Annotated in this window: 50 protein-coding genes (1 of these 50 cut by a window edge); 19 read left to right on the top strand and 31 right to left on the bottom strand. The window is 70.2% G+C overall.

Annotated features, from left to right (window positions below; genetic code table 11):
- From VFZ09_RS09975 to VFZ09_RS09960, 4 genes are all read right to left on the bottom strand, one after another.
- On the bottom strand, window positions 1-860 hold the 5' portion of the coding sequence (locus tag VFZ09_RS09975; RefSeq protein ID WP_329727283.1) for an MFS transporter. 535 nt of this gene lie to the left of the window's left edge; 860 of the gene's 1,395 nt are visible here — the first part of the coding sequence; it begins with the start codon at window positions 858-860; its stop codon lies off the left edge, out of view.
- 39 nt (window positions 861-899) lie between these two features.
- Window positions 900-1,670 (bottom strand): 3-hydroxybutyrate dehydrogenase, encoded by a 771-nt coding sequence (locus tag VFZ09_RS09970; RefSeq protein WP_329727282.1) that lies wholly within the window; start codon window positions 1,668-1,670, stop codon window positions 900-902.
- An 11-nt stretch (window positions 1,671-1,681) separates the two neighbouring features.
- Window positions 1,682-3,094, bottom strand: a complete 1,413-nt coding sequence (locus tag VFZ09_RS09965; RefSeq protein WP_329727281.1) for a hypothetical protein — start codon at window positions 3,092-3,094, stop codon at window positions 1,682-1,684.
- Between the two features lie 104 nt (window positions 3,095-3,198).
- Window positions 3,199-4,629, bottom strand: a complete 1,431-nt coding sequence (locus VFZ09_RS09960; RefSeq protein ID WP_329727280.1) for an alpha/beta hydrolase — start codon at window positions 4,627-4,629, stop codon at window positions 3,199-3,201.
- A gap of 316 nt (window positions 4,630-4,945) precedes the next feature.
- Here VFZ09_RS09960 and VFZ09_RS09955 point away from each other — a divergent pair, with 316 nt between their 5' ends.
- The gene (locus VFZ09_RS09955) at window positions 4,946-5,839 is read left to right on the top strand and encodes an Ig-like domain-containing protein (RefSeq protein ID WP_329727279.1); all 894 of its coding nucleotides are present in this window, start codon (window positions 4,946-4,948) and stop codon (window positions 5,837-5,839) included.
- A gap of 344 nt (window positions 5,840-6,183) precedes the next feature.
- A complete protein-coding gene (locus VFZ09_RS09950) occupies window positions 6,184-11,157 on the top strand; it encodes an ATP-binding protein (protein WP_329727278.1) in 4,974 nt (1,657 codons plus the stop codon).
- Between the two features lie 15 nt (window positions 11,158-11,172).
- Here VFZ09_RS09950 and VFZ09_RS09945 read toward each other — a convergent pair whose 3' ends face one another.
- The 5 genes from VFZ09_RS09945 to VFZ09_RS09925 all read right to left on the bottom strand — a co-directional run bounded on the left by VFZ09_RS09945 (window position 11,173) and on the right by VFZ09_RS09925 (window position 14,732).
- Complete coding sequence (locus VFZ09_RS09945) at window positions 11,173-12,087, bottom strand: class I SAM-dependent methyltransferase (RefSeq protein ID WP_329727277.1); 915 nt, start codon at window positions 12,085-12,087, stop codon at window positions 11,173-11,175.
- Window positions 12,088-12,331: 244 nt separating this feature from the next.
- Window positions 12,332-12,871, bottom strand: coding sequence for a pilus assembly protein PilB (locus tag VFZ09_RS09940; protein ID WP_329727276.1), 540 nt, complete (start codon window positions 12,869-12,871; stop codon window positions 12,332-12,334).
- A gap of 318 nt (window positions 12,872-13,189) precedes the next feature.
- On the bottom strand, window positions 13,190-13,819 hold the full coding sequence (locus VFZ09_RS09935) for a hypothetical protein (protein WP_329727275.1): 630 nt from the start codon (window positions 13,817-13,819) through the stop codon (window positions 13,190-13,192).
- A gap of 30 nt (window positions 13,820-13,849) precedes the next feature.
- Window positions 13,850-14,242 (bottom strand): hypothetical protein, encoded by a 393-nt coding sequence (locus VFZ09_RS09930; RefSeq protein WP_329727274.1) that lies wholly within the window; start codon window positions 14,240-14,242, stop codon window positions 13,850-13,852.
- A gap of 163 nt (window positions 14,243-14,405) precedes the next feature.
- Entirely contained in the window at window positions 14,406-14,732 is a 327-nt protein-coding gene (locus tag VFZ09_RS09925; protein WP_329727273.1) for a hypothetical protein, read from the bottom strand.
- A gap of 109 nt (window positions 14,733-14,841) precedes the next feature.
- On the opposite strand from VFZ09_RS09925, the gene VFZ09_RS09920 reads away from it, so the two are divergent.
- The 3 genes from VFZ09_RS09920 (at window position 14,842) to serA (ending at window position 18,398) form a co-directional block, all read left to right on the top strand.
- Window positions 14,842-15,219, top strand: a complete 378-nt coding sequence (locus VFZ09_RS09920; protein WP_329727272.1) for an STAS/SEC14 domain-containing protein — start codon at window positions 14,842-14,844, stop codon at window positions 15,217-15,219.
- Between the two features lie 144 nt (window positions 15,220-15,363).
- Window positions 15,364-17,040, top strand: coding sequence for a serine protease (locus VFZ09_RS09915; RefSeq protein ID WP_329727271.1), 1,677 nt, complete (start codon window positions 15,364-15,366; stop codon window positions 17,038-17,040).
- Window positions 17,041-17,147: 107 nt separating this feature from the next.
- Window positions 17,148-18,398, top strand: coding sequence for a phosphoglycerate dehydrogenase (gene serA / locus VFZ09_RS09910; RefSeq protein ID WP_329727270.1), 1,251 nt, complete (start codon window positions 17,148-17,150; stop codon window positions 18,396-18,398).
- Here the strand turns inward: serA and VFZ09_RS09905 are convergent.
- Together VFZ09_RS09905 and VFZ09_RS09900 are read right to left on the bottom strand one after the other, a co-directional pair.
- Window positions 18,395-18,979 (bottom strand): Uma2 family endonuclease, encoded by a 585-nt coding sequence (locus VFZ09_RS09905; RefSeq protein WP_329727269.1) that lies wholly within the window; start codon window positions 18,977-18,979, stop codon window positions 18,395-18,397. The genes serA and VFZ09_RS09905 overlap by 4 nt on opposite strands.
- 264 nt (window positions 18,980-19,243) lie before the next feature.
- The gene (locus VFZ09_RS09900) at window positions 19,244-20,644 is read right to left on the bottom strand and encodes an FAD-binding oxidoreductase (RefSeq protein WP_329727268.1); all 1,401 of its coding nucleotides are present in this window, start codon (window positions 20,642-20,644) and stop codon (window positions 19,244-19,246) included.
- Window positions 20,645-20,765: 121 nt separating this feature from the next.
- Here VFZ09_RS09900 and VFZ09_RS09895 point away from each other — a divergent pair, with 121 nt between their 5' ends.
- On the top strand, window positions 20,766-21,659 hold the full coding sequence (locus VFZ09_RS09895; RefSeq protein WP_329727267.1) for a hypothetical protein: 894 nt from the start codon (window positions 20,766-20,768) through the stop codon (window positions 21,657-21,659).
- Between the two features lie 118 nt (window positions 21,660-21,777).
- On the top strand, window positions 21,778-22,551 hold the full coding sequence (locus VFZ09_RS09890) for a hypothetical protein (RefSeq protein ID WP_329727266.1): 774 nt from the start codon (window positions 21,778-21,780) through the stop codon (window positions 22,549-22,551).
- Between the two features lie 3 nt (window positions 22,552-22,554).
- Here VFZ09_RS09890 and VFZ09_RS09885 read toward each other — a convergent pair whose 3' ends face one another.
- The 13 genes from VFZ09_RS09885 to VFZ09_RS09825 form a co-directional block, all read right to left on the bottom strand.
- A complete protein-coding gene (locus VFZ09_RS09885) occupies window positions 22,555-23,040 on the bottom strand; it encodes a hypothetical protein (RefSeq protein WP_329727265.1) in 486 nt (161 codons plus the stop codon).
- A gap of 12 nt (window positions 23,041-23,052) precedes the next feature.
- Window positions 23,053-24,114 carry a hypothetical protein gene (locus VFZ09_RS09880; RefSeq protein ID WP_329727264.1) on the bottom strand — a complete coding sequence of 354 codons (1,062 nt, stop codon included), beginning with the start codon at window positions 24,112-24,114 and terminating at the stop codon, window positions 23,053-23,055.
- Window positions 24,114-24,629: a phage tail protein gene (locus VFZ09_RS09875; protein ID WP_329727263.1), complete on the bottom strand. Its 516-nt coding sequence runs from the start codon at window positions 24,627-24,629 to the stop codon at window positions 24,114-24,116. The genes VFZ09_RS09880 and VFZ09_RS09875 overlap by 1 nt, the downstream gene beginning before the upstream one ends.
- Window positions 24,616-27,207, bottom strand: a complete 2,592-nt coding sequence (locus VFZ09_RS09870) for a putative baseplate assembly protein (protein WP_329727262.1) — start codon at window positions 27,205-27,207, stop codon at window positions 24,616-24,618. Before VFZ09_RS09870 ends, VFZ09_RS09875 begins: the two co-directional genes overlap by 14 nt.
- Window positions 27,207-27,641: a GPW/gp25 family protein gene (locus tag VFZ09_RS09865; RefSeq protein ID WP_329727261.1), complete on the bottom strand. Its 435-nt coding sequence runs from the start codon at window positions 27,639-27,641 to the stop codon at window positions 27,207-27,209. Before VFZ09_RS09865 ends, VFZ09_RS09870 begins: the two co-directional genes overlap by 1 nt.
- Complete coding sequence (locus VFZ09_RS09860) at window positions 27,638-27,976, bottom strand: hypothetical protein (protein WP_329727260.1); 339 nt, start codon at window positions 27,974-27,976, stop codon at window positions 27,638-27,640. Before VFZ09_RS09860 ends, VFZ09_RS09865 begins: the two co-directional genes overlap by 4 nt.
- Window positions 27,977-29,497 carry a phage baseplate assembly protein V gene (locus tag VFZ09_RS09855; protein WP_329727259.1) on the bottom strand — a complete coding sequence of 507 codons (1,521 nt, stop codon included), beginning with the start codon at window positions 29,495-29,497 and terminating at the stop codon, window positions 27,977-27,979.
- On the bottom strand, window positions 29,494-30,255 hold the full coding sequence (locus VFZ09_RS09850; protein ID WP_329727258.1) for a hypothetical protein: 762 nt from the start codon (window positions 30,253-30,255) through the stop codon (window positions 29,494-29,496). Before VFZ09_RS09850 ends, VFZ09_RS09855 begins: the two co-directional genes overlap by 4 nt.
- Before the next feature lie 1,191 nt (window positions 30,256-31,446).
- The gene (locus tag VFZ09_RS09845; RefSeq protein WP_329727257.1) at window positions 31,447-31,935 is read right to left on the bottom strand and encodes a phage tail protein; all 489 of its coding nucleotides are present in this window, start codon (window positions 31,933-31,935) and stop codon (window positions 31,447-31,449) included.
- Complete coding sequence (locus tag VFZ09_RS09840; RefSeq protein WP_329727256.1) at window positions 31,928-33,145, bottom strand: phage tail sheath family protein; 1,218 nt, start codon at window positions 33,143-33,145, stop codon at window positions 31,928-31,930. The genes VFZ09_RS09845 and VFZ09_RS09840 overlap by 8 nt, the downstream gene beginning before the upstream one ends.
- Before the next feature lies 1 nt (window position 33,146).
- Window positions 33,147-33,830, bottom strand: a complete 684-nt coding sequence (locus VFZ09_RS09835; protein WP_329727255.1) for a carboxypeptidase-like regulatory domain-containing protein — start codon at window positions 33,828-33,830, stop codon at window positions 33,147-33,149.
- A 135-nt stretch (window positions 33,831-33,965) separates the two neighbouring features.
- Complete coding sequence (locus VFZ09_RS09830; protein ID WP_329727254.1) at window positions 33,966-35,207, bottom strand: hypothetical protein; 1,242 nt, start codon at window positions 35,205-35,207, stop codon at window positions 33,966-33,968.
- A gap of 126 nt (window positions 35,208-35,333) precedes the next feature.
- Complete coding sequence (locus VFZ09_RS09825; protein WP_329727253.1) at window positions 35,334-36,233, bottom strand: SRPBCC family protein; 900 nt, start codon at window positions 36,231-36,233, stop codon at window positions 35,334-35,336.
- Window positions 36,234-36,457: 224 nt separating this feature from the next.
- On the opposite strand from VFZ09_RS09825, the gene VFZ09_RS09820 reads away from it, so the two are divergent.
- Window positions 36,458-37,150, top strand: a complete 693-nt coding sequence (locus tag VFZ09_RS09820) for a hypothetical protein (RefSeq protein ID WP_329727252.1) — start codon at window positions 36,458-36,460, stop codon at window positions 37,148-37,150.
- An 11-nt stretch (window positions 37,151-37,161) separates the two neighbouring features.
- Window positions 37,162-37,728, top strand: coding sequence for a hypothetical protein (locus VFZ09_RS09815; RefSeq protein ID WP_329727251.1), 567 nt, complete (start codon window positions 37,162-37,164; stop codon window positions 37,726-37,728).
- Between the two features lie 60 nt (window positions 37,729-37,788).
- On the opposite strand, the gene VFZ09_RS09810 is transcribed toward VFZ09_RS09815, so the two are convergent.
- The 3 genes from VFZ09_RS09810 to VFZ09_RS09800 form a co-directional block, all read right to left on the bottom strand.
- Window positions 37,789-38,574 carry a hypothetical protein gene (locus tag VFZ09_RS09810; protein ID WP_329727250.1) on the bottom strand — a complete coding sequence of 262 codons (786 nt, stop codon included), beginning with the start codon at window positions 38,572-38,574 and terminating at the stop codon, window positions 37,789-37,791.
- A complete protein-coding gene (locus tag VFZ09_RS09805; RefSeq protein WP_329727249.1) occupies window positions 38,571-42,404 on the bottom strand; it encodes a hypothetical protein in 3,834 nt (1,277 codons plus the stop codon). The genes VFZ09_RS09810 and VFZ09_RS09805 overlap by 4 nt, the downstream gene beginning before the upstream one ends.
- Window positions 42,405-42,604: 200 nt before the next feature.
- Window positions 42,605-43,252 (bottom strand): hypothetical protein, encoded by a 648-nt coding sequence (locus VFZ09_RS09800; protein WP_329727248.1) that lies wholly within the window; start codon window positions 43,250-43,252, stop codon window positions 42,605-42,607.
- 249 nt (window positions 43,253-43,501) lie between these two features.
- Here VFZ09_RS09800 and VFZ09_RS09795 point away from each other — a divergent pair, with 249 nt between their 5' ends.
- A complete protein-coding gene (locus VFZ09_RS09795) occupies window positions 43,502-44,077 on the top strand; it encodes a CBS domain-containing protein (RefSeq protein WP_329727247.1) in 576 nt (191 codons plus the stop codon).
- A 39-nt stretch (window positions 44,078-44,116) separates the two neighbouring features.
- Here VFZ09_RS09795 and VFZ09_RS09790 read toward each other — a convergent pair whose 3' ends face one another.
- Window positions 44,117-45,190: a 3-deoxy-7-phosphoheptulonate synthase gene (locus VFZ09_RS09790; protein WP_329727246.1), complete on the bottom strand. Its 1,074-nt coding sequence runs from the start codon at window positions 45,188-45,190 to the stop codon at window positions 44,117-44,119.
- A 196-nt stretch (window positions 45,191-45,386) separates the two neighbouring features.
- Between VFZ09_RS09790 and VFZ09_RS09785 the strand changes: the two genes are divergently transcribed.
- Window positions 45,387-46,460 (top strand): 2-dehydropantoate 2-reductase, encoded by a 1,074-nt coding sequence (locus VFZ09_RS09785; RefSeq protein ID WP_329727245.1) that lies wholly within the window; start codon window positions 45,387-45,389, stop codon window positions 46,458-46,460.
- A 143-nt stretch (window positions 46,461-46,603) separates the two neighbouring features.
- The gene (locus VFZ09_RS09780) at window positions 46,604-47,281 is read left to right on the top strand and encodes a VOC family protein (RefSeq protein WP_329727244.1); all 678 of its coding nucleotides are present in this window, start codon (window positions 46,604-46,606) and stop codon (window positions 47,279-47,281) included.
- A gap of 54 nt (window positions 47,282-47,335) precedes the next feature.
- Here VFZ09_RS09780 and VFZ09_RS09775 read toward each other — a convergent pair whose 3' ends face one another.
- Window positions 47,336-47,833 (bottom strand): sterol desaturase family protein, encoded by a 498-nt coding sequence (locus tag VFZ09_RS09775; RefSeq protein ID WP_329727243.1) that lies wholly within the window; start codon window positions 47,831-47,833, stop codon window positions 47,336-47,338.
- 197 nt (window positions 47,834-48,030) lie between these two features.
- On the opposite strand from VFZ09_RS09775, the gene VFZ09_RS09770 reads away from it, so the two are divergent.
- Window positions 48,031-48,744: a lytic transglycosylase domain-containing protein gene (locus VFZ09_RS09770; protein ID WP_329727242.1), complete on the top strand. Its 714-nt coding sequence runs from the start codon at window positions 48,031-48,033 to the stop codon at window positions 48,742-48,744.
- Window positions 48,745-48,820: 76 nt separating this feature from the next.
- Here the strand turns inward: VFZ09_RS09770 and nagB are convergent, their stop codons facing one another.
- Window positions 48,821-49,561, bottom strand: a complete 741-nt coding sequence (gene nagB / locus VFZ09_RS09765; protein ID WP_329727241.1) for a glucosamine-6-phosphate deaminase — start codon at window positions 49,559-49,561, stop codon at window positions 48,821-48,823.
- A gap of 235 nt (window positions 49,562-49,796) precedes the next feature.
- On the opposite strand from nagB, the gene VFZ09_RS09760 reads away from it, so the two are divergent.
- The 5 genes from VFZ09_RS09760 to VFZ09_RS09740 all read left to right on the top strand — a co-directional run bounded on the left by VFZ09_RS09760 (window position 49,797) and on the right by VFZ09_RS09740 (window position 54,794).
- On the top strand, window positions 49,797-50,834 hold the full coding sequence (locus VFZ09_RS09760; protein WP_329727240.1) for an ATP-dependent 6-phosphofructokinase: 1,038 nt from the start codon (window positions 49,797-49,799) through the stop codon (window positions 50,832-50,834).
- A 29-nt stretch (window positions 50,835-50,863) separates the two neighbouring features.
- On the top strand, window positions 50,864-51,634 hold the full coding sequence (xdhC, locus tag VFZ09_RS09755) for a xanthine dehydrogenase accessory protein XdhC (RefSeq protein ID WP_329727239.1): 771 nt from the start codon (window positions 50,864-50,866) through the stop codon (window positions 51,632-51,634).
- Between the two features lie 9 nt (window positions 51,635-51,643).
- A complete protein-coding gene (locus VFZ09_RS09750) occupies window positions 51,644-52,432 on the top strand; it encodes an endonuclease/exonuclease/phosphatase family protein (protein WP_329727238.1) in 789 nt (262 codons plus the stop codon).
- 310 nt (window positions 52,433-52,742) lie between these two features.
- Window positions 52,743-53,579, top strand: a complete 837-nt coding sequence (locus VFZ09_RS09745; protein WP_329727237.1) for an aldose epimerase — start codon at window positions 52,743-52,745, stop codon at window positions 53,577-53,579.
- 9 nt (window positions 53,580-53,588) lie between these two features.
- On the top strand, window positions 53,589-54,794 hold the full coding sequence (locus tag VFZ09_RS09740) for a threonine synthase (protein ID WP_329727236.1): 1,206 nt from the start codon (window positions 53,589-53,591) through the stop codon (window positions 54,792-54,794).
- Between the two features lie 3 nt (window positions 54,795-54,797).
- Here VFZ09_RS09740 and VFZ09_RS09735 read toward each other — a convergent pair whose 3' ends face one another.
- Entirely contained in the window at window positions 54,798-55,103 is a 306-nt protein-coding gene (locus VFZ09_RS09735; RefSeq protein WP_043406688.1) for a hypothetical protein, read from the bottom strand.
- A gap of 377 nt (window positions 55,104-55,480) precedes the next feature.
- On the opposite strand from VFZ09_RS09735, the gene VFZ09_RS09730 reads away from it, so the two are divergent.
- Window positions 55,481-56,143, top strand: a 663-nt coding sequence (locus VFZ09_RS09730; protein WP_329727235.1) for a transposase, incomplete at its 3' end; no start/stop codon positions are given.

The raw sequence follows: 56,143 nt of genomic DNA, 5'->3' as shown, positions 1-56,143 counted from the left end.
TCCAGCTTCAGCTGCTCGACGCCGTAGGTGAGGACGAACGTGGTGACGATGTAGAAGAAGCCGTTCTCCGCGAAGCGCGCGCCCATGGCGAGGAGGATCTGCCGCGGGTAGGTGCGCAGCACCTCGAGGATGGGGAGCTTCTGCGGGCCGGCGCTCTCGGCCTTGGACACCTGGTGGGCGGCCTGCTGCGCGCGGAAGGCGGGGGACTCGGCGACGCTGACGCGGATGAAGACGCCAATGCCGATGAGCACCGCGCTGAAGAGGAAGGGCACGCGCCAGCCCCACGAGACGAACTGCTCCTCGGGCAGCTTCGAGAAGAGGGAGAACACGGCGTTGGCCACCAGCAGGCCCGCGGGCGCGCCCATCTGCGGCCAGCTCCCGTAGAAGCCGCGCCGGTTCGCCGGAGCGTGCTCCACGGCCATCAGCACCGCGCCACCCCACTCGCCGCCCAGGCCGAAGCCCTGGAGGATGCGCAGCAGCACCAGCAGGATGGGCGCCCCCACGCCGATGCTCTCGTAGGTGGGCAGCAGGCCGATGGCGAACGTGGCCAGGCCCATGATCATCAGCGTGGCGCTGAGCATGGACTTGCGCCCGAGCTTGTCGCCGAAGTGCCCGAAGATGATGCCGCCGAGCGGCCGCGCCACGAAGCCCACCGCGAAGGTGGCGAACGCGGCCAGCGTGCCCATCAATGGGTCGAAGGACGGGAAGAAGAGGCGGTTGAAGATGAGCGCCGCCGCCGTCCCGTACAGGAAGAAGTCGTACCACTCCACGGCGGTGCCGATGAAGCTCGCGGCGGCCACCTTCCAGATGTTCGTGTGCTGCTCCTGCGCGGGCGCCTGGGAGGCGTTGGGTACCGTCACGGTCTTTCCCCTGTCATGAAGTGGTACGCGTGCTGCGTTTCAGCGGGCCGTCCAGCCGCAGTCCATCACCTGGGCGGCCCCGGTGATGCCACCCGCGGCCTCCGAGCACAGGAAGGACACGTACGCGGCCACCTCGCTCGGCTCCAGCAGGCGCTTCACCGCCGCGGGGGCCAGCATGACGCGCTCGATGACCTCCGTCTCCGTCATGCCGTGCACGCGGGCCTGGTCGGCGATCTGCTTCTCCACCAGCGGCGTGCGCACGTAGCTGGGGCAGAGGGCGTTGACCGTCACGCCCTTGTCGGCGGCCTCCAGCGCCACCGTCTTCGTCAGCCCCATGAGGCCGTGCTTGGCGGAGACGTAGGCGGACTTGTACGGCGAGGCCACCAGACCGTGCAGCGAGGACACGTTGATGATGCGGCCCCACTTGCGCGCGTACATCAGCGGCAGGGCGTGCTTCGTCAGCACGAAGGGCCCCACCAGCATGATGCGGATCATCTGCTCCCAGCGCTCCTCCGGGAACTCCTCCACCGGAGACACGTGCTGGAGCCCGGCGTTGTTCACCAGGATGTCGAGCCGGTCCCACTCCCGCTGGGCCCGGTCCACCAGGGCCTTGCACTCCTCGCGCGAGGACACGTCGGCCCGCTGCGCGACGGCGCCCGGAATCCCCGCGGCCACCTCGCGCGCACCGGCCTCGTCCAGGTCCGACACCAGCACCCGGGCCCCGCGGGCACCCAGGTCCTCGGCCACCGCCCGGCCAATTCCACTCGCCGCGCCCGTCACGAGCGCGGTCCTTCCCGTCAGCTCTCCCATGGACATCCCTCTCAGAGAATCATGCGCAGCGTGAGGAAGCCCGACAGGTCGCGCTCCTTCAGCTCCGGCTTGCCGTCGATGTCACGCGCGTAGGTGGCCACGCGCGCCCCCAGCGCCACCTGGTCGAACATCCACCATGTCGCGCCCACGTTGAAGTAGGTCATGGCCGTGCGGGTGACGGGCTCGCTGGAGGGCGTGCCGCCAGTGGGGGGCACGAAGGAGGGCGTGTGGTCCGCCACGCGTACGACGTAGAAGCCCACGCCCGAGCGGCCGGAGAGGAAGACATCCAGGCCGCCCGACATCGTGAGCGCGTCGAAGGGCGTCCGCAGCAACTGGTTGCTGTAGCCCGCCACCGAGTTGACGACGTCGTTCTGCACGCGCGCCACGTTGAAGAAGGGCGTCACCTCCACGGGCAGCGCCGGCACCATGCCCTTGAGCTTGAGCTTCACGCCGCCGCGCAGGTTGTAACCCTCCAGGGGCGGATCCTGCGTGGAGGTGGCCTGGTAGTTGATGCTGAAGACCTGGGCCATGGCCTTCACCTCGAACCAGGGGTGCTCGTAGGAGAGCGAGGGGCTGATGACGCGGAAGTGGATGTCGTCATCCGGCTGGCCGTTGCGGAAGTTGCCCAGGGGCCGCTCCCAGAAGCGGCTGTTGCCGCCGAAGGAGCCACCCACCATGAAGGAGGCCGAGGTGCTCAGCGGGTTGGCCTCGGTGTAGCTCAGGCCGGCGGTGAGGCCCCAGCGCGTGTAGCGCGCCTGCACGCCCTGGCCGCGGTTGAAGCCGCTGTAGAGCAACGGGTCACGCGTGTACTTGTCCGCCAGGAGCACGTCGCCCATGTGCGCGGAGAAGTAGTCCACGCTGGCCGGGTCCAGGATGATGCCCGCCTCCACCGTGGCGCCCCAGCGCTGCAGGCGCAGCACCTGGTCACGCACGGACATGGAGGCCGTGCCCTCCCAGATGCCCGAGCCGTGGTTGCGGATGTTGCGCTCGAACTCGCTGCGGAAGGTGACGTAGGGCCCCAGCCGTCCCTCGGCGCCGAAGCGCGCGATGGCCACCGTGGTGATGCGGCTCTCCTTCTCCGGGTTGGGGTTCACCAGCAGGTTCTCCGACTGGAGACCGCCCGCGATGGAGAGCACCGGGCTGATGAAGTACGTGTCGCTGCCCAGGGCGAAGAGGGGCCGGGTCGCGGGCGTCGGCGCCCCCAGCACCAGCGCCGTCGGGTCCTGCTTCGCCTCGGCATCCGGCTTCGCGGGAGCCTGCGGCGTGAGGGCGGGAGCGGCGGGAGCGGCCTGCGTGACGGGCGCGTCGGCGGACGCCGGAGCGGCGGCCTCGGCGGTCTGGGCGTGGGCGGAAGCCGACAGCAGCGCGGACGCCAGCGTGCACACGAGCGCCACGCGAGACGCGGTGGGGAGAGAGGAAGTCATGGGGGGGAGAGAACTTTCTTGGGGGCTGCTCTCCAGAAGGGGAACCGCCGCCCGCGCGGCAGCCACGGGCGCGGGCGGCGGAGCAAGACGGACAGGGACCGCGGCTACTTCGCCAGATAGCCCATGGTGAGCTTCAGGCCCGCCGCCGAGCGCAGGGAGCCGAAGTGGTTGGCGATGAAGCCCTTGTTGAAGTAACCGCTGGTGTCGTAGTCGTTGAGCGTCGTCAGCTTGTTCACCGAGCAGTCCGCCAGGTCGATGCGCGAGGCGGACTCGGACACGTACAGGTCCTGGTAGTTGGCGCCCTGGTCGATGTCCGTCATGGTGATGGTGTAGTACTTCACCACGTTGCCGCCGCACTGGCCCGTCTTGCCGAAGGCGTAGTCACCATCCGCGCACGGCGTGGCGAACAGGTCGCGGGGGCCGTTGAGCGGCTTGTGGAAGTACGTCTGCTGGTAGTTGGTGCGGCTGCCCATCTCGCACACGATGGTGCCACGCATGGTGCGGTTGTTGGCGCACAGGGAGCTGGGCGGATCGAAGGTGGACACGCCGTGGTTGGCGCCCGAGCCGAGGATGACGTGGCTCACCCGCGTGAAGGGGTTGATGGACTCCGGCTTGCCGTCCACGTAGTCCACGTACAGCCGGCGCAGCGCATCCCGCACCACCGTCACGCCCAGCGAGTGGCCGATGATGGCCACCTTGCGGTTGGGGTTGTTGAGCATCACCGCCTTGATGAGGGACTGGAGGATGGGCGTGGACCAGCCATGGTCGATGTTGCCCGCCGCGTTCTCCGTGCTGCTGTTGGCGGTGGGATCCACGGTGGCGACCAGGTCCGTGCGGAAGTCCACCGCGATGACGCGGTAGCGCTCGGCGATCAGCGCCTCGGCCAGCTGCACCCGCGCCTCGGTGTCCGGGTTGAACTGCACCTTCTCGAAGGCGGAGTTGATGGTGGTGCCCGCTGGCAGGAGGAACTTCTCCCAGGAGTGCGGCCGGGTGGAGTTGCCGTGCACCAGGATGACGATGGGCTTGGAGGTGTCCTCGTTGCTCTGGGTGTACTCCTTGGCGGCGCAGTTGTAGCCGGGGATGCGGGCCACGTCCCCGTCGATGTGGTTGGCCGCCTTGTTGGGACCCCCGAAGACGCCGTCCCCGGTCCACTTGCCGTCGTTGTTGCCGTCCGTGTACGGCGTGGAGCCGGCCGTGTTGTTCTTGTCGTAGTAGAGGTTCTCGATGGAGCAGCCGGGGTGGTTGCTCAGCGGGCGGTACTTGCCGTCGTACTGCGTGTACGTCGCGGGCGTCTGGCGCTCCGTGAGCGAGGGCTCGGCCATCTCGGGCGCGTCGCGGAAGGACCAGCTGGCCACGTCCACTCCAGCGGCCACCAGCTCGTCGTGACGGGCGGAGATCTGCTTCTTGCACGCCTCCACCGACACGACAGCCTCCTCCTCCCCGTTACCATTGCCGTTGCCGTTGGGCTTCTCGCACGCCAGCAGCGCGCACGCCGCGAGACCGGTCGCGTAGAAACGGAGGGAGAACCTGGACATCCTCATGTATGGCTCCTGTGGAGAAGACGAGAGGCGTGGGGGACTGCATGGGTCGGGTAGCGCCTGCTCGAGCCGGCCGTCGGGGCGGCGGCGGCATACTACCGTAACATGAAGCCGGACTCATGTTTGTATGATGCCCGGTTCAGGTTCTCCCCACCGCCCGTCCTTGACGTCACGCGTCATGCTCGGCGGTTCAACCTGATGCCGGGTTCATGTCTTCATGATGCTAGCTTCATGTTCGCAAGGGTTTGACATTGCGCGTCATGGACGGAGGGATTCCCTTACACAAATCCGGATAAGGAGCATTCAAGGAATTGTGTTAAACCTCACCCGCGCGAAGGCGTGGGTGGACAGCATCTCCGTGGGCCCGCCGACGGCCTCGTCCGACACCACGCCTCCCACGGTGAACATCACCGCCCCGGCCAACGCCGCCACCGTCAGCGGCACCGTGGACGTAACGGCGAGCGCCTCGGATGCCGTGGGTGTGAAGAAGGTCGAGTTCTACGTCGACGGCTCGCTGGCGGACACCGACACGGCGGCCCCGTATGTCTTCACCTGGAACACGGCGGGCGTGGCCAACGGCAGCCACTCGATCATGGCCAAGGCCTATGACGCCGCCAACAACGTGAGCACGGACAACGACACCTCGGTCACCGTGAGCAACACCAGCGGCGGGACCACGACCGTGTCCTTCTCCAGCATCGCGGCGGATGACGGGTACGTGAAGGCCAACGCGGATGGGACCTCGCCCGCGGTGGGCACCATCAGCACGCCGGCCATCGGCAAGGGCACGGACGCGAAGCTCAACCGGGCCTTCTTCTCGTTCGACACCTCGGCGCTGCCGGACACCGCCACCCTCGTGCGCGCCTCGCTCAAGGTGACGCTGTCCTCCTCCGCCGGTGACCCGTGGGCCGACCCCGCCGCCGGCAACACGCTCGTCATCGACCTGAAGAACGGAGTGTTCGGCACCAGCGCCGCCACGGAGACCGCCGACTACGCCGCGGCCGCCTCCGCCTCGGCCGTTGCCGAGCTCATCAAGTTCACCACCGGCACGCAGAGCTCGGCGGACTTCAACGCCTCGGGACTGGCCTCCCTCAACAAGACGGGCAAGACGCAGGCCCGCCTCCAATTCAAGCAGAACCCCTCGGGCACCTCGTACCTCTTCCTCACCGAGGGCACCGGCGCCACGCTGACGGTGGAGTACAAGTAGAAGCCACACGCGCCTACGGCACGGCCGCCGGCAACCACGACGGCCGCAACTACCGCGTGGTGAACAACACCGTCACCCGATGAGGCGCCGAATCATTCAAAGGACGGGCCTCGAGCCAGACTCCGGGGCCCGCCCGCTCCTCTGCTCTCCAGACGACAGCACGGGCGTACGGGCCCCTCCCCGGGGGGATGCGGAAGCGAGCCCGCCTGCTCATTTGAAGCACCCTACCCTCTGGCGCATGAGCCGCCTCGCCCCCCTTGGCACCGCACTCGGCGGTCCCAAGCTTGTCGATGACGCGCCGACCCCACCACCGTAGGTGGTGCGACCAGAGGGGGAGGGCATTGATGGCGGAGGGCTACGAACAGGCTGGACCCTCTCTGGAAGGGGCGCATCCCGGCAGGCGGCTGGGCAACCGCTTTGAGTTGACCCAACGCATCAAGCAGGGCCGTGGCATCACCACGTGGCTCGGGGTGGACCTGCATACCGGGGCCCGGCTCGTCATCAAGACGACATCCGCCCTCTCCCTGGTCCCCACCGCCCGCCAGCGCCTGGAGCACGAGGCCGGTGTGCTGCGCTCCCTGCACAGCCCCTACCTCGTCCCCGTCCTGCACTTCGGCTCCGGGGGAGACCTGCTCTTCCTGGCGACGCCCTTCGTGGCCGGAGTGTCGCTCCAGGAACGGCTCGCCAGTGGCACCCTGTCCGTCCCCGAGGCGCTCATCGTGGGCCAGTGTGTCCTGGCCGCCCTCGCGGAGACGCACGCCCACGGCATCCTCCACCGGGATGTGAAGCCCTCCAACATCATCGTCGAGGGCCGCCCCACCCTCACCCGCGCCACGCTGGTGGACTTCGGCCTGGCGCGCAGTGAACGGTTGGACCCGTCCCTGCGCGACCTGCCCGTGGGCACCGCGCGCTACCTCTCGCCCGAGCAGGCCGGGCTCCTCAACCGTCCGGTGGAGGCCACTTCGGACCTGTACGCGGTGGGCGCCGTCCTCTTCGAGGCGCTCGCCGGCCACCCGGCCTTCGACGGCACCTCCGTGGGCGAGGTGTTGCGCCAGCACCTCACCACCCGGCCCCGCCTGCGCACCACCGGCGTGGAGGTGCCCCGCGCGCTGGAGGAGGTCGTCTCGCGGCTGCTACAGACGGACCCGCAGGACCGCTACCAGTCCGCCGAGTCCGCGCGCGAGGACCTGCGCGCCATCGAGGCGGCCCTGGCCCGGGGTGAGCTGGACCCCGAGCTGGTGGCGGGCGCCCACGACATGCGCCACAGCCTCACCGAGCCCTCCTTCGTGGGCCGGCACGAGGAGCTGGCGCTGCTGGAGCGCGAGCTGGAGCGCGCCCGCACGGAGCCGGGGCGGCTGCTGGTGGTGGAGGCCGAGAGCGGCGGCGGCAAGAGCCGGCTGCTGGAGGAGTTCGCCACGCGCGCGCGCCAGCACCGGGCCTGGCTGCTGCAGGGACAGGCCGTGGCCCAGTCCGCGCAACGGCCCTTCCAGCTCTTCGTGGACGTGGCCTCGGGCATCGCGTCAGCGGCCCTGGAGCGGCCCGCCCTGGCGGAGCTGCTGCGCGAGCGGTTGCAGGAGCAGGCCGCCTCGGTGTGCACGGTGCTGCCGCAGTTGCAGCCGGTGCTGCGTCCCGCGCAGCAGGGCCTGGGCCCCGAGTCCCTGGGCGAGAGCCGCGGCGTCTGGGCCCTCACCACGCTGCTGGGCGCGCTGGGCACGGAGGCGGAGCCCGCGGTGGTGCTGCTCGAGGACTGTCAGTGGGCGGATGAGCCGACGCTCCGGTCGCTGGAGAGCTGGCAGCAGGCGCGCCGCACCGTGGGTGGACACGTGATGATCATCGTGTCCTTCCGCAGCGAGGAGGTGGGCCCCGGGCACGTGCTGCGGCGGCTCAACCCGGCGGCGCACCTGCGGCTGACGGCCTTCGGGCCCGCGGACGTGGCGCGCATGCTGGAGTCCATGGCCGGCACGCTGCCGCGCGAGGCGATGGAGCTGGTGGTGCGCCTGTCCGAGGGCAATCCCTTCATGGCCTCGGCGGTGCTGCACGGGCTGGTGGAGGACGGCGCGCTGGTGCCGGGCCCCCGGGGCTGGCAGGTGGAGCCCGAGGCCATGGCGCACGTGCGCTCCTCGAGACAGGCGGCCTCCTTCCTGGTGCGCCGGCTGAAGCTGCTGCCGCCGGAGTCCCTGCGCCTGCTGTCGGTGGGCGCGGTGCTGGGCAAGAACTTCGACCTGGAGCGGGTGGCGAGCCTGTCCGGCACGCCGCGCGAGCGCGTGGTGGCGGGGCTGGTGGAGCCGCGGCGCCGGCACATGCTGTGGGAGGGCACGGGCGGCCGCTACACCTTCGTCCACGACAAGCTGCGCGAGGCGCTGCTGAGCCTGCTCAAGCCCGAGGAGCGCCGGGAGCTGCACCGGCTGGCGGCGCGCGCCATCGCGGCCAACCCACCGGCGGACCCCTTCGAGCTGGCCTACCACTTCGACGCCGCGGGCGAGTACACCCAGGCCCTGCCCTACGCGCTGGTGGCCGCCGAGCGGGCCCGGCAGCAGTTCGCCCTGGAGACGGCGGAGCACAACTACCGCATCGCCGAGCGCGGCGCGGCCGGGGCCGACCCGGGCATCCGCTTCCGCATCAGCGCCGGCTTCGGTGACGTGCTCATGCTGCGCGGCCGCTACGACGCCGCCCAACAGCAGCTCTCGCTCGCCCAGTCGCTCGCCCATGACCGGCTGGACCAGGCCCGCACGCTGGCCAAGCTGGGAGAGCTGGCCTTCCGGCGCGGCAACGTGGACGAGGGCAACGCGGCCATGGAGCAGGCCCTCCGGCTGCTCGGCCGCTTCATGCCCCGCTCGTCCGCGGCCCTGAGCCTGGCGGCCCTCTGGGAGGTCGGCGTCCAGGCGGGCCATACCCTGCTGCCCCGGCTCTGGTTGGCACGCCGTCCCCTCGAGCAGAGCGAGGAGGACCTGCTCGCCGTCCATATCTACAGCCGGCTGGCCTACAGCTACTGGTACCTGCGCGGCCGCATGGCCGTCCTCTGGGCCCACTTGAGAGACCTCAACATCGCCGAACGCTACCCGCCCACGCCCGAGCTGGCCCAGGCCTACTCGGAGCACTCACCCGCGATGACCACCCTGCCCTGGTACCGCCGGGCCAACGCCTACTCGGAGAAGTCCCTGGCCATGCGCCGGGAGATGGGCGACGTGTGGGGACAAGGACAAACGTTGCATTTCTACGCCCTGGCCCTCTACGCGGAGAGCCGTTTCGAGGAGAGCATCGAGAAGTGCCGCGAGGCGGTGCGGCTGCTGGACCGGACCGGAGACCGCTGGGAGGTCAACAACGCCACCTTCAACACCATCATGTGCCTGTACCGGCAGGGGAAGTTGAAGGAAGCGCTGGAGGCCAGCCAACGGCTGCATGGCGACGCACTGGCCATTGGAGACCGGTACGCGGTGCGGCTGGCGTTGGAGGCCTGGGGCAAGGCCTCCGGAGGCCGCATCCCCCGCGGGCTGCTCGAGGGGGAGATCTCCAACCCGGAGGCGGATCCGCAATCGCACTCGGGCGTGCTCCAGGCGGAGGCCATCCGCCAGTTGCGCGAGGGGGACGCCGAGGGCGCGGTGGCCACGCTGGAGGAGGCACAGCGCATCGCCGAGGCGGCCCACCTGCATTCGGAGTACGTGGCGCCCATTCCGGGCTGGCTGGCCACCGCGCTGCGCCAGCGCGTCGAGCAGGTGTCCTCGCTGGCGCCCCATGAGCGCAAGGCGCTGCTGAAGCGGGCCGAGCACGTGGCCCGGCGCGCGCACGACGTGGCGAACACCTACCGCAACAACCTCCCGCACGCCCTGCGCGAGCGGGCCCTGCTGGCGGCCATGTCCGGCCATGCGCGCCGCGCGCGCCGCTGGTTGGAGCAGAGCCTGAACGTGGCCAACGAGCTGGGCATGCGCCACGAGCGCGCCCAGACGCTGCTGGCGCGTGGGCAGGTGGGCCGGGCACTCGGCTGGCCGGGCGCCGCCACGGACCAGGAGACGGCCACCCGCGAGCTGCAGGAACTGGAGCAGGGACTGGGCCAGGAGGGCCCCGGGAGCTCGGAGCGCTCGGACACGCTGTCCCTGGCGGACCGCTTCCCCCGCGTGCTGGACGCGGGCCGGCGCATCGCCTCCGCCCTCACCCGCGAGGCGGTGTTCGACGCCGCGCGCCGCTCCATGATGGAGTTGCTGCGCCCGGAGCACTGCGTGGTGTTCGACCCGGAGGCGCTGCTGCCCGAGGACGAGCTGGCCGCGGCGGGCGTGGGCCGGACCGCCATCGCCCGGACGCTGGAGACGGGGCGTCCGGCGGTGATGGGCCAGGGCATGCCCGGTGGCGTCAGCGAGAGCATGGAGCTGCTCGGCGTGCGCTCGCTGCTGTGCGCCCCCATCCAGGTGCGCGGCAAGACGGTGGCCTGCGTGTGCGTCAGCCACCGGCAGGTGGGCGAGCTCTTCGGCGAGGACGAGGAGCGGCTGGCCTCCTTCGTCTGCATCCTGGCGGGCGCCGCCCTGGAGAACGCCGAGGGCTTCGAGCGCATGGCCGCCCTCTCCGAGGAGCGGGGCCGGCTCTACCGCGAGGAGCAGGAGGCGGTGCGCCGCCGCGATGACTTCCTCTCCATCGCCGCGCACGAGCTGAAGACGCCCCTCACCTCGCTGCAGCTCCACATCCAGGGCCTCATGTCCCAGGTGCGCCAGGGGCTGGAGCGGCTGCCCCCGGAGCGGCTCGGCGCCAAGCTGGAGTCCGCCAACCTCCAGACGCAGCGCCTGGGCAAGCTGGTGAACGAGCTGCTGGACATCTCGCGCATCGCCCAGGGGCAGATGCTGGGCAAGCTCGAGGACGTGGACCTGGTGCACCTGGTGCGCGGGGTGGTGGAGCGCTCGCGCGAGGCGCTCAACCGCGCCGAGTGCGACCTGCGGCTGAACCTGCCCGCCTCCATCGTGGGCCACTGGGACGCCATGCGGCTGGAGCAGGTGGTGGTCAACCTGCTCACCAACGCGACGAAATATGGCGCGGGCCGGCCCATTGAAATCACCGTCGAGGGCGACGCCACCCAGGCGCGCCTGCGTGTGCGAGACGAGGGCATCGGCATCGCCGAGGAGGACGCGGCACGCATCTTCGAGCGCTTCGAGCGCGCCGTGTCCGTGCGCCACTACGGTGGCTTCGGCATCGGGCTGTGGATCGTCCGGGAGATCGTCCAGGCGCTGGGCGGCACCATCGAGGTGGAGAGCGCCCTGGGCAAGGGCGCCACCTTCACCGTCACGCTGCCCCGCCACGGCCCCGAGGAGCCGCGCGAGGCGCATGAGACGCACTAGCCGGCGCCCCCGCCCTCAACGGCGGGTGAGCGACAGGTAGATGACGTTGTCCACGCTGTCGCGGAAGAGCTTCACCTCGGCCAGCTCCGAGGGATCGATCTCCGCGGTGAGGGCCCTCATCTGGTTCTCGTCGCGGTAGACGAGCCACCAGTCCATGAAGGCCTCCATGTACCCCGTCTCGGGAGGGAAGACGGCGAAGTTGGCCACCAGCAGCTTCCCGCCCGAGCGCAGCATGTGGAAGAGCAGCCGGGTGAGCCGCGCGGCGGTGCCCTCGGCCAGGTAGTCGTACAGGCCGGCCGAGTAGACGAAGTCCATGTCCCGGAAGGACGTCTTCCCCAGGAGCATGGAGCGCACCGAGCCGCACACCGTCCGCACCGGGCCGGTGGGGAACACCCGGGCGATCTCCGCCAGGCAGAGCGGATCCTGATCGAAGGCAATCAGCTCGCCGAGCCGGTGGTCTCGCACGGCCGTGGACAGCTCCGCCTCGCGCAGGTGGCCACACGCCACGGAGAGGATGCGCGGCAGGTGCACGCGCTCGGCGGTGGCGTCGAGCTCCGCCGCCAGCAACTCACGCCGCTCGCGCACGCTGCGCGCGCTCGGCTGGTCATGCATGTAGCGGTAGATTTCGCGGCCCTGGTACTCCAGGCCGTCCACGTGCGCGTGGTCGTTGTAGAGGTAGTCGATGAGCTCGGCGTCCCCCGCGTAGCCACGTGGACGTTCGAACGCGTGACGGGTGAAGGGACACTGGTGGATGACTTCGCGCAACGGGTGGGTGCGCACGGCTTCCAGACAGAAGCGCCGCCACTCCTCCCTGTCCCATTTGCGGCGCAGCGTCCGCAGTCCCCGGTGCAGGGACTCCATGCCGGACTGCACGTCTCCGCCCTGGGTGATTTGCGCGTGGACGTCATCCAGCCACGACGTGGCCCGCACAAAGGCATCACTCCAATCGACCCACTCCATCACAGGCGAGGCCAATTTGTTCCGCGGGTTGGGGGCATGACCAGGAGAAACAGCATCGCTCGAAGAGGAGGGAGGTCCTTCCATCGCCACCAAAACGAAGAGACCTTCCACTCCCTTCCCTTGGAGTGGGCCACCGGCCCTGTGCTGCCCTGGTGGGCAGGAAGGCGTGTGATCCAAAATGGAAGGCGTCGCGGAACGCTCTACATACACCGGCTCACAGCGCGAAATAGTCCCGGGTGATGTTCAAGCGCACGTGTGCGTCCTCGGGGTTCAGCTCGATGGAGCGCACGCGCGAGTGCGTGGCGAGGATGCCCACGCGCCGCAGCAGGTGCTCGATGTCCTCGGCGAGCGCGAGCACCGGGCGCACGGAGCAGCCGGTGGCGAAGGACATGTCATCGAGCTTCACCAGGTTGCCCGGCTCGCTGGTGGCCACGAAGACGGTGCCGCGCACCTCGTCCCGCCACTCCACCCGCAACGGGCACATCCGCAGGCGCTCGAGCACCCGCGGCGGCACGCACCGCACCATGCCTTCGGGAACGCGCTCCAGTCCCTCGCGGCGGATGAAGGGGACCTGGAGCTGACGAGCCAACGAGATGAGCAGCTGCTCCGGCCCGAGCAGTCCCATCCGCACCGCGGCCTCCCCCAACCTGCACCGCCACCGCGCCTGGAAGGCGAGCGCCGTCTCCACCTGCGCCGACGCCAACAGCCCGCTCGCTACCCACAGCTCGCCCAGCCGCATCCGCCGCACGCCCACGACCACCCCCCACGCCGCACGCCCCCAACACACTGCACGCGCTCGGGCGCCCCCCAGCCCCACACCACCCCGACCCGCCCGAGCGCTCCCGGCCCCAATCCCCTCAACCCACCCCCGACCCCCAACCCGTGCGCTTCTCATTGCGCGTCGCGTGCCACGCCCCACCTCATGGATTCCAAGGGGTTGGGCTCCTCGCCCCGAGGGGCCCCGCCGGTAAGCGGGAAGAAATTCAGGGGTGGGAGGGAGGGAAATCGGGAGGGCCGCTCCCCGTAGGTAGAGTGTCCGGCAGGCGATTCATCTTACGAGAGGGCCGGGCCGTCACCACGTCACGCCGAGGTTGAGCGTGCCGGAATAACGGCCCGCCTTGCCGATGGTGAGCGCCGGGGGCTCGCCCACGTTGGACACGGGCGCGCCGGTGGCGTAGCGCTGATCGAAGAGGACGGTGTAGTTGAGGCGCGCGTCCGCGGTGAGGCCCCGCCAGGACGCGCGCACGCCGGCTCCGAGCGGGACATTGCCCACGAGGTCATCACCGAAACCCCGCACGGTGCCGCGGATGTTGTAGACGCTGAGGCCCAGGCCGCCCATCAGGTAGGGCCGCACCACCGAGTGGAGGAGGCCCACGGTGGCCGCCGCGTGGACGCCGTGGCGCACCAGCTCCACGCCATCCGCCGAGGCCTGGGGAGCGCGCGTGTCGAGCCCGTTCACCGCGCCCGAGAAGCCCACCTCCAGGCCCACGTCCAGCACGCCCAGCAACGGAGGGGGCAGCACGTCCAGCATCACCCCGTACGTGACCCCCGGGTCGATGAGCGGCGCCAGGTCGAGGGTGTAGCCCTCCACGCCGGCCCCCGCGGTGACGGACAGCTCGCGCAGATGGGACCAGGGCGCCGCCCCCGCCACCTGGCTCCCCACGCCGAGCGCGAGGAGCACTCCCCACCCCGCTCGCCGCATTCCCGCTCCCACCCGGACGCCCGCGCCAGGCTAGTGGCCGAGGAGCTCGGCCTTCTGCTTCACCTCTTCCGCCTTCTGGCCCGTGAGGAGCTCCACCTTGTACGTCTTCTCGGCGCCCGCGGCCGGCTCGAAGCTCACGCGCACCGGCGTGCCCTCGTTGATGTCATCCCACGTCACCAGCTGCCCGTCGCGCTCCAGCTTCGTGTCCGGGGTGAGGGCGAACCACACCTCCTGCGCGGCCGGCTCGCTCACGCTCTTCACGGCGATGCGGTGGGCGTCCTTGTCGATGTTCGTCACCACGCCCTCTTCCTTCTGCGAGAGGCCGGGCACCGCGGACTCGACATCCCGCGCCGCCTCCTTCGGCCCCGCGCACCCCGCGCCGCCCAGCACCGCCGCCAGCATGACCGCTCCCAAGACCTTCACTCGCGTCCCCATACGCAACCTCCGGGCACGGCTCCCGGCCCGGCACGAGCCGAGCCCGGGGCCTGTGCGAAGCTATGAACCCGGGAAGGGGGGCGCCAAGAACACCCCCGCCCCTGCGGCCCACGGCTCGCCCACCGGGGCGTAGGACAGGCAGGCCACCGGGCTACGCCCGGAGCGGCTCCACGCTCTCGGGGCACTGCCAGTACGTGTACTCGCACGTGGCCGCGGCGGGGTCACACGGCACCTGCATCACCGTGATGAGCTCGCACGGGTGCGCCGGGACGCCGGGCTCCAGGCCCGGCCCCCCCTGCGGCGACGGGGGAACCGCGGCCTCGTTGCCGCCGATGAACCGCTCCGTCCGCCGCGACGCACCGCCCCGCGACTCCTCCTCCCGCTTCTGCCCGGAAGGCGCCCACGGGGAGCACGTCACCGGAAACAGGGCCGGCAGAGACCCCAACACCGCACTCAGCACATACAGCTTCTTGTTCATGACGCTCCCCCTTCCTGGCCGCGAGTGGCCCGGTTCCAGGGACGTCCGGGGCCCGGGGAGCTGACGGGGTTTTCGACCTGGGCCTGTCTGAGGCTAGAGTGCGCCCCGCATGCCCTTTCAGATCAACGTCTACGAGGCAGACCGCATCATCGACGTCGTCTATCCCCCGCAGCCCACGGCGGAGGACGTGACGGACTACCTCAAGCGCATCCGCGAGACGATCATCCGCATGGGCGGCCCCTGGAGCGCGCTGGTGGACCAGGGGCAGCTGCGCGTGATGCCGCCGGAGATGGTGGCCACCATGGCCAGCCTCAACGCCTACGCGCAGCTGCACGGGATGAAGCGCTCGGCGCGCGTGGTGAGCGATGCCGCCTCCGGCCTCCAGGCCTGGCGCATGACGAAGCAGGCCATGCTCACCATCCCCACGCGCACCTTCGAGACGCGCGAGGCCGCCCTGGCCTGGCTGCGCAACCCCGACGACGAGTAGCCCGCCGCCCCCGCGGGACGGCCTCGCACGCACGCTCCGTCAAACGTATGCCCTCGTAGGGTTTATTTGAGGCATCATGGGGTTGCCCGGCTTCCGAGTCTGGCGCGTTTTCTCACCCCCCCAAGAAGACAGGAGCGAATCACCATGCGACATCCCCGGTACGGGCGGACGGCCCGGCCCCTCGTGGGCGCGGTGCTGTGGACCCTCACGCTCGCGGCGGGCTGCGGCCCGGCGGAGGAGCTGGACGCGGCCCAGGGCACGCAGGCCCCGGAGCTCGGCCAGAAGCAGAGCGAAGTCGTCTACGGCACGGACAACCGCCAGGACGTCTACGCGCACCCGGACGCCACGCTGCGCCTGCGCGCCCAGCAGGCCACGGTGGCGCTGATGAACCCGTCCGACTTCAACGCCACCAACCCCAACAACGTCACCTTCAACGGCTCGAACCTGGGCACCTCCTACAACCTGTGCACCACCGAGCGCTTCCGGGATGATCCGACGGCGGCCTTCTGCTCGGGCACGCTCATCGATGACGACCTGGTGCTCACCGCGGGCCACTGCGTCACCAGCGCCACGGACTGCACCAACACCCGGCTCGTCTTCAACTACTACCGCCCCGCGGCGGGCACGCTGCAGCCGGTCACCACGGCGGACATCTTCAGCTGCGTCTCCATCGTCGCGCGCCAGCAGGCCACGGTGAACGGGCAGAACCTGGACTTCGCCGTGCTGCGGCTGGACCGCTCGGCGGCGCCGCGCTTCACCCCGGCGCCGGTGCGCACGGGCAACACCGCGCTGGCGGTGGGGCAGAACGTGGCCGTCATCGGCAGCGGCAGCGGCATCCCCTTCAAGATCGACTCGGGCGGCTCGGTGCGTGACACGCGCTCGGGCACGCTGGACTACTTCATCGCCACCACGGACACCTTCGGTGGCAACTCGGGCTCGGGCGTGTACGAGACGAACGGCTACACGGTGGCGGGCATCCTCGTGCGTGGCGAGACGGACTACGTCACCAGCGGCAGCTGCCGCGTGGTGAACGTGTGCACCGAGACGGGCTGCCGCGGCGAGGACGTCACCTACGTCTTCCCGGCCATCCGCGCCGCCTGCACCGCGATGAACAACAGCAGCGCGCGGCTGTGCACGGGCCTGCCGCCGCCTCCTCCGCCGCCGGCCAACTCGTACGCGTACACCGCGACCAACACCAACAGCGCCCAGCAGAACACGGTGGACAAGACGCTCACGTTCGCCGCGGGCGACGTGGTGGAGGTGGGCACCTGCGGCGTGGACGGCGCCACGGTGGACGGGGACTCCTTCCTGCGCCTCAACGGCGCCGCGGGCGAGGTGGCCTCCAACGATGACTCGTGCGGCGGCCGTGGCTCCTACATCAAGTACACCGTGCCGGCGGCCGGCTCCTTCACCATCCGCGGTGGCTGCTACTCCAGCGGCAGCTGCGGCGGCACCGTGGTGTGGAAGGTGACGCCGGGCACCCCGGGCGGTGGCACCAGCGGCTCGTTCAACTTCAGCGCCAGCAACACCAACAGCGCCCAGCAGAACACCGTCAACCAGAGCGTCACGGCGGCGGCCGGCCAGGTCATCCGGCTGGGCACCTGCACGGTGGCCGGTGGTTCCGGTACGGGTGACACCTACCTGCGGCTGTACGGCCCCTCGGGCACGCAGGTGGCCTTCAACGACGACGGCAGCGGCTGCGGCACCCTGTCGTACCTCACGTACACCGTCCCCGCGGGTGCGGGCGGCTCGTATCAGATCCGCGCCGGCTGCTACTCCAGCAACAGCTGCAGCGGAACGGTGGCCTACACCCTCCAGTAGCTCACACCGGGAGGTACCGGGCCGCTCGTCCTCGTGGCGGGCGGCCCCGGTGTGGGCGTAGCAGACGCTTGACAGCCCGGGGGGCGGGATCTAACGCGGTGCTTCATATGAGCACGCCCAAGTTCCCGTCGCCCTCCACCCCGGTGTCCATCGAAGGCCCCCTGAAGGTCCTGCTGCTGGAGAACATCCACGCGTCCGCCGAGGAGATGCTCGCGGCGGAGGGCTTCTCCGTGGAGCGGCTCAAGGGAGCGCTCAAGCCCGAGGAGTTGGAGGAGCGGATTCAGGGCGTGCACCTGCTGGGCATCCGCAGCAAGACGAACGTGTGGGAGCCGGCGCTGGCCAAGGCACCCAACCTGCTGGCGGTGGGAGCCTTCTGCATCGGCACCAACCAGGTGGACCTGAAGGCGGCCAACATCCACGGCGTGCCCGTCTTCAACGCGCCCTTCAGCAACACGCGCAGCGTGGCGGAGCTGGTCATCGCGGAGATCGTCATGCTCACGCGCCAGCTGGGAGACCGCAACCGCGAGGTGCACCTGGGCCAGTGGCGCAAGGTGGCCACGGGCAGCCACGAGGTGCGCGGCAAGACGCTGGGCATCGTCGGCTACGGGCACATCGGCACCCAGGTGGGCGTGCTGGCCGAGTCCATGGGCATGCGCGTCATCTTCTACGACGTCATGACGAAGCTGCCGCTGGGCAACTCGCGGCCCACGGCCAACCTGGGCGAGCTGCTGGAGAGCTCGGACTTCGTGACGCTGCACGTGCCGGCCCTGCCGTCCACCGAGTGGATGATTGGCCCCAACGAGCTGGCGCGGATGCGCAAGGGCAGCTGCCTCATCAACGCGAGCCGGGGCACGGTGGTGGATATTCCCGCGCTGGCGAACGCGCTGCGCTCGGGCCACCTGGGAGGGGCGGCGGTGGACGTCTACCCGACGGAGCCGGAGACGAACAGCGACGGCTTCGTCACCGAGCTGCAGGGACTGCCCAACGTCATCCTCACCCCGCACATCGGCGGCTCCACGGAGGAGGCGCAGGCGGCGATTGGCAAGGAGGTGGCCACGTCGCTGATCAAGTTCGTGAGGAGCGGGGCCACGACGGGGGCGGTGAACTTCCCGCAGGTGGAGACGCCGCTGATCGCCAACACGCACCGCATCCTCAACGTGCACCGCAACACGCCGGGCGTGCTCCGCGACATCAACCGGATCGTCTCGGACCTCAACGCCAACATCCACGCGCAGGTGCTGAGCACGGACGCGAACATCGGCTACCTGGTGATGGACCTGGACCAGGACGTGGCCGACCCGGTGTGCCACGCCATCGCGGGCCTGCAGACGGACATCAAGACGCGCATCGTGTCCTAACCGGGCTCGGGCGACTCGGAGAACCAGAGGGCCTCGAGCTCCAGCTCGAGGGCCTCGAAAGGCTCGGCGCGGACGCGGGCGTTGCCGCTCCAGGAGCCCCGCTCCAACCAGCGGCCCTCGTGGCGCTGGAGGACCTCCAGGATGCGGAGCACCGGATCCACGAGCCAGACGAACTCCACCCCCTGCCGGGCGTAGAGGCGCTTCTTCACGGTCCGGTCGATGCGGGCCGTCGACGGGGAGAGCACCTCGCAGACCCAGTCCGGAGCGAGGGTGAAGTGGGCCACGTCGGAGCGCACGGGCATGCGCGAGCGCTTCCAACCCACCAGGTCCGGCACCAGCACGTTCTTGCCGAAGTGCAGCTCCGGCTCGTTGAAGAACCACCAGCCGCCCGGACCGCCCTTGCCTCGCTGGAAGGGACCGCCCAGTTCCATGGCGAGCGCGAAGCTGGCGGCCGAGTGAGGGCTCGCGGGCCGGGGTGAGGCGATGAACTCTCCTTCGAGGAGCTCCCCCACCACGTGTGCGGGAAGGGCGATGAGCTCCTCGTAGGTCGCCTCACGATGAGGGGGCTTTTCCTCCGCCATCCCAGCGCGTCCTCTCCAGTCCGTCGATCCAGTCCAATCCGTCGTTCCAGGACTCAGCATCTTCCCTCCGCGTCCGCGATGCCAGTCCCCGGGAGCCGTGATTCTCGGCAATGCGGGGCCGTGGACATGCATGGCGGCCTGCCCTCCCGGTATCCGGGCAGCAGGCACGTCGTCTCACGAGGAGATTACTTCCGAAGTCATCCGGAAGCAACCTACGTGAAACGTCACGTGACGGGTCCTGGCGTCGGGAAGAGGAAGGGGCCACTACACGTCGAGGATCTTCCCCGGGTTGAGGATGTTGTTCGGGTCCAGGGCGCGCTTGAGCGTGCGCAGCATCTCGAGCTCGGCGGGAGAGCGCGAGAAGGACAGGTAGTCCTTCTTGAGCAGGCCGATGCCGTGCTCGGCCGAGATGCTGCCGCCGTGCTTGCGCACCAGCTCGAACATCGTGGGGTCGGCCTTCTTCGTGTGCGCGAGGAACTCGGCCTTCTCCATGCCCTCGGGCTTCATGATGTTGATGTGGAGGTTGCCGTCCCCGATGTGGCCGAACAGGGCGATCTCCCACCCCGGGTAGCGCTCGCCGAAGACGGCGTCCATCTCCGAGCAGAAGGCCTCCAGGTTCGCCACCGGCAGCGACACGTCGTTCTTGTGCGGCAACCCCGTGGCGGACAGGCTCTCGCTGATGCTCTCGCGCAGGGCCCACAGCTCGCTGGCCTGCGAGGGACTCTGCGCCATGGTGCCGTCCGTCACCAGCCCCTTCTCGAAGAGCGAGCCCAACCAGCCCTCCACCTCGGCGGCGTCCTTGCCCTCGGCCTCCATCAGCACGTAGCACCCGCTCGGGGCCTCGAAGGGCGAGCGCAGCTTGCGGTGGCGCTGCACCCGCGCCAGGCACTTGTCGGTGAAGAACTCGTAGGCGCTCAGCAGCAGCGGAGCACGGCGGGCCTCGCGGAACAGCCGCAGCACGGCGGCCACGTCCGGCACGGCGAAGAGGAACACGTCCTGCTTGCCCGGCAGCGGCGTCAGCTTGAGCGTGGCCTCGGTGATGATGCCCAGCGTGCCCTCGCTGCCGATGAAGAGCTGCCGCAGATCCGCGCCGGTGTTGTTCTTCTCCAGCGCGCCGTTGAGCTCCAGCACCTGCCCCTGCGCCGTCACCACCTGCAGGCCCAGCACCCACTGGCGCGTGAGGCCGTAGCGGATGACCTTCACCCCGCCCGCGTTGGTGGCGATGTTGCCGCCCACCTGGCTCGAGCCCTTGGAGGCGAAGTCCACCGGCCACGTGAGGCCGTGCTCGGCGCAGTGCTGGTGCACGGCCTCGGTGACGGCCCCGGCCTGCACGCGCACCGTGTTGCCGAGCAGCTCCACCGGCTCCATCCGGTTCATCCGCTGGAGGGACAGCACCAGCTCGCCCCGAGCGGCCACCGCTCCGGCCGCCAGGCCCGTGCGCCCGCCCGAGGGCACCACCGGCACCCGGTACTGGTTGCACAGCGCCAGCAGCCGCGCCACCTCGTCCGTGGTGCGCGGGAAGGCCACCGCGCTGGGAGCGGGGGTATGCACGCGCGTCCAGTCGCGCCCGTACTCCTGGAGCTCGCCAGGCTCGCGGGTCAGGAAGTCCGCGGGGAAACCATCGGCAACAGCACGGAGGAACGCCTCGGGAAGCACGTCGGCCATGAAGGGAGCACTAGTGCAGGGGCCCGCCCATGGCAAGCCGGCGAGCGGGACACGAAGCGCTTTCCAGCCTCGTCCCGGTGCGGCTCGACATCCAGGCTCCCTTTGTCCTTTTCTTGGCTCCATGACCATTTCGCGCCCCTCCCTCCTCCTGCTGTGCTCCAGCCTCGCCGCTGGCTGCGTCGACAGTGGCCGCTCCTTCGAGCTCACCCTCACGCGCCCCGACGGCACGAAGTCCACCCACTCCCTGTCGGATGACTCGGGCTTCAGCTACGACGGCTCGCAGCGCGCGCTCGCGAGCTGGCCGGACATCGCCGAGTGGAACACCCGCGTCCCCGTCGGCGCGTCGATGTACCTCGTCCCCCTGCAGGCGGGCAGGTACACGACGTCGGGGAACCTCCACCTCGGAGACGGCACGGTCGCCACGGCGAAGCCGCTGAGCTGGACGGTGAAGGTGGACCGGGTGAAGTGGCAGAACAACGGCTCCTACCCCTTCCGCTGGGAGGGCAGCGCCGAGGGCACGTCGCCCGAGGGCCACCGCGTCGAGGGGCGCTTCTCCGCCTCCACCGACGACTGCGCGGACAAGGTCCGCTCCAACAACTCGTCCTTCATCTGCGGATTCCCCTTCCCCAGTGACAAGTACACCGAGCAGACCTGGAGCATCGCCAACTGGCAGACGGAGGGTGACTGCCCGGCGGGCCTGCTCGCGCGCTACGGCGGCGGAAAGAACCTCGTCCTCGACTCGAGGCAGGCGAAGGCCGGCGGAGAGCGCTCGCTCCAGTGTGTCGTCACCTACGCCAACGCGTACCGCGTCATCTGCGGCGCGAACGAGGAGAACCTCGAGCTCGACGGCTGCAAGTGGGGAGTCACCGCGCTGGCGTACCCTGGCGCCGTCCCCACCAACCTGCCGGCCATGTACATCGTCGCCGGGACGACGGACGACTCGTGCCCGCAGCGGTTCTGCACGCTCACCGCCTCCGGGTTCACCCACGTCTCCGGCGCGCAAACCGGCCAATAGGCGGAGCGCGCGTTCGTCTTCAGAACAGGTCTCCCTCCACCTCCGGCCCGCGCGCTCCCCCATGCTTATCCTCCCGCGCGGCTCGGGGCGGCAGGCGTGAGCCGGGGGGAGTCCACACATGGAGCTGCGCAAGCCACTGTTCATCGCGGCACTGGTGTTGCTCGGCCTTTGTGTGCTCGTCGAAGTAGGTGCATCCATCCTCCTGCCCCGCCCCGTCGCCAGCCGCGCGGACATCGAAGCCAACCTGCGCGGCGAGGGCGCTCAGGATGATGTCAGTGTCGACGAGGTGCTCGCCATGCAACGCGAGAACCCCCCGACTCCCGGGCTCGGCATTCCCTACCTCGCGCTCGTCGACGGGCTCCTGCTGCTCACCCTCGGACTCATGGGCGCCAGCCTGCTCATCCCCGAGCGCGTCCAGGGTCAGGTGCAGGGCGTGGTATCGCTCGTGGGCGCCATCGTCGCCCTGCTGGCCGGTATCGCCATGCTGGTGGGCGCCATCGGCCTGCTGCTGCTCATGGTGTCCCTGTTCACCGCGGTGCCCTTCGGCACCATCGCCTACCTGGCCATCTGGGGCTTCTTCAACCGCGGTGGCGCCTCCGCCACGCTCGGCCTGCTCATGGCCTTCAAGGTGGCCGCCGGTGTCTGCCTCGTGCTCGCCCAGCCCCGATTCCTCCAGAACAAGGGGCTGGTGCTGCTCTTCCTCACCTCCCTGGTGGCTGGCGCCCTGCTCAGCATCCTGCACGGCTGGGTGCCCATCATCCTCGTGAGCATCACCGACGCCGTGGGCGCCATCATCGTCTCCATCCTCGGCCTCATCTGGGCCGTGGTGCTCTTCATCGGCGCGCTCGTCTCCATCCTCCGGGTGCTCAAGCTCAAGCGCACCGCGGCCTGAGCTTCAGCGCAGCTTCACCAGGCATTCGGCGCCGTTCCCCACTCCCCGGGTGCACGTCAGCGACAGCAGGGCCCCCTCCTCCGGCACATCCAGCCCCCGGCGCTCGCCCAGGCCATCGATGGTGGCCGGGACCGCGGGCCCGCCCTTCGGCTCGAGCCGCACGTCCACCAGACTCCCCGACAGCGGCTCCACGTTCACCGTGCGCACCCGCACTCCCGACTTCGCGATGTCCACCCGGCACGCCCCTCCCCGCGCCACCCGTACCGTGCCCTCGGACAGCACGCAGCCCGTGGTCTTCAGGTCCTCCTCCGCCACCGGCCTCGGTTTGACGAAGCGCTCGCGCCACTGCTCGCGCTCCTCCTTCGATACCGGGTTGGTGCTCCTGGAGGAACGATCCTGCGCGCCCAGGCCCAGGCCCAGCACGTACATCATGACGCAGGCGAACACCGCCAGGATGAGCAGGACGGTGGAGGGCTTGGGCTGGTCCATGGCGCAAGCTCCTCAGGGAGTGGGAACCGTGCGCCGCGGCTCTATCTGGAGCTCATCGAGGAGGCGATGGTCCCGGATGATGGCCGGCCTCACGCACTGGCCATCGACGCAGATCGTCCCGAGCGGGCACCTGGGGCACAGCACGACCCCCCGATTGCACGTCCCATTGCAGGCCCCGGAGACACACTGGGAGGGATGGGTGCACTTCTCCCCCAGGGGGATGAGGCAGAAGCCCTGGAAACATGTCAGGGGAGAGCGGCAGTCGTCGTTGCTGTCGCACGTGTCTCCCAGGGTCACCTGTTCCTTGCACGTGCCCGCTTCGCAGCGCCCCGTGACGCATTGCTCGGGCTTGTCGCAGCCACTGAACCCCGCGAGTCCCCGGCACGCCGCCTCGTGACACGCCAGGGGCTCCGCGCAGTCATCCGCGCTGTTGCACGTCCCCAACAGGGCCACGCGCTCCTCGCAGGTGTCTCCCTCGCAGCGGCCCGTGGCGCACTGCCCACCATTCGCGCATCCCTTGAAGCCCGCCGTGCCGACGCACACGTTGCCCGTGCCACACGTGAGGTCCTTTCCACAGCGCGGCTCCTTCTTCGCGCAGGCCGCTCCGAGCCCGGCTCCCTCGTCCCCGCCTCGCGAGGAGAGGATGGCCACCACCACACCCACGATGAGCAGCACCCCGGCGGCGAGCGCCACCAACCACCAGGGAAAGGGCTTCTTCACCGGCGCCGCCGCTTCCCGCACGGTGAATGCCACCGAGGGCCCCCGGTCATAGTGCTCGTCCGGGTTGGAGATGCTCGCCACATCCAGGGCGAAGCCGTACGAGCCCGGGGGCGTGCCCGGGGGAACGGAGAACCTCACCGGAATGACCGCCGTCCCATCCGGCGGCAGGGTCCGCTCCATGCCAGCCGGGAACTGCATCCACTCGGCCCGGGTGTTGCCATCCGGCACCACCGTGGCCCGGGCGGTCACCCCCACGCCCAGCTTGTTGGAGACGGTGAAGGACACCTCGCCCTGGCCCGAGGCGTCCAGTTGCACGCTGCTCGTGGTGGCGGTGATGTCGAAGGCGCGCGGCATCAGCTCGCTCCTGGTGTGGGCTGCCCGAAGTGCAGCTCGTAGGTGACGTAGGCGGGCTTCTCCCGCTCGATGATGGCCTCCACCATGGGCCGGTGCGCGGCCAGCTCGGCCGGGGCGCTCACGCGCAGGTGGAAGGGCCGGGGACGCCCGTGGAGGCCGGGCACCTGCTCCTCGATGACGAAGTCCTCGCGGCCCGTGGCCGTGCGCAGGAAGAGCAGCAGCCCCCGCGCCGTGCCCCGCCAGCGAGACAGCTCCACCGCCGCCGACACCAGCTCGCGCATCCGTCCCAGGCCCGTGGTGACGGGCACGCCCAGGTCCACCCAGTGCGCCAGGAAGGGCACGAAGCGCTCTGGTGCTCGCAGCGGGTGGAAGAGCGCGGGCAGCTCGGCCAGCAGGGCCTCGGAGGGCGCGTGCAGCGCCTCCATCACGTCCATCAGCGCCACCAGCGGGCCGTTCTCGTGCAGGGTCCGCTGGAAGACGCCGGGCAGCAGCCGGGTGATTTCATTCCGCTTCATCGACCGTCACCACCTCGAGCTCATGCGGGCCCGACACCAGCAGCCAGGAGGGCGGCAGCGTCACCTTCTCCGTGAACTCCTGCGTCGAGCAGTTGCCGTACTGCCCTCCCGGCTCGCGCTGGCGATGAACACCGGCCGGGCCGCCCGCGAGCAGCAGTCCGCCCCCAGGCGCCGCCGCCAGGGCGAACACCGGTTGGAAGAGGCGCTCGCGCTCGCGCAGGGGCAGGCCGCTGTCTACCCCGGGGCGGCTCCACGAGGCCTCGCGCCGGCTCGCGTCCATCCACAGCACGCCCGCACGGTGCGTGGCCGCATAGGCCCTCGCCCCGTCGAAGGCGAGCGCGAGACAGCTTCCTCCATCCCAGTTCTTGTCCAGGGGGCGCCACCCATCCGGCGGGTCCGCCGAGCCGAGCAGCTCCCAGCTCAAGCACCCCTTGCCCGGGTCCGCGCCACTCGCCGCCGCCAGTCCCGCCCAGAGGAAGGAGCGAGGTCCATCGCGCTGCACCTCCAGCACGCGCACGTCCTGGTTGCGCAGGCCGATGTGCCGGAAGCTGTTGCCGCGCCCGCCGCTGCTGGAGAGGTACACGCCGCGCAGGCTCATCCCCGACACCGCGACGCTCACCCCGCCGCGCGCGTCCGTGGAGGCGGCCACGGAGAGGAAGCCCAGGTCGTGGTCCGACGGGTCCACCAGCACCTGCAGCGGGGTGGCGCCCTCCTCCACCGCCAGCTCGAAGAGGCCCACGCGCGTGGCCATCAGCAGCACGGGCACGCCGTCGCGCACCATCCACGCCAGGTCCTCCACATGGTCCAGCGTGTGCGTGGTGCGCTCCCACGTCTCGCCACTGTCCAGCGAGAGGTGGAGCCGGGAGCGCTGGGGCTCGTCCGCCAGCCGCGCGGCCACGGCCACCAGTCCGGCGCGCTGCGGGTGGGCCTCCACCACCTCCACCTGCTCTCCGGGGAAGCGGCCCACGCGCTCCCAGCCATCCGCGTCGGACACGGTCCGGAAGAGCGCGTCCCCTCCGCCCGCGTAGTAGGTGCGCGGCTGGAAGGCGTCCTCGCAGAGCGTGCGCACGTCCTTCGGCACCTCGTCCACCAGCAGGCGCACCTGGTCCACGTAACTGACCCCGGGCTCGGCGAGCAGGGTGTCGTAGACGTGCGAGACGCGCAGCGACTGGCCGAAGCGCCAGCCTCCCGGTTGCAGCTTCGTGGGCAGCGGGTTGAGCGCCTGGTGCAGCCGCTCCAGCGAGCGCCGCTTCAACGCGGCCGCGTCCTCCGCCCCGTGCACCACCACGCGCGCCCGCACGCGCACCGTCTTGTAGCGCGCCCAGCCCACCTGGCACGTGGTGCCCAGCGGCCTCCGCTCGTTCAGCGCCGTCTCGATGCGGGCGCGTGCCTCCTCCGTCTCGTGCTGGCGCAGCGATTCCTGGGTGACGCCCTCGCCCGAGGGCCCCTGCACGTTGGGCGGCAGGTAGGGCACCAGCAGCACCTCCACCGAGCCCGGCAGCGCGTGCGCCCACAACTGGGCCTGGGTGAAGGCCTTGGCGCGGGCCACCGCTCCCGAGCTGCGCAGCGCCAGCCGCTCGTAGTCCTGGGCGGTGATGGCGCGCCCCAGCGAGTGCAACTCCTGAGGGCCCCGGACGAGCGCGTTCTCCAGCGTCTCCGCCGCGCGGCCTCCCACGGCCGGCGAGGGGTTGGTCACCTTCACCCCGGGCAGCGCCGTCTTGAGGGTGTCCAGGGCTCCCGCGGCCACGTTGCCCGTGAGCCCTCCGCCGCGCAGGTACCAGAGCATGATGGCCCGCCCCGCCTTCGGCACGGCCGCCAGGGCTCGCGGCTCGGTGGACAGCGCGCCGTCCTCTCCCGTCATCCGGGCCGAGGGCGCGAAGGTGAGGGTGCCCGTCATCCGGTCCACCACGTAGGCGGGCTCGTCCGGCGGCAGGTTGGCGAAGCTCTCCACCTCGCGCCAGATGCGGAACGTCTTGTCCCCCAGCTTGCGCGCCGGCACGCGCCCGTCCAGCTCGCCCGGCAGCGCCTCCACGCCCACCATCAAATCCCGTCCATCTCCCGTGGGCGCCACGATGGGCGGGCGGCGCGCCGTCACGGACAGGCCCGGCATCCCCGTGCCCACTCCCGCCAGCTCCGCCTCCACCTGCTCGCCATGGTGGGCGAGCACCTCCACCTCCGTGCCTCCCACCGGAATGCGCACGGGCTCGGCGGTGAGGAAGATGACGGGCTCGGCACCGGCCTCGGCCCGTGAGGTGGTGACGCCCGTGCTCCGGGGAATCTCCACCATGCTCGTGGCCGGACGCGCGAGGCTGAAGCGCAACCGCACCGTGGCGGCGCTCGGGGGCTGCAGCCGCACGCCGAGCAGGCGGAGGAACTCGACGTAGGCCTTCTCCGGCAGCCGGTTGAGCCGGTAGAGCATCGTCTCCGTCAGGTGGGCGAACACTTCCAGCAGCACCATGCCCGGGTCATGCGGGCTCAGGTCGGTCCACTCGGGGCTCGTCCGCGCGATGCGGTTGCGCGCCTCCTCGAGGAGTTGCTGGAAGCCGCGGTCATCCAGGTTGGGCGAAGGCAGCGGCATCAGGCGGGCCCTCCCGCGAGGTCGAGGCCGAAACGCAACCGCTCCGTCCGCTGCGTGGTGCGCACGCGGTACTCGAGCGAGATGTCGAGCCGGAAGGGCTCCTCGGCGCTCCGGTTGGCGTCCACGTCGAGCAAGTCGATGCGAGGCTCCCAGCGCGCCAGCGCCCGGCGCACGTAGTGGATGGCGAGGCCCGCGGTGGTGTCGTCGTTGGGAGCGAAGACGAGCCGGTGCAGCTCGCAGCCGTAGTCCGGGCGCATGACGCGCTCGCCGGGCACGGTGGACAGCAGCAGGAGGATGGCCTGACGCACCGAGGCCTCCTCCTGCACCATGGCGATGCCCCCCGAGGGCGACAGGTGCAGGCCCCCGGGCCCGACGCCGACGAGGTCCAGGTCCGGGTGGAGGAAGCGCCACGCACGGTAGCGGGGAACGTTCATCGGTCCTCCGACACGAAGGGCTGACCCGGTGCGGTGCAGTGGTACTTCACCACGCCCGGCGGCGTGCCATCCGTGAGCCCGGTGACGATGTCGAGGACCACGGGCCTGCCGTCCACGCGAATCCACGAGGAATAGCCCGCCTGCACCTTCAGCGTGGTGGTGCACGGCTTGATGGTGGGCCCGATGTTGGGACAGCCCGCGATGGGCCGTCCCTCGGGGTCCGCCTGCACGAGCACCGGGCGGCCCTCGATGGTCACCCACGACTGCGAGGCGGTGAGGCCGATCCTGCCCAGGTGCGCGCACTGCATCAGTGCGTCCACGGTCACCCAACGCATTCAGTCCCTCCTCCGGAAATCGATGGTGGCGGCTTCGATCGTGATGGACTTGCCAGGAGCCTCGATCTCGAGCGCCGTCTCGGCGTGCAGGCGGACGACGTGGGGAGACAGCTGCAGGTAGCTGCCGAGCGGGTCCTCGACCCGGAGCGTCTGCGTCTCGTCGTTGAGGCGCAGCTTGAGCCCGCCCGGGGTGAGCAGGTTGAAGCGGCGCACCGCCGCGCCGGAGACACCGGTGTCCGGTGGGCCGTTCGCTCCGTAGAGGCCACCCACCACCACGCCGCGTGCCGGGTCCTCCCCCGAGAGGACGAGCAGCACGGTGTCTCCCACGTCCGGCAGCATCACCAGGCCCTTGCCCGCGCCAGCACCCGCGGAGAGCACCTGCATCCAGTCCGTCTCCACGTCGCCGCAGGTGGGCAGCGAGACACGCACCCGGCCCTTGTTGTCGGGGTCATCCACCCGGCTCACCACGCCCGGCATCACCGAGGAGGCGCGCGGCCGGGTCCGCCGGGGCGGTGGCGCGGAGGACAGCTCGGAGAGGAAGCCGTGCTGTGCATCCAGGGTGTGTGAGACGGAGGTGAGGACGTACTGGCCCGCCACCACTGGCACCACGCCGCGCACGTCCACGCGCGTGCCGGGGCGCAGCCGGGGATCTCCCTCCGCCACGCCGGTGAGCACCACCTCGCGCGCCAGCCGGTGGTCCAGCTCCGCCCGGGCCAGCGCCTCCGCGTGCGCGGTGTCCTCCGCGTTCTCGTTGACGAGCGCCCGCTCGCCACTGCCCCCCAAGCGCTCCGGGGGTACGGAGGCCTCCACCCGCCGGCCCACGCGGCCTCCAGAGGGGCTCGCCGTGTAGACCTGGCCTTGCAGGGCATTCCACCCCGCCGAGCTCACCGAGCGGCACGCCGGGTCCCCATTCACCTCCACGCACGCCTCCAGCAGCGACTCGCCCATCACCAGCGGCACGGGGTCTCCGTGGCCGTCCAGGGACAGCACGTGCAGCACGCCCTCCTCCAGCACCAGCCACAGGCCACAGCGCTCCGTCTGCTCCACCAGGAACTCGAGGTCCGACTGTCCGTGCTGGATGAGGTGGTGCGAGAGCGGCCCGGGCTCGGAGGCCTCGACGGACAGGCCCAGGTCCGACACCAGCTCGCGCGCCAGGTCCCTCGGCGTCACCTGCGCGTGCACCCGCACCGGCTGACGCTTGCGCAAGCGATGGAGCAGGTCATAGCCCCGGACGCGCACCTGCCTCGTGCCCGAGGCGCCGTGCACGTACTCCACCGCCGTCACCTCGCCCACGAAGAGCGGCTCGCGCCGGGCCGCCACCGAGAGGCGCAGCGCGGTGCCCGGAGGCAGGCCTCGCGTGGCCAGTGCCCCTCGTGGATCCGTGAAGGTGAGCTCGCACTGCGCGGGCAGGGACAGTTGCTGCTGGACGCGCACCGACTCCAGGGCGCGCAGCTCCTCGGGCGCCAGGGGCGTCCCGTCCACCTCTATGCGCAGCTCTGGCAGTCCCCGGACGGACTTCATGTCGACCCCCGGATGGCCGAGGCCGGTGGCAGGCGCAGCACCGTGCCCGTGTTCAGGTGCATCGGGTCATTGATGCCGTTGAGCGAGGCGATGAGCCTCCACAGCGATGGATCCCTGTAGCGCTCCCAGGCGATCTCATCCAACCGCTGCCCCGAGCCCGGATCCGGTCCACCGCTGAGCACGGATTGGGTGTCGAAGGCCTCGGGCGGAAGGCTCGCGGCCACCTGCTCGGCCAGTTGCTCGTTCTCGGCGCCGACGCCGCCCGGGGGGACACGCGGGGCTTCCACCTGCCGGGCGACTTCCTCCTCCACGCGCAGCAGGCGCAGCGAGAGCCAGGAGCGACGGGGTGCACCGGTGGGGGTGAAGTGCTCCAGGCGCTCGGCCACCGCGGCCACCACGCACGGCATGTTCAGCACCTTGCCCCAGACGACGCGCAGCAACGAGGGGCGGCCATAACCGTCCTCGGCATGCGCGTTCTCCGCGAGCTGCCACAGGGGCCGCGTCAGGTCCCTCACGTCCTCCGATGTCACCGAGGAGCCCGCCAGTGTCACGTCGAAGAGGAGCTCCAGGTTGAGCTCGGTGGTGCCGCCGCCGGTGAAGAGGAGCGGATCATCCATGAGCCCCGTCCCCGTGAGCGGCACGCCCAGCGCACGCCGGGGCCGCACGCCCGCCGTCCGGCGCACCACGAGCGTCTCCGGGTTGAGCAGCGCGCCCAGCCGGAGTCCCTCGGGCTCGATGAGGAAGGCCACGCGCTCCATCACTCACCTCGCTGCTCGCGCTCCAACCGGCGCAGCCGCTCCCAGTCGCGGAGCACCACCCGTGGATCGCCAGGTTCAGGGGAAGGAAGCTCCGGAGGCTCCGGCCACGGGTGGGGAGCGTCGAAGGAAGACGCCGCGACGGGAACGGGAGAGGGTTCGGTCCTGGCATGCGGCTGGGGACGCGAAGTCTCCAGAACAGAGGGCTCGGGAGTCGGAAACGGAGAAGACCGGGTCGGAGGCGGAGAGGCCGCGCCCACTGCGTGGCGTGGACCCGTCCCCCCCGGCACCCCTGTCATCACTCCGCCCATGACCCCTCTCCCCCCGGGAGAGGGACGGGGTGAGGGTATCGAAGACCCCGGGTTCCCCTCCTGTTGGACCAGACGTGTCCCGGGGAAGGACGTGGGCCGCTGATTCTTCTCCGGAGACGAAGACGTCTCGGGAAGCGGGCGGAAGGGGAGCCCTCGGGCCCGGGTGAAGCCCGCTTCTCGCGGAGGGCCCGTGCGAGGTGCCGTGGGTATGGCGCCCCCTTCACGCGGCGTCTCCCGAGCCTCCCGATGCGCCATGCCAGACACCGGAGCAACCGTCTCGCGCTCCATCGGTGGACGAGGCACGAGCCCACCCGTGCGCGGTCCGGCGCTCGACGCGGGCACGGGAGCGGAATGCCGCACGGCAGGAGCCGTGCTCACCGGAGCCTGGGGAACAGCGGGCCGCACCAGCGGGACGCTCCCGGACTTCTCACGGACAGGAAGCGAGGGCTTCGACAAAGGAACACGGGGCCGCGCATGGGGAGCAGGAATCGAAGCAACGACAGACATGGGCTCCCGCCTCGGAGGCACGACCGGAACCCGGGGCGCTGGAGGCACGGCCTCGGGCGGAATCCCGGGCGGGACCGGCTGTGCCTCTTCCAGCTCCAGTCCCTCGAGCAGATGCGGCGCTCCACGGCGCACGCGCTCCACCCAGTCCGCGGGCGGGCCTCGCCGCGTGGATTGCACCAGGTGTCTCCAGTGCTCCGGGGGTCCTCCGTCTCCGTCCGGCGGCGGGAAATCCCTCACCCCACCCCTCTCCCAGAGGGAGAGGGAGTCTTGCACGGGCACCTCCACGGGGGGCTCGTTCAGGACGGACTCCGCCCAGCCCTTCACCCACCGCGCCACCGTGCGCACCAGGGCCCTGCCCCGGCTCTTGTCCGCTCCGTCAGCCGCCACGGTTGATGGACTCGAAGACGAGCGTGACGGACTCGATGGCCACCATCTGCCCCAGCGCATCCAGCGCCGCCCCCTTCCACCCCGAGGGCCACGCATCCACCAGGTTCCAGCGGAACACCTCCGTCAATCCGTCCGGCCCCGTCATCAGAATGGACACGTTCTTGCGGCTCGGCGTGCCGTTCACCGATTCCATGAACCAGTTCCACAGCTCGCGCGAGGTCGTCAGCCCGTAGCGCAGCGTGACATCCCCATACGCCACCGGGCCAGCCAGCCGGCGCACCACCGCGCCCGCTCCGCCCTCGCGGTAGCGCAGCGCGTTCACCTGCACCTCCAGCCCGTGGCACTCGGTGAAGTGCCCCTCGTTCACCCCGTTGATGTCCAGCTTGAAGTTGTACGCGCGCATCGGGTCCACCAACGTCCCCGGCTGCGCACCCGCCTCCTGCGGGGGTGGAGTCTCCGCCTGCTTCGGATCAGCCACCGGCCACCTCCTCCGTCTGCTCCACACCGCCCGAGTGCTGGCCGATGCGGAAGATGATGAACTCCGCCGGCTTCACCGGCGCGATCCCGATGACGCACACCAACTGCCCCGCATCCACCACCTCGGGCGGGTTCGTCTCGTCGTCACACTTCACGAAGAACGCCTCCTGCTCCGTCCGGCCCACCAGCGCCCCGTCCCGCCACAGCCGCCGCAGGAAGGCGCTCACGTCCCGGACGACAGCCCGCCGCAGCGACAGATCATTCGGCTCGAACACCACCCAGCGCGTTCCCTGGCCGATCGTCTCCTCCACCATGCAGAAGAGCCGCCGCACGTTGAGGTAGCGCCACTCGGGGTCGCTCGACAGCGTCCGCGCGCCCCACACCTTGATGCCGTCCCGGGGGAAGAAGCGGATGCAGTTGACGCCGCACTGGTTGAGCACGCCCAGCTCCTCGCGCGTCAACGGCGTCGCCAGGCCCTCGGCCGCGTTCACCACCTCGTTGGCCGGGGGCTTGTGCACCCCGCGCGTCCCATCCACCCGCGCGTATATGCCCGCGATGTGCCCGGACGGCGGCGCGTTCACCAGCCGCTTCCGGTCGAACGGGTCGTACAGGGAGACCCACGGGAAGTAGTACGCACCGTACTTCGAGTCCCGGGCCCGCTCGCCCCGGGAGCGGCGTGGCCCCGGCCCGCCCTCCCCTTCCTTCCCCGCCGGTGGGGCCGAGACCGTGCCCACCTCGCACAGCCGCTCCACGGTGGCGTCCTCGGGTGCGTCCAGCACGGCCACCCGGTCCATCATCTGCTCGGCGTGGGTGAGCAGCGCGTTGTACGAGCCCGGATCCGTGTAGCCGGGCGCCGCGACGATGGCCACCTCGTCCACCTCGCGCAGCACGTCCAGGCCCTCGCGCTTGGGCCCGCTGCCCAGCAGGCTGGGACTGTCGCCGATGTTGACGACGAAGCAGCGCCGCCCGCCGTTCTCGAAGAAGCCATACACGGCCAGCGACAGCGGCGTGCTCTTCACCTCCTTGCCCTGGCAGAACTCCTTCACGAACTGGGACCAGTTGTTGATGGCCACCGGCTCGTGCAGGCGCGCGCCGGGATTGGGGGCCCTGCCCACGAAGCCCGCCGTGCTCGTCCCCGCGGCCTCCAGCGGCTTGGGCCCGGTGGACACCTCCTCGATGTAGATACCGGGTGTCAGATAGCTCGTCGCCACGTCATCCCTCCTTCAACGGCAGGCGCACCAACAGCGCTCCCTCCTCGGTGGGGAGCTCCTCGGCACGCACCGCGAGCACCGCCCCCTTCGCACGCACCTCCAGCCGTCCGAGCGGCGTGTCGGCGGGCACCGAGGCGAAACGGAAGCGGCCCTTCGCATCGGTGCGCGAGTGGAGCCCCATGGACGGCAGCTCCACCTGGGCATCCGGAATGGGGATGTCCCCTGGCCCCACCACGCGGCCGAGCAGCACCGTGCCCGGCACGGTCCGCGTGATGAGCGGCACCCGCACGCGCGGAATGGCCGGCAGCGGACGCTCGCGCTCCAGCGGCACGCGCAGGCGGAAGGCGGGCCTCGGAGGTATCCCCAGCGCCGACCACAGCGTCACCGGCACGGGCGACAGGTCCACCTCGAAGCCCGGCTCCTCCATGGCCGCGAAGACGAGCTCGCCCAGCAGGTGGTGGGCCCGCTCCGGAGAGTCCCCGCCCGCGGTGACGAGGTAGCAGAGCGACACCCGGAGCGGCGGCCGGCGCGACGTGCGGGGCGGCGGCGCCGGAGCGAGCTCCAACAGATAGAGCCCCACGAGCCGGTCCACGGAGTCCCTGTCCGGCGCGGACAGGGAGACGGGCGCATCACCGAGCACCCGTCCCACCCAGCTTTTCAAGCGCTGATCGACTTCGTCGATCATAGGCCCCTTCGCCGAGGTTCCGGGGATTTCGAGAGTTGGCTCTCGCACCCTTTCTCGGAGTGCCGCGAGACTGGCCACGTGCCAGGGTCCAAGGAACTGGTCCAAAGGGAGGTGGGCGCGTCGGTGCGCCGACACTCAGCGCTTCGGCCAGTCCGCCAGGAGCCGCACGGCCTCCGCCTGCAGGCTCCAGCCCACCTTGCCACTCAGGGAGCCCTGGCCCGAGCCAGGTGTCTGGGCCTCGAGGCGGATCTCCTTCCACACCGGGGCGCTCGCGTCGTAGCGGGAATCCCACGCGCTCCAGCGCACGCCTCCCGCGGCGGCCACGGCGCGCTGCACGCACGCATCGAACTCCGCCTCCGAGGACAGATACCGGAGCTGCTCGATGACGTGCGGTATCTCGCCCGCCCTCACTTTCGGGGAGGAGCGCGAGCCGGTGATGGCCCGCAGCGCCTGCGTGCCCCGGTTCCCCGGCAGGAACGCGACGTAACCGGGACGGAGCACCGCGTAGCCCCTGTCGGACGCACCGCCCGGCAGGGCCATCCCCTTGAAGGTCACCTCGTAGCAGAGCACGTCGGCCAGACGCTCGGTGCGCGCGGAGTCCAGCAGCGGATGACGGCGCAGCTCCAGCAGGACCGCGAGGAGATGGCCCTGCGCCGAGTCCTGGATGAAGAGCTTCCGCTCGCCCAGGACGCGCACGCCGAGGAAGGAGGTCCGCAGGCCGTCCTCCGTGATGGAGCGCAGCGAGAGCTGCACCGGCTCGCCCGTGTAGGGCCTCCACACGAGCCGCTTGCTGGTGAGCCAGTATCTGCCGGAGCGCAACACGCCATGGACGATGTTCGCGACGAGCAGCGACAGCAGCGCGAAGGCCAGGGGCTCTCCCCCCAGACGGTGGGCGGCCGGCCCCAGGGCGAGCGCGCCGATGATCGACACATAGAGCCGGAGCGCGAACGCGGCGTCCGCCGTGTCGCCCTCGAGCAGGCGCACCTCGCCCGGAATGGGTTCCAGGGGAATGGCCTCGGAGACGAGCCGATCGAGCCGGGTGAGCTCCTCCACCAGCGAGGGCGCACCGGAGACGGGTGCCAGCTCATCGAGCCGCTTGCGGACGAGCGCCTCCAGCCGGCTCCGGAGCATCCAGACGTCCCGGCTCATGGCGAGCACCGGGGAGTGCACCGGCCAGCCGTCCACCCGGGCGCGGTGCTGGATGCGCTCCATGGCCTCGTGGAAGGCGGCTTCGTGGCGCAGCACCGCGTCGAGCGCACCGGGCTGCGCGCGCAGGCGGCGCTTCCACCTGGCGCCCGAGAGCAGCGACTCCAGCGCGGCGTAGCGCTCGCGCGAGGCCTCCACCACCTCGACACGGCCCTCGAGCTGACGGCGCATGTCCTCGGCGGAGGGGAACTCCCCACGGGAGCCAGAGGAAACCTCTGTGCGCACGCGCTCGGACATGGTGGCCGTGCAGCATAACGGGTGCGCGGGCCCGTGGCGTCCGCGCGCGGCCCACCGGTGTCAGGTCGGCGACGCCGTCTGCCCCTCGGCCGGAGCCGGAGCAGGAGCGGGAGTCGGCGCCGGAACAGTGGGCGAGGACTCCACGGGCGCCTGCTCGCCGGAGGGAACCCCCGGGCCCGGCGAGGCAGGAGCCGCTCCACCCTCGGGCGCGGGAGGCACGGCCACCGGGGCAGCGCCCTCGCCCGCATCGGGCACGTGCGCGACCTCCACCGGAGGCACGGCCACCGGAGCAGCGCCCTCGCCCGCGTCGGGCGCATGCGCGACCTCCACCGGAGGAGGCGCGGACGGCACGGGAGTGGACGGTGCCGGAGCCTCGGCCTGCTCCACGGGAACCGGAGCGGGCGCCGGCTCGGGCTGGGCCTCGGCCGGGAGCGGGCCGGACGCCACCCGCTTCGCGAGCCCGGCCAGGCCCTCCTCGAGGTAACCGCCGAGCCTCGAGCGGATGAGGGGAACGAGGTAGTGCGCGAAAGGGTTGCGGCCGATGTCGCCCTCGTCCACCCACGTCACCCGGGTGCCCTGGCCCTCGGGCGCGAAGGCGATGTGGCCGTGCACCAGATACCGGCCGTTCTCCACGGACATGTCGTAGGCCACGCCCGTCTTCGGATCCGCCCGGGTGAGGGACAGGGTGCCGTTGCCCACGCTCCCGCCACTCCAGCCGTGCACGGCGCCCACGCCTTCCCGGGGCCCGCCGAACACCCACTGGCTGCCCGGGTACTTCTCCGCGCGCCAGGGCCCCCACTCGCGCCAGCGCTCGAGGTTGGCCACGTAGGGGTAGATCGCCTCGGGCGGAGCCTGGAGGGTCGTCGAGCGCTCGACGCGGAACGTCGAGGGCAGCACCAGACCGATGGCGAGCAGCAGCCCCACCAGCGTCGCGGAGGCGATCAGGATCTTCTTGAGCATCGAGAAATTCCACGGGCCAGCGGCACCCGGAGGGCACACCGTAGCAGACCCCACCGGTGGGTCGAGCCCTCCCCGAGGGCAGGCCGATGTCTCCCCCCCACCGGCCCCGCCCCGTCCGCCTGTCTGCCCTGCCGGGAAGTGAACCCCGTGTTCGCGGCTTCTCTCCGGGCCCCGGCTCGCGAATGATTCGCTCCGGGCCGGGATGGTCCGGAGGGGACGGAGCGATGCGCACGACAATCAACCCGAGGGGCGGTCCGGGCAGAGCGGGCCTCGCGCTCACCTGCCTGCTGATGCTGGCGGTGTCACCCGTCGCCCGGGCGCAGCAGGACCCGGAGGACCTGGACATTCCGGACACGGAGCAGGAGGAGACGGTGGCCACGCCCGCGCCCACGGATCCGGACGCCGCGCCGCCGTGGAACACCCGGTTCGGCATGAGGCTGGTGGCGGGAGCACCCGAGGGCATTGGAATCGCGGCCCTCATCCATCCCCGGCGCTGGGCGCGGGCCCACGTGGGCGCCACGCGCAACAACCTGGGTTTCGGGGCGCGCGGTGGGCTGAGCCTCATTCCGCTCGAGCTGCTCATCTCCCCGGTGTTGGAGCTGGAGTACGGCTACTACTTCAACGCGGACTACGAGGAGCTGCTGACACAGCTGCACGGCCAGCCCACCACGCCGGCCACGGCCATCCGCAAGGTGGGCTACCACCAGGTGAGCGGCCACGTCGGGCTGGAATTCTCGCCCGCGCGCTACGTGACGATCTTCGGGGGCGTGGGCATCAGCTACTGGTTCATCGAGGTGGCCGACGCCAAGGCCTTCATCCGCGAGGCCGGGGAGGATCCGGAGCTCACCGCCCGGCCGCTCAACATCGGCCTCTCCAGCCCGGTGGCGAAGCTGGGCCTCCTCATCTACTTCAACTGACAGGCTCCCCCATGCGTGCCCTTTCCCGCGTCCTGCTGTCGACCGCCCTCACGTTGTTCGCTCCCGGCTGCCGGAAGATCGCCGACACCTTCTTCGTGGTGAACGCCGAGACGGAGGAGATCTGCAAGAGCCAGCGGAGCATCGAATTCGCCGCCGCCGGGCCGGACACTCGGACGCTCACGTACGTCTTCGAGTTCCCGCTGGGGCAGTTGGGCGCGGACCTGCCCGAGGGGCGGCTCGAGACGGACTTCCGGCTGAGGCTGTTCCAACTGGACGTGACGGGGGGCGGCGTGGACCTGAGCGGGCTGGAGTCCGCGAAGGTGTCCTTGAGGCGGGTGGGAGCGGACGAGGTCATCCGGACCCTGCTCGAGTACCAGCAGCCGTCGCAGGCGTTCTCGCCCACGCAGTTGACGCTGCGCGGGGTGGAGGCGGCGAGCGTGGCGGAGCTGGCGCGCGAGGACCGGCTGGAGCTGGTGTTCGAGACGCAGGGCACCCTGCCCGCCCGGGCGTGGACGGCGGACATCCTGGCCTGCGCCGGGCTCCGGGCCGAGGTGCACTACTTCGACTTCATCTTCTGACGGCGGCGCCCGCCCACCCGAACGGACGCTCAATCCGCGAGCGGTTGAATCCGGCGCCCCTCACTGATTCCGGAACCACTCCGCCGGGATGCCCAGCGCCGCGAGGATCCGCTCGGGCGAGCGCTCGCCCTTGATTTCGTTGACGGTGGGCCGAGACGAAATCACAGGCCGCGGCTGCGCGAATCTTTCAACACTCTCGCCTTTGCGAAAAACGGTAACGAAGAACATCTCGAGATTCGGCGAAGCAGTTACCGCATACACCGTTGCATGAGGAAACCGCTCCGACACAGTCATATCGGCATACCCTATGTCGCCTGTGCCGCTGGCAATGAGGAGTCCTCGCGGCGAGTCCTCGAGCCGGTAGTACCCTGGAGGAAGTGACTCGTCAGCATCTTCTTCCAACGCGCGGCGAGCCTCCTGTGCACGGACTCCTTCCACCAATGCGACAGTCTGCAGGGGCGTCCTCGCGGGCGAGTCCCCGGGGCTCTCTCTCTCTGGCAGAGGACAGCCAAGGGACTTCGCCAGAGCGTCCGGGCCCACATCGAGGAGCTCCAGCACCCCCTTTCGCCACGACATGACGGTCCACGGGTCGTTGGCGCGCTCAATCGAGTACACAGGCTCGGTGCACTCGAGGGAGAGCTTCTCGGCGATCTGCATCTCGGTGCCCACGTCCCTGGGGTCCGTCCCCACGATAGCGTGGTAGCCGCCACTGCCCGGGATGACCTCGAAGGGCAGTTCTCCTCCGTCCTCTTCGTCCCAGTCAGGCATCACGATGCCCAGGGCCCGGCCTTCCAGTCGGGCGGGCTCACCTGGAGCCAGGACCGCCCAGAGAGGCCACCGGCTCATGGCGCACCTCCAGACAGGTCTTCCGGCAGCCTGAGTGCCGCGCGCAACTGCTTCGTTTTGTTCAGGATCTCCGCTTCCTCGATCTGGATGAGTTGCGTACCTGGCGCATGTCTCTCCAGGAATCTCTCCAACTTATCTCGGGTCGGTCCACTCAGCTTGTCGGTAACGACAAGAAACGGGTTGCCTCGGGGGGACTTCGCGGCGTCCGCGAGTTGGTCAAGCAGGTGCTGGAGTTTTTCCGCCAACGCCTCCTGTGCTTCATTGAGCTTCCGAGTGCCCTGCTTTGCCCTCCAGGTGTCCAGCGATTGGCGCCATCGGTTTTCGTTCCATCCCTTTGCTTCCACCCCATGTTGAAGCCGCGAGCCCCCCATCGCTGTCAGCTCGTTGTCGATGATGTGCCCCTCTTTCAGTCTCACCTGCCGCCCGGACAGCCGGAAGCCAGGGAAGAGCTTCTGCGCATTGCGCTCTGTCAGCATCTCCACGGCGACGCCACGGAGTTGCTCACGCGCTTGCAGTTGAAGCTTCAAGTTCGCCGCTTCCGCCGCCGCGCGCCGGAAGAGTCCCCAAACCATCTTCTCGTTCCTGGCCATGAAGTTGAGGTCCTCCATCGGCAGGTTTGTCGCGAGCAGCCAACCCAGGTCCACGCTCGCCCTGCGCGCCTTCCTCGCCAGTTCAATCACTGCCTCGGCTTCCAATTCCGGGTGACTGACGAGCCACTCGGACTCCTTCAGGAATGCAAGCGGGTCCTTCAGGCTCGGAGCTCCCGAGCGCCTCAGCAACTCCGCGAGCGCTGGTTTCGCCGTACCGCGGGTAGCGGCGCGCAGCGCTTCCACCCCGGCAAGGTAGGCCTGGGCCTTGTCGGCCGGCAGAGCCGCCGCGCGCCGCGCCACCGCGTTGTAGGCGAGCGCCAGATCCTGGCCCTCCGCCGCGAGCAGCTTCAGCGCCTCCAGCGTCTTCTCGGCTTGCTGTACCGCGAGCCCCGCGCCGCGAATGCCCCCGAGGACCCGTGCGGCGGCCATCTCCCCCCGTATGGCGAAGAAGGCCTGCTTGAAGGCCTCGGCGCCCCCAGCAAGGGAAAACCGCAGTCCCTCCGGTGTCGCAACGGCCTTTCCCTCGGCGAGCGCTCGCTCCAGCGTTTTCACCAGGGCCTGGACGGACTCCACCGACTCACGCATTCCGGACGAGGCCCGGGCGCCAGCCGCGCTCAACACCAGCCCTCCCCGGTGGACCAGCTCACGTCCTATGCCCGAGGTGGCGAGCTTGTAGATGTCCCGGCCAGCCAGCGCCGCCATGGCCAGCTCATGCACGGCGAGAAGGTTCCGTCCCTCCGGCGTCCGCGACAGCTCGTCCCGGTACGTGTCCACCACCGCCAGGGTCGCCACCAACGAGATGCGGCCCGCGAAGAGGCGCACCGCCGCTCCGCGTGCCGCCGCCAGCGTGCCGCCTTGTGTTGCCGTGGCGGGCGCGCCTGTCAGCAGCGGCGCCCGCGCCAGGGCCGACACGGCGCCGTACACCATGTGCATCTCGCCGATGCGGCTCACTGCCGACCAGCGAAGTGACGCGTCCGGTGTGGAAGCGAGCAGGGCCAGCTCCATGGCCGTCATCAAGTGCGTGCGCGGTTGTGGCCCATGGACTTCCACCCGCGCCCACTCCAGTGGGTGCAGAGCCCGGCTGCGCGGCGCCTCGTCCACCGAGGACAGGTAGCGGGCCTGGAACGCCTGCCGCACCGGCTGGAAGTACAGCGCCATGCGCCTGGAGGGCCCCACCTCTTCTCCGGGCAGAGCGGGTTCGGCGCCCAGGCGCACTCCCTGCTGCACCTCCCACGCCTCGGGGGACACCAACACCGTGGACACCCACCCAGCGGGGACATTGAGCAGGTGTGTCGTCTCGTCCTCGCGCCCCAGGTGGAAGGTGGGCAAGGACTCGAGGAGGTCCAGCGTGAGGGGAAACGAGGCGAGTGCCTTCTGGGTGAAGGCCTGCCCCAGCAACACCTTGTTGTCCGGTGCGTTGCTGCCGAGCAGCTTCTGCAGCGCCCCACTCGAGGTGAGCTCGCGCTCCAGGGCGGGGAATTCCGGGTCAGGCGTGGACAGCAGCACACGCGTCAGCAGGTGCACTGCGTCCTCCCTCATGTCGGAGTTGAGCGCACGGCCCGTGAGGAGGGTGTTGAAGACGCCCACACGCTCGTCCGGGGCGAGCAGGGAGAGCACGTCATGGTCGAGGGCGAGGAGGGGCTGGGGCGCTTGCGGTGTCGCCGTGGCGAGGGCTGTCCGCAGAAGCTCCCGCCGCAGGGCCGCCAACCCGCCCGTACCCGCCCCCAGCCCCGGCCGCCAGTCACCCGGGTGGATGAGGAGCGTGCCCGGGTAGTACCAGGAGGCATTGCCCTCCGGGTGCTCGAGTGGCTCGCGGGCCCCGGCAACGGTGTTGAATTCGGCGCTGTAGCCCCGCCAGAGCCCGTCCTCCCCGGGGATGATGACGCGCGGGCTTCCACGAGGAGCGTTGCGCACGCGCAGCTCCGCACGCTCCAGGGATGTCTCCTCGGTGAGCAGCAGCAAGGTGCGCACCTGGACGCTGGAGCCATCGGCGAAATAGAAGCGGCCCACCACGCTACCCGGGGCGAGGACGGGCGAGCCATCCGTGACGCTGTAGCTCGCCTTGAAGCGTCTGGAGCGCAGAGCGATGGCCTTGCGCAGGGGCTCAGCGGCCTCTCCAAGGATGTGCCCGCGCTGAGACTCCTCGCTTGAAGGCTCGAGCGCTTGGAGGTACCGATCGAAGTAGCTCCACCCTGCCCCGTCCAGAATGTCCGAGCGTTGAGCCCAGCGCAGGCCACGTTCCACCAGCGCGGCGGTCGCGGCCCTGTCCAGGGAAGCCACCGCGCGTTGGGACTGGCTCCAAGCGACATCCGCCTCCAGCAGCGCCTCCAGGGCACGGCGCATGGAGGCGAGCAACTCCGGCACGAGCGCTGGCGGGTGGCGCACGCGCACGCAGACCTGAAGGCCCTCCACGGCACCGGAGGAAGGCGTACGGGGCTCGAAGTCAAAAGCGTCCGCCGCTGCGGCATCTCCGAAGAGCCGCGAGGCTATTTCCTCGCGCGAGGCGTACCCGGGAACCCAGAGCAGTTCGGGCCACTCCGAGTCCACTTGCACGGGGAAGGAGGCCTCCTGTGCCCAGAGGAGGGCAAGCGCGCCGTCTTCCAATCCCTCTGGCGTGTCATCCCGCTCCGTCTGGACCTGCTCGTCGTCCAGCCACTCTGGCGGGATGACCTCCCCAGGGGGGAGGCGCCAGGTCCGCACCAGGGCGGGTTTGCCAGTGTGGTACCAGGTCCACTCATAAGTGAGGGTGAGCCGCGCGCCAGCGCCCACTCCCTCCGGGACGTCTACCTCCACCTCCTCCCGGCCTGGCTCTCGGCTCATGACCCGGGGCAGCGTCGTCCGCGGGTGGGCCGTGTGCGGGTCTACCCGCAGCCGCATGTCCTCGCCCCAGTTCAGCGCGCCCGCGGCGATGATTTCATCGCCTGCCTCCACCACGAGGAGACCTGGGTCCACCACCCGCAGGGACAGAACTCGGCCCCGCCAGTCTTCCTGGCGGGGACTGGGCGCTGCATCTCGCGCATGCGCCTTGACCGAAAGCGTCAACCGCTCGCGACTCGAGTCGCCACCGGCCGCGCTCTGGCTGGCCATGAGGCAGCTCGCGAGCAGGAGCGCCTGGAGTCGTCTGGCCCAGGGGCTGCCCAGGAAGGGCTGGTGTCGCGGTGCCACCGTGGCCGAAGGTGGAGTGCCAGGGACCTCCTCATCAGGGCGCTTCCAGGTGAGGAGTGCGTAGTCCTTCGCCATGCGGAGTGCCCTTGAAATGACAACCGCCCGTGAAGATAGCACCTGTCAGGAGGGGGTCCATACCCAGTCCAATGACTGGCGCTGCACGACGAAATGCGTGGACTGGCGCACCCAGTTGGGGTGGCGCAGGCGGGTGCCCAGAGACATTCGTCCAGGGGCAGCAACTCGAGGGCAGACACATCGCCCTCGGGGCCTCGCATCTAAGGCCTGCCCGCCCACGCCTCCACCCATTCGCGCGCCCGGGTGCTCTCCTTCATGAGGAAGTCGAAGTGCCCGGCCTGGACGCGCCGCACCAACTCCGCGTCCCGGGCGATGGCCTCGGAAGCATGCCAGGGAAAGATCCGGCGTGGAGGGGACTCCTCGTCCGCGGAGACTGCCGGAGCGGTCTCCAGGTAGCGGGCGTAGGTGGCGAAGAAGTGGTCGACACACGAGGCGACGGGGACGGCGTACAGCGCCTCGTAGACGTCGACCCACACCACGGGCTGCACACCCCGCGCGTCCGACAGCGACGGCACCGTGGCGTAGCAGTAGGCCAGACGGTCATCCTTCGCGAAGACGAGCAGCGAGCCGAACGGCGCCACCTGGTCCTTGCGCCAGTGGGCGTTCACCCGGTGCAGGTCGGGCCGCCGCTCGTGCCGCGCGGGGAAGAGGTAGAGTTCGTCCCTCACCCAGAGGTAGCCCGCGCGCGCGTACAGGGCCGCCAGTTGGGGGTCCATCGGCTGCCCCGCCACGGACGGCTCCACCGGGCCGCCGGAGGGAAGCGGGGGCTCCAGCTTCAGGGGATGGGCCCGGCCCTGGCACACCTCCAACAGGCGCTCGAAACCGGGCAGCGCGGTCGCGGACTGCATTCGGGGGACTCCTCTCGCGTGTCTTCTGCGGTCACCTCACTGTAGATGACCGCCGGAGTCATGTCACGAAACACACGGGGCAGGTTGCCCCCCGCCCCGTGGAGGCGGGACGCAGCCCTTGCGCCCCTCGCGGGCCCGGGACGCAGACGCTGCGCGCCGGACAGATGGGCCTCACCTCTGGACGCTCCCGGCTTCAGGATGGCCAGCGCCTTGCTAGCTTGTGAGCGGAAGAACTCACGAGGAACCGCCATGACCCATGCCGTCGACGACTTCATGACCCGCACCGTGCACACCATTGGTACGCAGAGCCCCCTGGCCGAGGCGCACCGGCTCATGAACGAGCACGCCATCCGCCACCTGCCCGTGCTGGAGGGCGGGAAGCTGGTGGGGATGGTGTCCATGAGGGATCTGCACCTCATCGAGACGCTCAAGGGCGTGGACCCGAAGGAGGTGGCGGTGGAGGAGGCCATGTCCCAGGAGGCCTATACGGTGCGGCCGGGGACGCCGCTGCTCGAGGTGGCGCGCACCATGGCCCTGCACAAGTACGGCTCCGCCGTGGTCGCCCAGGACGGCCGCGTGCAGGGCATCTTCACCACGGTGGATGCGATGCGAGCGCTGGAGACGCTCCTCGCCTCGCCCCTGGCGGAGCAGGCTCCCGCGCCCCGGCGGAAGACCCCGCCCCGGCAGCTCGCCAAGAAGGCGGCGCCCCGGAAGGCCGCGGCCCGCAAGGGAGCCGGTGGCGCGGCGAAGCGCCCGGCCGGCAAGAGCACCGCGAAGCGCCCGGCGCGGAAGGTGGCTCCGGCGCCCAAGCGCGGCGGGCGCTGAACGTCAGCGCCTCGGTGTCACCTCACGAGCGGAACGGACTCACGCCGCGCGGCGCTTCGGCAGCGTGCCGCGCAGCACCTCGTGGGCGTTCAGCAGCATCTCCTCGGTGGTCTCCCAGCTCACGCACGCATCCGTCACCGAGCAGCCATAGCGCAGCTGCGACAGGTCCGCGGGGATGGGCTGGGTGCCGGCCTCGATGAAGCTCTCGATCATCACGCCGACCACCGAGCGGTTGCCCTCGCGGATCTGGTGCATCACGTCGCGCATCACCAGCGGCTGCAGCTCCGGCTTCTTCCACGAGTTGGAGTGCGAGCAGTCCACCACGATGTTGCCCGGCAGCTTCGCCTTGGCGAGCGCCTGCTCGGCGAGCGAGACGGACACCGTGTCGTAGTTGGGCCGCCCGCCCCCGCCCCGGAGCACCAGGTGGCCGTAGCCGTTGCCCCGCGTCCGGATGATGGCCGACTCGCCCCGCTCGTTGAGCCCCAGGAAGCTGTGCGGACGCGACGCCGAGAGGATGCCGTTGACGCCCGCCTCCAGCGAGCCGTCCGTGCTGTTCTTGAACCCCACCGGAGTCGACAGCCCCGAGGCCATCTCGCGGTGCGTCTGCGACTCCGCGGTGCGCGCGCCAATCGCCGTCCAGGAGATCAAATCTCCGTAGTACTGCGGCGCGATCGGATCCAGCGCCTCGGTCGCCGCCGGCAGGCCGAGCTCGGCCACGTCCAGCAGGAAGCGGCGGCCGCGCTCCATGCCTTCCTCGATGCGGAAGGAGTCATCCATCCGCGGGTCGTTGATGAAGCCCTTCCAGCCGGTGGAGGTGCGCGGCTTCTCGAAGTACACGCGCATCACCACGTGGAACGAGTCCTTCACCTTGTCCGCGAGCTGGCGCAACCGCCGCGCGTAGTCGATCCCCGCCACCGGGTCATGGATGGAGCACGGGCCCACGATGACGAACAAGCGCGGATCCTTCCGGTCCAGGATGTCCATGAGGGCACGGCGCCCAGCGAGCACGGTCTCGGCCGCACGCTCGGTCAGCGGCACCCGCGTCTTGATCTCCGCGGGAGAGGGCATCTGGTCGATGCCGGCGACATTCAGGTTTTCGGTACGAGCGGTCATGAGGGCAGAGGGGCGTGAAGGGGGCGCGGAAGCGGGGAAGACGGGAATACTAGCGCGGGGGGGGCCGGAGATCTCGTCCTGAAGGGACCGAGCCCCGGCGGCGTCGCGGGCGGGGGGACAACCGCCGGTCCCGGCATGGACTTCCTGGTGAAGCGGCCGCGTGTCCGGGCCCGGCTCGTGGTAGGCAACGGCGGCCATGGACCCAGCACAGACAGCTCCCCGAGTCCTCGTCGTCGGTTGTGGCGGAATCGGCGGTGTCATCCTGTCCCGCCTGATGGAGGCCGGCGGGAATGTGACCGCGGTGGCCCGCCGCGAGGAGATCGCCCGCGTGCTCCGGACGCGCGGCCCGGTGCTGCGCGACGAGAAGGGCGAGCGCACCGTTCGCGGGCACCTGGAGGTCTTCGTCGAGCCGCCCCGGGAGGGGGCCTACGACTTCATCCTGCTCGCCACGCCGCCCAACGGGGTGGAGGCGGCCGCCCGGGAAACGGCCCACCTGCTGGCTCCCGAGGGGGCCATGGTGGTGCTCCAGAACGGGCTGTGCGAGGAGCTGGTGGCCCGGGTGGTGGGCGAGGACCGGGTGCTCGGCGCCATCGTGGCCTGGGGCGCGTCGTCCCCGGAGACCGGCGTCTACGAGCGGACCTCCTCGGGGGGCTTCGCGGTGGGCGCGCTCTCCGGCGGGCAGGACCCGAGGCTCGCCCGGCTGGCCGAGGTGCTGCGCGCGGTGAGCGAGGTGGCCTTCACGGAGAACCTGCGGGGCGCGCGGTGGAGCAAGCTGGCGATCAACTGCGCCATCTCCACCCTGGGCACCGTGGGGGGAAGCAGGGTGGGGCCGCTGCTGCTGCACCGCTTCGTCCGGCGGCTCGCGATGGAGGTCTTCACCGAGGTCTTCCAGGTGGCCCGCGCCGAGAACGTGAAGCTGGAGAAGGTGGCCTCCACGGTGGACCTGGAGTGGCTCACGCTGAAGGAGTCCGAGCAGCACGCGCGGGGCTCGCTCAGCCTCGTGGGCCGGCACGCGATGCTCCTGGCCATCGGCGCGAGGTACCGGCGGCTGCGCTCGTCCATGCTGGCGGCCATCGAGCGGGGCCGGGAGCCGCCGGTGGACTTCCTCAACGGCGAGGTGGTCCAGCGGGGCAAGGCCCACGGCATCCCGGTGCCGGTGAACGCGCGCCTGCTCGAGGCCGTCCACGCCATGTCCCGGCGTGAACTGAATCCCGGCGTGGAGACACTCCGCCGCATCTACGAGCAGACGCGGCCCCAGGGCCCCCATTAAGGTGGGGGGGCATGGGAAAGGACCGTCCCACCACGGTGTAGCCCTCCAACGAGTGCGGTGAGGTTCCCGTTGAAGGCCGCCCCGTTTCGTTTCATGGTTTCCATCCAGCAACGCGATGTGAAGTTCCCAAGGGGTGAACAACCATGGCGATGAAGAAGGCCACGAAGAAGGCAGCGGAGAAGATTCGGACGGCGGCCAAGAAGGTGGCCACGAAGGTGACCAGCAAGGTGGCGGCGGCCAAGAAGGCCCCCGCCAAGAAGGCCCCCGCCAAGAAGGCCAAGAAGGCCCAGCCCATTCCCAAGGGCTACCACATCGTCACGCCGAGCCTCGTGGTGCGCGGCGCCCCGGAGGCCCTCGAGTTCTACAAGAAGGCCTTCGGCGCGAAGGAAGTGGGCAAGGCGCTGACGACGCCGGACGGGAAGATCCTCCACGGCGAGTTCCGCATCGGCGACTCCATCGTGATGTACTCGGACGAGTTCCCCAACATGGGCTCCCGCTCGCCCCTGAGCGTCGGCGGCATCTCGTCGAGCCTGCTCATCTACACGCGTGACGCGGACGCGCTGTACAACCAAGCGCTGGCCTCGGGCGCCAAGGTCGCCATGCCCATCGGCGACGCGTTCTGGGGCGATCGCTACGGCATCGTCATCGATCCCTTCGGCCACCAGTGGCAGATCGCCACCCACAAGGAGGACCTCACCCCGAAGGAGATGGCCCGCCGCGCCCAGGCCGCCATGAGCGCCCCGCCTCCGGCCCCCCCGGCGGAGTCGGCTCCGGCTCAGACTCCGGCGGCGGAGACGCCTCCCACGACGCAGCCGGCCTGACGTTTCACTCGAAGTCCCCGAGGCCCCCTCCCCTTCGCACGGGAGGGGGTTCCCTCAAGCGGCGGGGACCCGGGCCTCGGCCAGGGCGGGCGTCCCCAGGTACTTGCGGCGCGTTCCCATCACGTAGTCGAAGAGCGGGTACGTCACGCACCAGTTGGCGTTCTGGTCCTTCCCCATGTGGTGGTCGTAGTGCCACGGCAGGTGCTCGCGCGCCCAGTTCTCGTCCAGGTGCGCCCGCCGGTGCACCACGTAGTACAGCACCGTCGAGGCCCACACCGAGGCCACGAACCACGGCGCCCACTTGAGCAGGGGAAGGTGGCCCACCACGATGGCCGCCAGCCCCAGCACCTCCTTGCTCTGCGGCGTCCAGCTCCACAGCGGCCCCCGGTACTGCGCGTCCACCATCTCGTGGCGCCGCGAGCGCTGGTGGTGCTCGTGCCAGTGGAAGCTCCAGAAGCTCTTGTGTCTCTTGCCCAGCCCGTGCAACACGTACCGGTGCAACAGCCACTCCCCGAAGTTGGAGTACACCAGGCCCAGTGGAAGTCCGATCATCTCGACTGCTCCTCGCGAGACGCCCCGGGCCTCCGCGGCGTCCCGCCTCAAGTGCCAATCCTCTGTCATCAAAATAATGACCACCGCGCCGCGCCGCGTCGGGTGTACGCGAGGACGAGGACGCCACCCCGCCCAGGGCACAGGCCCGGCCGCCGGAAGTTGGACGGGAGGCCCGAGCGCCCGTAAGGAAGGAGGCCATGCGGCGGAGACGGGACAGCGGGTTTCCTTGGGTGAAGGTGGCGCTGTGCGCCCTGCTGCCGCTCGTGCTGCTCAATCTGGCGGTGGCCTTCTTCGGCGACACCTCCGTGTCTCCCCTCTCGCTGTCCTTCCTGGAGCAGAAGGCCCACGCCCTGTCCGCGTACGCGCGCCACCGGTCCTCGTGCCTGTTCGAGGGGCATCCGGAGCTCGCGCCCCTCATCCGTGACACCGAGCGCCGCCACCGCCTCCCCACTGGCCTGCTGGAGGCACTCGTCGAGGTGGAGTCCAACACCCAGCCGCACCGCATCTCCCCCGCGGGCGCCATGGGTCCCGGCCAGCTCATGCCCTCCACCGCGAGCCAGCTGCGCGTGGAGGACCCCTTCGACCCGGCCCCCGCCCTCGATGGCAGCGCGCGCTACCTCGCCGAGCAGCTGGAGCGCTACCGGGGCAACGTACGGCTCGCGGTGGCCGCCTACAACGCCGGGCCCGGCAACGTGAATGGCCGCGTCCCTCGCAACGGGGAGACGGAGTTCTACGTGGCCCGGGTGCTCACCCACTACGAGCGCCTCCGGCCCCGCCCTCCTCCCCGGCCCGCGAAGCCCGCTCCCCCCACGAAGTCCACTCCCGCCGCGAAGCGTCAGGCCCGGCCGGTGAGCGCTCCCTCAGCCTCGCCACCGCCGAGCCGCTCGCCGAGGGCGCCGTGGACGGCATGAGCGACCGCGCCGGGTTCCTCGGCCTTCTGCGCCTGGTGCGCGAGCGCTTCTCCCAGTCCGTGGCCAGCGGCGGCTACTAACGCGAGCCGTCCAGGCCCCGTCCGGCCTCGGCGTCCACCCACACCTCCACGTTGCCGTGGAGCTGGAGGAACGAGGCCGGGCACATGGGGGTGATGGGGCCGAGCACCATGGCCGTCACCGCCGCCGCCTTGCTCACCCCGAAGGCCAGCAGGATGACGCGGCGCGCCTGAAGCAGCGGCGCCATGCCCAGCGTGAGCGCCGCCAGGGGGACCTTCCAGACGTCCTCCCCGAAGAGCGAGGCCACCGCCTGCCGGGACTCCCGCGACAGGCGCGCCCGGTGGCTGCCCGCCTGGAGGCCGTCCCCCGGCTCGATGAAGGCCACGTGCCCGTTGGGCCCGATGCCCAGCAGGAGCAGGTCCAGCCCTCCCGCCTCCGCCAGCTCGAGGTCGTAGCGCACACATTCCCGCTCGGCCCGCTCCGCGCTCCCGTCGAAGAAGTGGATGCGCTCGGGTGCCAGGTTGACGTGCTGGAAGAAGTGCCGCTCCATGTACGCCCGGTAGCTGCTGGGGTCGTCCGGCGCCAGCCCGAGGAACTCGTCCAGGTTGAAGGTCGTCACCCGCGAGAAGTCCACCTGGCCGCGCCGGTGCAGCGCCACGAGCTCCCGGTAGACGTTGAGCGGCGTCCGGCCCGTGGGCAGCCCGAGCACCAGGGAGGGCTTCTCCCGGATCGCGGCGGCGACGAGGGCCGCGCACGCGGCGACGGCTTCCTGCTCGGAGGCGAAGACGCGGACGTTCAAGGCGCCGGCCAGCATAGGCCAGGCCCCGGCACCCGACCAAGGAACGTGTCACCCGTTGGATGGGGCCCGGGGGAAGAGGCCGCATGGGTAGGCCCACGGCCCGGGGGGGCCCCGCCCGCCCGCCTCCGTTCCAACCTGGCCCTGCCCCACTGGCCGGATGCCACCGTGGCTGGCGGGCGGTTTGCGTCAACTTCACGCATGAATCGTCTTGAAGGTGGGTTAGAAGGGCTACCTCATGAAAGTCGCCGTCCTGACAGGCGGGGGTGATTGCCCCGGCCTCAACGCGGTCATCCGCGCCGTCGTCCGCCGGGCCAGCGCCCATGGTTTCGAGATGATGGGCCTGCGCGATGGGTGGAAGGGTCTCCTCGAGGACAACCACTTCCGCCTCACGCGCGAGACCACCTCCGGCATCCTCCACCGCGGTGGCACCATCCTGGGCACCTCCCGCGTCAACCCCTTCAAGGTCGAGAACGGCCTGGAGAAGGTCAAACGCGCCATCGAGCGCCATGACATCCACGCCGTCATCGCCATCGGCGGCGAGGGCACGCTCTCGGCCGCCACGCGCATGGCCAAGGAGGGCCTGCGCATCGTCGGCGTGCCGAAGACGATCGACAACGATCTCAACGGCACGGACTTCACCTTCGGCTTCGACACCGCCGTCACCATCGCCACCGAGGCCATTGATCGGCTGCACTCCACCGCCGAGTCGCACAAGCGCGTCATCGTGTGCGAGGTGATGGGGCGGCACGTGGGGTGGATCGCCACCTACGCGGGCATGGCCGGCGGCGCGGACGTGATTCTTGTCCCCGAGGTCCCCGCGGACCTGGTGCGGGTGGCCGAGCACATCCAGCACCGGCACTCCACCGGGCGCTCCTTCTCCATCGTGGTGGTGGCCGAGGGCACGCGCATCAAGGCGGGCGAGGACCAGCAGGAGCACCTGGTCACCTCGGGTGCGCTGGACGAGGCCGGCCGGCCCCGGCTCGGTGGCGTGGGTGCCATCGTGGCCAATGAAATCGAACGGCGCACGGGCTACGAGACGCGCGTGTCGGTGCTGGGCCACATCCAGCGCGGCGGCGCCCCCACGGCCCATGACCGGGTGCTGGCCACGCGCTTCGGCGTGCACGCGTGCGACATGGTGGCCCGGGGTGAGTTCGGCAAGATGGCCGCGCTCCGGGGCAATGAGATCGTCAGCGTGGACCTGTCGGAGGCCACCCGGGAGCTCAAGAAGGTGCCCCAGGAGTTCTTCGAGGTCGCCCAGGTCTTCTTCGGTTAGCCCGGGGCGGGGGTAGAGTGTCCCCTGCCATGGACCTTTACGCGCAGATGGCGGCCCTGGTGGCCGAGGGCCGTCCGTTCGTACTGGCCACCGTCATCGAGAGCGCCGGCAGCACGCCGCAGAAGCCGGGCTCGAAGATGGTGGTGCTCGGGGATGGGAGCCTGCGGGGCACCGTGGGCGGTGGTGCCATCGAGCATCAGATCATCCAGGCCGCGCGGGCCCTGCTGGAGTCCGCCGAGAGCACGCGCGTCATCGAGACGCACCTCACGCACGAGCTGGGCATGTGCTGTGGGGGCCGGATGAAGGTGTTCCTGGAGAAGCACGGAGCGCCGCCGCGGCTCACGGTGTTCGGCGCGGGGCACGTGGCGCGGGAGCTGGCGCTGCTGGCGCACCGGGTGGGCTTCCGGGTGACGGTGGTGGACGCCCGGCCCGAGTGGGCCTCCCCCGAGCGCTTCCCTGGCATCGAGTTGGTGCTGAAGGACCCCGCCGACTACGCGCGCGCACTGAGCGGGGGTGCCGAACACTGCTTCTGCATCACCACGCATGACCACCCGCTGGACCAGGCGGTGGTGGAGGCGCTGCTGGACAAGCCCTCGGCCTACCTGGGGGTGATTGGGAGCCGGCGCAAGGCCGAGCGCTTCCGGATGCGGCTGAAGGCCGCGGGCTTCTCCGGCGAGGCCGTGGCCCGGCTGCGCTCGCCCATGGGCGTGGAGATTGGCGCGCTGACCCCGGAGGAGATCGCCGTGTCCATCGTGGGAGAGCTCATCCGGGTGCGGCGCCTGGGTGGCTCGCCGGGGTAAAGAGGGCCCATGACGCTGAAGGTGATGACGCTCAACGTCCTCTTCGGAGGGCAGGATCGCTTCGAGTCCCTCCTCGCCCTGGTGGCGAAGCAGAACCCGGACCTGCTGGTGCTGCAGGAGTGTCTGGGCTGGGACGATGGCGAGCGCCTGCGCCAGGTGGCCGCCACGCTGGGCCCCGAGGGCGCCATCCACGCCCACCTGGGCTCCGCCCGCCCGCGAGGCAGCGGCAACTGCTACCACGTGGCCGTGCTCAGCCGCATGGCCCCCCGCTCCATCCGCGTGCACAACAACCCGCACTTCATCGGCCACGCGCTGGTGCAGTGCGAGTTCGACACCGGCGAGGGTCCGCTCACGTTCTTCGGGACGCACTACGACGCGCACTACGAGACGCTCCGCTTCGTCGAGGCGCGCTACCTGCGCTCGCTGCTGGACCCCACCGCCTTCCGCGAGGGCCTCTACCTGCTGGCGGGGGACCTCAACTCCCTGTCCCGCAGGGACCCCTACCCCGTGGACCTCGCCGATCAGCTGCGCCTGGCGGGCGTGGACAAGTACGGCCACCCGCCCCGCTTCGACGTCATCGACGACGTGGAGGCCTTCGGCTGGGTGGACACCCTGCGCCACCGGCCCGCCTCGCCCGCCTGGGTCACCGCGCGCCGCGTCCGCAACGGGGTGACGATCGACTACCGCACGGACTACATCTTCGCCTCGCCCCGGATGGCCGAGCGGCTCGTCAGCACCGAGGTCATCGACGTGGGCGAGGCCACCGACCACAACGCGGTGGTGGCCACCTTCCATTGAGCCCGGGCGGGCCCGGGCGGGCCGATGGGTCCTCCCCGTCGCTCGAGTCGCTGGTCGCGTAGAGGCTCGCGTGGTTCACCAGAGCCGAGGTGCGTGGCATCGGACATGCCAGGGTGGACACTCCACTCGCCGCTCCCCTGTAGCGGGATGTGCATGCACTCATGCACCGGGCCGCACACCCCTGCTCATCCCCGGCCAGGCCTGCCTGGAAGATGACATGGCGCGGCTCTTCCCGGAGTGAACGCGGGCTTTCTCCTGGTACAAGCCCGGCACCCGCGCCACGTCCGGCGCGGCGCTCCTGGAGGAGAACATGGTGGTGCTCACGGATGAGGGTTCTCGTGCGGAGATCGTCCCCGAGCGCGGAGCGCTCGTCAGCCGCTTCATCGTCGAGGGCGAGCCCATCCTCTTCCTCGACGAGAGCACCCTGGCCGACCCCACGAAGAACGTGCGCGGCGGCATCCCCGTGCTCTTCCCCGCCCCCGGCGTGCTCCCCGGGAACAAATACACGGCGGAGGGCCGCGAGTACCCCATGCGCCGCCATGGCTTCGCCCGTGACCTCCCCTGGGAGGTGCGCGGCCAGGACACTTCACGCGTGGTGCTCTCGCTCGGACACTCGGAGCAGACCCTGCGCGAGTTCCCCTGGCGCTTCGAGGCCCGCCTCGCCGTGACGCTGCTCGGCTCCGCGCTCCACCTGTCCTTCAGCGCCGAGAACCGCGACTCGCTGCCCATGCCCCTGCACCTCGGCTACCACCCGTACTTCCACGTCCCCCAGGCCAACAAGGCCTCCGCCAGCGTCGAGACCGATGCCTCTCGCGCCTGGGACAACCGCAAGGCTGCCCATGTCGCCTTCACCAGCCTGGACCTCACCGGGCCCGAGGTGGACATGCACCTGCTCGATCACTCGCTGCACGGCACCACGCTGGAGCGCGGACCCGGCCTGCGCCCCGTGGAGCTCGCCTGGAGCCCCTCCTTCACCACCCTCGTGGTGTGGACGCTCGAGGGCCGTGACTTCGTCTGCGTGGAGCCCTGGACCGCCCCCGGTGGCGCCCTCCAGACGCACCAGGGGCTCCTCACCGTCGCCCCCGGAGACACCTTCGCCTCCGAGTTCGAGATCAGCGTCGAGCCAATGGCCCGCTTCGTCCGCTAAAAGGCCGCCATGTCCTTCCTCTCCCATCTCGAGTGCTCGCGCTGCCGCAAGACGCATGACGCGGACCGGGTCCAGAACCTGTGCGACTGCGGCGGCCCGCTGCTCGTGCGCTATGACCTGAAGGCCGTCGCCCGCGCCGTGCGCCCCTCCGACCTCGCCGGCCGCGTCTCCTCGCTGTGGCGCTACCGCGAGGTGCTCCCCGTCCGCGATGACAAGAACATCGTCACGCTCGGCGAGGGCATGACGCCGCTGTTTCCCCTGCCGCGGCTCGGCGCGGAGATTGGCTTGCCCGACCTGTGGTTGAAGGACGAGGGACTGAATCCCACCGCCTCGTTCAAGGCTCGCGGCGCCGCCACCGGTGTGAGCCGGGCTCGGGAGCTGGGCATCAAGGCGCTCGCCATGCCCACCAATGGCAATGCCGGCGGCGCGTGGGCCAGCTACGGCGCTCGCGCCGGCATGTCCGTGACGCTCGTCATGCCCACCGATGCTCCCGCCATGAGTGTGTTGGAGGCCACCGCCGTCGGCGCCAATGCGTACATGGTACGGGGGCAGATTACCGATGCTGGCGCCATCGTCGGCCGCTCGGCCAAGGCCCACGGCTGGTTCGAGGCCGCCACCCTCAAGGAGCCGTACCGCATCGAGGGCAAGAAGACGATGGGGTACGAGATCGCCGAGCAGCTCGGGTGGACCCTGCCCGACGTCATCCTGTACCCCACCGGCGGCGGCGTGGGCATCATCGGCATCTACAAGGCCCTCCTGGAGATGCGCGAGATGGGCTGGCTGCCCGAGAACGTCCGCTTCCCCAAGCTCGTCGCCGTCCAGGCCGAGGGCTGTCAGCCCATCGTGAAGGCCTTCCGCGAGGGCAAGGACGTCTCCGAGAAGTGGGAGAACGCGTCGACTGTTGCTCAGGGCATTCGCGTGCCCAAGGCCCTCGGCGATTTCCTCGTGCTCCAGGCCGTTCGCGAGACCGGGGGCACCTGCGTCGCCGTGCCGGATGCGGACACGATGTGGGGACTGGAGCGCATCAGCCGCATGGAGGGGGCGTTCATCTGCCCCGAGGGCGCGGCGCTCGTGGGGGCCGCGAGGATGCTGCTGCGCGATGGGTGGCTGGAGGCCGGTCAGCGCGTGCTGCTGCTCAATACGGGCGCCGGCATCAAGTACCCGGATGTCATGAGCCCCAAGCTGCCCGTGCTCGAGTTGAATGCCACGCTGTGAGCCTCAGCCACCATCCAGGTCCCGTCTCAAGATTCGTCCATCCACTCCGATCGCATAGGTTGCTCCATCATCGAGCATGCCGACGGTCCTTCCGCAATTCTCCGGCTTGAACTCGATCCGGACGAAGATGATGTCGCCCCTTCGCAGTGCCCGGTACCTGTAGGAGACCTGCTTCTCGCCACATGGGAGGTCCGCCGGTCCTGACTTCAGGAGATCATCCGCCGCGATGCGAATGGCCTGGAGCGTGTAGCCATCTACGTCCACCTCCGGCTTCAAGGTGTGATCGAAGACGGGAAGCTGGACGCTCATGTCCTGGAGTTCCGGCTGCGGCCTCTTGGGGACGCAGCCGCAACCAAACAAGTCCCCCAGAACCTGACATGGCCGATGGGCACAGCCCACGAAGGCCACGCTACAGAGCAGGAGGAGCAATCTTGAATTCATACCCACCTCGCCAGCAGCAGCGCGCCAGGCGTTACCGATGCTCGATTTCGAAATTTTCTGAATCCCGCCACCTGACCACACCATACTGCTCGCGTTTCAGCCCTGATTGCGCATCCACGGTCCACCCCGCCTTATTCACGATAGGGCACGCGGGGTGACCTCGGAAAGAGGGTGACGCGCCTTACCTCCCGAGTGGTAGATGGGTGTTGTTCAGGCAACCAGCACCAATCGGCCGGAGGCGCGTCATGGGTGAAATCCTCAATGAGTTCGCTCTGAAGTTCAATGGTTCTGTGCGGCTGGAGGGGAGGGAGGAGCGGTTGACGGGGGAGGCGGGGGCGGTGGTGCTGCGAGAGGTGGACGAGCGGCTGGGGCTGACACGTTGGCTGGGCGAGATGCTGACGGACACGCGCGAGGAGAGTCGCATCACCCACTCGTTGAGGGAGTTGGTGCGCACGCACCTGTTGCTGCTGGCGCAGGGGTGGAAAGACATCGATGACGCGGACGCGCTGCGCAAGGACGCGGCGCTGAGACTGGCGGTCTCGGACAGCAAGAGCACCGGGCCGCTGAAACAGGAGGAAGGAAGGCCGGAGGGACTGGCCTCGCAGCCGACGTTGTCGCGGCTGACAGCCATGCTGGCGCAGGAGGGCAACCGCGAGGTGCTGAGGCAGGCACTGGTATGGCTGACAGGCCGGAGACTGAGGGCAGCGCAGCCCGGGGGCGAGCGGCTGAAGCAGGGGACGGTGGACGTGGATGGACTGCCGGTGGATGTGCACGGGCACCAGGAGGGCAGCGCGTACAACAGGCACTATGGAGTGCGCATGTACCATCCGCTGGTGGCCAGCATCGCGGAGACGGGGGACTTGCTGGACGTGAGGCTGCGCGAGGGCAACGTGCACAGCGCCAGTGGA

The organism is Archangium sp., from assembly GCF_036277355.1.
Classification (GTDB): Bacteria; Myxococcota; Myxococcia; order Myxococcales; family Myxococcaceae; genus Archangium.
The sequence above is the reverse complement of the archived record's forward strand: the minus strand, read 5'-3'. Positions and strand labels throughout refer to the sequence as shown.

Bases quoted from the DNA above. Each gene is read 5' to 3' on its own strand.
- VFZ09_RS09805 (WP_329727249.1), bottom strand. From the start codon at position 42,404: ATGGCGAAGGACTACGCACTCCTCACCTGGAAGCGCCCTGATGAGGAG.
- VFZ09_RS09850 (WP_329727258.1), bottom strand. From the start codon at position 30,255: ATGGAGCGCGTGGCCTTCCTCATCGAGCCCGAGGGACTCCGGCTGGGC.
- xdhC (WP_329727239.1), top strand. From the start codon at position 50,864: ATGGACCTTTACGCGCAGATGGCGGCCCTGGTGGCCGAGGGCCGTCCG.
- VFZ09_RS09905 (WP_329727269.1), bottom strand. From the start codon at position 18,979: ATGGCGGAGGAAAAGCCCCCTCATCGTGAGGCGACCTACGAGGAGCTC.
- VFZ09_RS09865 (WP_329727261.1), bottom strand. From the start codon at position 27,641: ATGAACGTTCCCCGCTACCGTGCGTGGCGCTTCCTCCACCCGGACCTG.
- VFZ09_RS09925 (WP_329727273.1), bottom strand. From the start codon at position 14,732: ATGAACAAGAAGCTGTATGTGCTGAGTGCGGTGTTGGGGTCTCTGCCG.
- VFZ09_RS09760 (WP_329727240.1), top strand. From the start codon at position 49,797: ATGAAAGTCGCCGTCCTGACAGGCGGGGGTGATTGCCCCGGCCTCAAC.
- VFZ09_RS09920 (WP_329727272.1), top strand. From the start codon at position 14,842: ATGCCCTTTCAGATCAACGTCTACGAGGCAGACCGCATCATCGACGTC.
- VFZ09_RS09810 (WP_329727250.1), bottom strand. From the start codon at position 38,574: ATGAGCCGGTGGCCTCTCTGGGCGGTCCTGGCTCCAGGTGAGCCCGCC.
- VFZ09_RS09950 (WP_329727278.1), top strand. From the start codon at position 6,184: ATGGCGGAGGGCTACGAACAGGCTGGACCCTCTCTGGAAGGGGCGCAT.
- VFZ09_RS09740 (WP_329727236.1), top strand. From the start codon at position 53,589: ATGTCCTTCCTCTCCCATCTCGAGTGCTCGCGCTGCCGCAAGACGCAT.
- VFZ09_RS09960 (WP_329727280.1), bottom strand. From the start codon at position 4,629: ATGTCCAGGTTCTCCCTCCGTTTCTACGCGACCGGTCTCGCGGCGTGC.
- VFZ09_RS09795 (WP_329727247.1), top strand. From the start codon at position 43,502: ATGACCCATGCCGTCGACGACTTCATGACCCGCACCGTGCACACCATT.
- VFZ09_RS09745 (WP_329727237.1), top strand. From the start codon at position 52,743: ATGGTGGTGCTCACGGATGAGGGTTCTCGTGCGGAGATCGTCCCCGAG.
- VFZ09_RS09885 (WP_329727265.1), bottom strand. From the start codon at position 23,040: ATGGACCAGCCCAAGCCCTCCACCGTCCTGCTCATCCTGGCGGTGTTC.
- VFZ09_RS09785 (WP_329727245.1), top strand. From the start codon at position 45,387: ATGGACCCAGCACAGACAGCTCCCCGAGTCCTCGTCGTCGGTTGTGGC.
- VFZ09_RS09970 (WP_329727282.1), bottom strand. From the start codon at position 1,670: ATGGGAGAGCTGACGGGAAGGACCGCGCTCGTGACGGGCGCGGCGAGT.
- VFZ09_RS09900 (WP_329727268.1), bottom strand. From the start codon at position 20,644: ATGGCCGACGTGCTTCCCGAGGCGTTCCTCCGTGCTGTTGCCGATGGT.
- VFZ09_RS09860 (WP_329727260.1), bottom strand. From the start codon at position 27,976: ATGCGTTGGGTGACCGTGGACGCACTGATGCAGTGCGCGCACCTGGGC.
- VFZ09_RS09825 (WP_329727253.1), bottom strand. From the start codon at position 36,233: ATGCTCAAGAAGATCCTGATCGCCTCCGCGACGCTGGTGGGGCTGCTG.
- VFZ09_RS09770 (WP_329727242.1), top strand. From the start codon at position 48,031: ATGCGGCGGAGACGGGACAGCGGGTTTCCTTGGGTGAAGGTGGCGCTG.
- VFZ09_RS09800 (WP_329727248.1), bottom strand. From the start codon at position 43,252: ATGCAGTCCGCGACCGCGCTGCCCGGTTTCGAGCGCCTGTTGGAGGTG.
- VFZ09_RS09915 (WP_329727271.1), top strand. From the start codon at position 15,364: ATGCGACATCCCCGGTACGGGCGGACGGCCCGGCCCCTCGTGGGCGCG.
- VFZ09_RS09815 (WP_329727251.1), top strand. From the start codon at position 37,162: ATGCGTGCCCTTTCCCGCGTCCTGCTGTCGACCGCCCTCACGTTGTTC.
- VFZ09_RS09750 (WP_329727238.1), top strand. From the start codon at position 51,644: ATGACGCTGAAGGTGATGACGCTCAACGTCCTCTTCGGAGGGCAGGAT.
- VFZ09_RS09965 (WP_329727281.1), bottom strand. From the start codon at position 3,094: ATGACTTCCTCTCTCCCCACCGCGTCTCGCGTGGCGCTCGTGTGCACG.
- VFZ09_RS09875 (WP_329727263.1), bottom strand. From the start codon at position 24,629: ATGAAGCGGAATGAAATCACCCGGCTGCTGCCCGGCGTCTTCCAGCGG.
- VFZ09_RS09880 (WP_329727264.1), bottom strand. From the start codon at position 24,114: ATGCCGCGCGCCTTCGACATCACCGCCACCACGAGCAGCGTGCAACTG.
- VFZ09_RS09820 (WP_329727252.1), top strand. From the start codon at position 36,458: ATGCGCACGACAATCAACCCGAGGGGCGGTCCGGGCAGAGCGGGCCTC.
- VFZ09_RS09870 (WP_329727262.1), bottom strand. From the start codon at position 27,207: ATGCCGCTGCCTTCGCCCAACCTGGATGACCGCGGCTTCCAGCAACTC.
- VFZ09_RS09835 (WP_329727255.1), bottom strand. From the start codon at position 33,830: ATGATCGACGAAGTCGATCAGCGCTTGAAAAGCTGGGTGGGACGGGTG.
- VFZ09_RS09780 (WP_329727244.1), top strand. From the start codon at position 46,604: ATGGCGATGAAGAAGGCCACGAAGAAGGCAGCGGAGAAGATTCGGACG.
- VFZ09_RS09830 (WP_329727254.1), bottom strand. From the start codon at position 35,207: ATGCGCCGTCAGCTCGAGGGCCGTGTCGAGGTGGTGGAGGCCTCGCGC.
- VFZ09_RS09855 (WP_329727259.1), bottom strand. From the start codon at position 29,497: ATGAAGTCCGTCCGGGGACTGCCAGAGCTGCGCATAGAGGTGGACGGG.
- serA (WP_329727270.1), top strand. From the start codon at position 17,148: ATGAGCACGCCCAAGTTCCCGTCGCCCTCCACCCCGGTGTCCATCGAA.
- VFZ09_RS09890 (WP_329727266.1), top strand. From the start codon at position 21,778: ATGGAGCTGCGCAAGCCACTGTTCATCGCGGCACTGGTGTTGCTCGGC.
- VFZ09_RS09735 (WP_043406688.1), bottom strand. From the start codon at position 55,103: ATGAGCGTCCAGCTTCCCGTCTTCGATCACACCTTGAAGCCGGAGGTG.
- VFZ09_RS09935 (WP_329727275.1), bottom strand. From the start codon at position 13,819: ATGCGGCGAGCGGGGTGGGGAGTGCTCCTCGCGCTCGGCGTGGGGAGC.
- VFZ09_RS09790 (WP_329727246.1), bottom strand. From the start codon at position 45,190: ATGACCGCTCGTACCGAAAACCTGAATGTCGCCGGCATCGACCAGATG.
- VFZ09_RS09895 (WP_329727267.1), top strand. From the start codon at position 20,766: ATGACCATTTCGCGCCCCTCCCTCCTCCTGCTGTGCTCCAGCCTCGCC.
- VFZ09_RS09775 (WP_329727243.1), bottom strand. From the start codon at position 47,833: ATGATCGGACTTCCACTGGGCCTGGTGTACTCCAACTTCGGGGAGTGG.